The organism is Bacillus sp. N13C7, from assembly GCF_026790065.1.
In the GTDB taxonomy this organism is placed as follows: domain Bacteria; phylum Bacillota; class Bacilli; order Bacillales; family Bacillaceae; genus Bacillus.
Genome location: NZ_JALAMO010000007.1, coordinates 1 through 50054, shown reverse-complemented (window position 1 = coordinate 50054; position 50054 = coordinate 1). Strand labels below are relative to the sequence as shown.

General features: G+C 45.9%; 49 protein-coding genes, 1 pseudogene and 1 other annotated feature. Of the genes and pseudogenes, 8 read left to right on the top strand and 42 right to left on the bottom strand.

Going from position 1 to position 50054, the window contains the following annotated elements; translation table 11 throughout:
- Positions 1-62 precede the first annotated feature (62 nt).
- Positions 63-284 (bottom strand) — a binding site (T-box leader).
- Positions 285-338: 54 nt separating this feature from the next.
- The 5 genes from MOB98_RS08415 to MOB98_RS08395 form a co-directional block, all read right to left on the bottom strand.
- Positions 339-1742, bottom strand: coding sequence for an MFS transporter (locus MOB98_RS08415; protein ID WP_268358939.1), 1404 nt, complete (start codon positions 1740-1742; stop codon positions 339-341).
- Positions 1739-2212 (bottom strand): Rrf2 family transcriptional regulator, encoded by a 474-nt coding sequence (locus tag MOB98_RS08410; RefSeq protein WP_268358937.1) that lies wholly within the window; start codon positions 2210-2212, stop codon positions 1739-1741. The genes MOB98_RS08415 and MOB98_RS08410 overlap by 4 nt, the downstream gene beginning before the upstream one ends.
- Positions 2213-2323: 111 nt before the next feature.
- Entirely contained in the window at positions 2324-2824 is a 501-nt protein-coding gene (locus MOB98_RS08405; protein ID WP_268358934.1) for a YwgA family protein, read from the bottom strand.
- Between the two features lie 35 nt (positions 2825-2859).
- Positions 2860-4161 (bottom strand): HD domain-containing protein, encoded by a 1302-nt coding sequence (locus tag MOB98_RS08400; protein ID WP_268358932.1) that lies wholly within the window; start codon positions 4159-4161, stop codon positions 2860-2862.
- A 161-nt stretch (positions 4162-4322) separates the two neighbouring features.
- Positions 4323-4547 carry a DUF1450 domain-containing protein gene (locus tag MOB98_RS08395; protein WP_268358931.1) on the bottom strand — a complete coding sequence of 75 codons (225 nt, stop codon included), beginning with the start codon at positions 4545-4547 and terminating at the stop codon, positions 4323-4325.
- 213 nt (positions 4548-4760) lie between these two features.
- On the opposite strand from MOB98_RS08395, the gene rsfA reads away from it, so the two are divergent.
- Entirely contained in the window at positions 4761-5540 is a 780-nt protein-coding gene (gene rsfA, locus MOB98_RS08390) for a prespore-specific transcription regulator RsfA (protein ID WP_268358930.1), read from the top strand.
- A gap of 143 nt (positions 5541-5683) precedes the next feature.
- Here the strand turns inward: rsfA and MOB98_RS08385 are convergent, their stop codons facing one another.
- From MOB98_RS08385 to pta, 4 genes are all read right to left on the bottom strand, one after another.
- Positions 5684-6574, bottom strand: coding sequence for a carboxylate/amino acid/amine transporter (locus tag MOB98_RS08385; RefSeq protein WP_268358929.1), 891 nt, complete (start codon positions 6572-6574; stop codon positions 5684-5686).
- A 169-nt stretch (positions 6575-6743) separates the two neighbouring features.
- Positions 6744-7589: an octanoyl-[GcvH]:protein N-octanoyltransferase gene (ywfL, locus tag MOB98_RS08380; protein WP_268358928.1), complete on the bottom strand. Its 846-nt coding sequence runs from the start codon at positions 7587-7589 to the stop codon at positions 6744-6746.
- Positions 7590-7636: 47 nt separating this feature from the next.
- Positions 7637-8536 carry a cysJI operon transcriptional regulator CysL gene (gene cysL / locus MOB98_RS08375; protein ID WP_268358927.1) on the bottom strand — a complete coding sequence of 300 codons (900 nt, stop codon included), beginning with the start codon at positions 8534-8536 and terminating at the stop codon, positions 7637-7639.
- Between the two features lie 144 nt (positions 8537-8680).
- Entirely contained in the window at positions 8681-9652 is a 972-nt protein-coding gene (gene pta, locus MOB98_RS08370) for a phosphate acetyltransferase (RefSeq protein WP_268358926.1), read from the bottom strand.
- 269 nt (positions 9653-9921) lie between these two features.
- Between pta and hemQ the strand changes: the two genes are divergently transcribed.
- Positions 9922-10686, top strand: coding sequence for a hydrogen peroxide-dependent heme synthase (hemQ, locus tag MOB98_RS08365; protein ID WP_268358924.1), 765 nt, complete (start codon positions 9922-9924; stop codon positions 10684-10686).
- 131 nt (positions 10687-10817) lie between these two features.
- Positions 10818-11597, top strand: a complete 780-nt coding sequence (bacG, locus tag MOB98_RS08360) for an NADPH-dependent reductase BacG (RefSeq protein WP_268358923.1) — start codon at positions 10818-10820, stop codon at positions 11595-11597.
- 13 nt (positions 11598-11610) lie between these two features.
- Here bacG and bacF read toward each other — a convergent pair whose 3' ends face one another.
- From bacF to spsA, 20 genes and pseudogenes are all read right to left on the bottom strand, one after another.
- Positions 11611-12810 (bottom strand): transaminase BacF, encoded by a 1200-nt coding sequence (bacF, locus tag MOB98_RS08355; protein WP_268358921.1) that lies wholly within the window; start codon positions 12808-12810, stop codon positions 11611-11613.
- Positions 12811-13995 carry a bacilysin exporter BacE gene (gene bacE, locus MOB98_RS08350; RefSeq protein ID WP_268358919.1) on the bottom strand — a complete coding sequence of 395 codons (1185 nt, stop codon included), beginning with the start codon at positions 13993-13995 and terminating at the stop codon, positions 12811-12813.
- Positions 13992-15410, bottom strand: coding sequence for an alanine--anticapsin ligase (gene bacD / locus MOB98_RS08345; RefSeq protein ID WP_268358917.1), 1419 nt, complete (start codon positions 15408-15410; stop codon positions 13992-13994). The genes bacE and bacD overlap by 4 nt, the downstream gene beginning before the upstream one ends.
- Positions 15411-15428: 18 nt before the next feature.
- The gene (gene bacC, locus MOB98_RS08340; RefSeq protein WP_268358916.1) at positions 15429-16190 is read right to left on the bottom strand and encodes a dihydroanticapsin 7-dehydrogenase; all 762 of its coding nucleotides are present in this window, start codon (positions 16188-16190) and stop codon (positions 15429-15431) included.
- A 2-nt stretch (positions 16191-16192) separates the two neighbouring features.
- Positions 16193-16900, bottom strand: coding sequence for a 3-((4R)-4-hydroxycyclohexa-1,5-dien-1-yl)-2-oxopropanoate isomerase (gene bacB, locus MOB98_RS08335; protein ID WP_268358915.1), 708 nt, complete (start codon positions 16898-16900; stop codon positions 16193-16195).
- Positions 16890-17504 (bottom strand): prephenate decarboxylase, encoded by a 615-nt coding sequence (bacA, locus tag MOB98_RS08330; protein ID WP_268358914.1) that lies wholly within the window; start codon positions 17502-17504, stop codon positions 16890-16892. The genes bacB and bacA overlap by 11 nt, the downstream gene beginning before the upstream one ends.
- Before the next feature lie 151 nt (positions 17505-17655).
- Positions 17656-18894, bottom strand: a complete 1239-nt coding sequence (locus MOB98_RS08325) for an MFS transporter (protein ID WP_268358912.1) — start codon at positions 18892-18894, stop codon at positions 17656-17658.
- A 208-nt stretch (positions 18895-19102) separates the two neighbouring features.
- Positions 19103-20515, bottom strand: a complete 1413-nt coding sequence (locus MOB98_RS08320) for an amino acid permease (RefSeq protein ID WP_268358910.1) — start codon at positions 20513-20515, stop codon at positions 19103-19105.
- Positions 20515-22215 (bottom strand): M20 family metallopeptidase, encoded by a 1701-nt coding sequence (locus MOB98_RS08315; protein WP_268358909.1) that lies wholly within the window; start codon positions 22213-22215, stop codon positions 20515-20517. The genes MOB98_RS08320 and MOB98_RS08315 overlap by 1 nt, the downstream gene beginning before the upstream one ends.
- A 73-nt stretch (positions 22216-22288) precedes the next feature.
- Positions 22289-23836, bottom strand: a complete 1548-nt coding sequence (gene pruA, locus MOB98_RS08310; RefSeq protein WP_268358907.1) for an L-glutamate gamma-semialdehyde dehydrogenase — start codon at positions 23834-23836, stop codon at positions 22289-22291.
- 248 nt (positions 23837-24084) lie between these two features.
- Positions 24085-25359: a glutamate dehydrogenase gene (gene rocG, locus MOB98_RS08305; RefSeq protein WP_268358905.1), complete on the bottom strand. Its 1275-nt coding sequence runs from the start codon at positions 25357-25359 to the stop codon at positions 24085-24087.
- A gap of 174 nt (positions 25360-25533) precedes the next feature.
- On the bottom strand, positions 25534-25998 hold the full coding sequence (gene bslB, locus MOB98_RS08300; protein ID WP_268358902.1) for a biofilm surface layer hydrophobin BslB: 465 nt from the start codon (positions 25996-25998) through the stop codon (positions 25534-25536).
- A gap of 324 nt (positions 25999-26322) precedes the next feature.
- Positions 26323-26778 (bottom strand): dTDP-4-dehydrorhamnose 3,5-epimerase family protein, encoded by a 456-nt coding sequence (locus MOB98_RS08295; RefSeq protein WP_268358900.1) that lies wholly within the window; start codon positions 26776-26778, stop codon positions 26323-26325.
- Positions 26771-27622, bottom strand: coding sequence for a dTDP-4-dehydrorhamnose reductase (gene rfbD, locus MOB98_RS08290; protein WP_268358898.1), 852 nt, complete (start codon positions 27620-27622; stop codon positions 26771-26773). Before rfbD ends, MOB98_RS08295 begins: the two co-directional genes overlap by 8 nt.
- Positions 27623-27635: 13 nt before the next feature.
- Entirely contained in the window at positions 27636-28583 is a 948-nt protein-coding gene (gene rfbB / locus MOB98_RS08285; RefSeq protein ID WP_268358896.1) for a dTDP-glucose 4,6-dehydratase, read from the bottom strand.
- The gene (locus MOB98_RS08280; protein ID WP_268358894.1) at positions 28583-29323 is read right to left on the bottom strand and encodes a sugar phosphate nucleotidyltransferase; all 741 of its coding nucleotides are present in this window, start codon (positions 29321-29323) and stop codon (positions 28583-28585) included. Before MOB98_RS08280 ends, rfbB begins: the two co-directional genes overlap by 1 nt.
- Before the next feature lie 217 nt (positions 29324-29540).
- Positions 29541-30410, bottom strand: a complete 870-nt coding sequence (locus tag MOB98_RS08275; RefSeq protein WP_268358891.1) for a GNAT family N-acetyltransferase — start codon at positions 30408-30410, stop codon at positions 29541-29543.
- 140 nt (positions 30411-30550) lie between these two features.
- Positions 30551-30658 (bottom strand): annotated as a pseudogene (locus tag MOB98_RS08270) (hypothetical protein); the annotation flags it as partial.
- Positions 30659-30678: 20 nt separating this feature from the next.
- A complete protein-coding gene (locus MOB98_RS08265) occupies positions 30679-32103 on the bottom strand; it encodes a CDP-glycerol glycerophosphotransferase family protein (protein WP_268358888.1) in 1425 nt (474 codons plus the stop codon).
- A 4-nt stretch (positions 32104-32107) separates the two neighbouring features.
- The gene (gene spsA, locus MOB98_RS08260) at positions 32108-32878 is read right to left on the bottom strand and encodes a spore coat dTDP-glycosyltransferase SpsA (protein WP_268358887.1); all 771 of its coding nucleotides are present in this window, start codon (positions 32876-32878) and stop codon (positions 32108-32110) included.
- A 319-nt stretch (positions 32879-33197) separates the two neighbouring features.
- On the opposite strand from spsA, the gene gerQ reads away from it, so the two are divergent.
- Entirely contained in the window at positions 33198-33734 is a 537-nt protein-coding gene (gene gerQ, locus MOB98_RS08255) for a spore coat protein GerQ (RefSeq protein WP_268358885.1), read from the top strand.
- Positions 33735-33777: 43 nt separating this feature from the next.
- On the opposite strand, the gene MOB98_RS08250 is transcribed toward gerQ, so the two are convergent.
- The 3 genes from MOB98_RS08250 to MOB98_RS08240 all read right to left on the bottom strand — a co-directional run bounded on the left by MOB98_RS08250 (position 33778) and on the right by MOB98_RS08240 (position 35870).
- Positions 33778-34149 (bottom strand): DUF423 domain-containing protein, encoded by a 372-nt coding sequence (locus MOB98_RS08250; protein WP_010332332.1) that lies wholly within the window; start codon positions 34147-34149, stop codon positions 33778-33780.
- A 61-nt stretch (positions 34150-34210) separates the two neighbouring features.
- Positions 34211-35533: a purine/pyrimidine permease gene (locus MOB98_RS08245; RefSeq protein ID WP_268358884.1), complete on the bottom strand. Its 1323-nt coding sequence runs from the start codon at positions 35531-35533 to the stop codon at positions 34211-34213.
- A gap of 19 nt (positions 35534-35552) precedes the next feature.
- Entirely contained in the window at positions 35553-35870 is a 318-nt protein-coding gene (locus MOB98_RS08240; RefSeq protein WP_268358881.1) for a YwdI family protein, read from the bottom strand.
- Positions 35871-36036: 166 nt separating this feature from the next.
- On the opposite strand from MOB98_RS08240, the gene MOB98_RS08235 reads away from it, so the two are divergent.
- A complete protein-coding gene (locus tag MOB98_RS08235) occupies positions 36037-37407 on the top strand; it encodes an aldehyde dehydrogenase (protein WP_268358878.1) in 1371 nt (456 codons plus the stop codon).
- Positions 37408-37431: 24 nt separating this feature from the next.
- On the opposite strand, the gene MOB98_RS08230 is transcribed toward MOB98_RS08235, so the two are convergent.
- The 5 genes from MOB98_RS08230 to MOB98_RS08210 all read right to left on the bottom strand — a co-directional run bounded on the left by MOB98_RS08230 (position 37432) and on the right by MOB98_RS08210 (position 40567).
- Positions 37432-38109 (bottom strand): uracil-DNA glycosylase, encoded by a 678-nt coding sequence (locus tag MOB98_RS08230; protein WP_268358876.1) that lies wholly within the window; start codon positions 38107-38109, stop codon positions 37432-37434.
- 14 nt (positions 38110-38123) lie between these two features.
- Entirely contained in the window at positions 38124-38930 is an 807-nt protein-coding gene (locus MOB98_RS08225) for a glycosyltransferase family 2 protein (protein ID WP_268358875.1), read from the bottom strand.
- Between the two features lie 89 nt (positions 38931-39019).
- A complete protein-coding gene (locus tag MOB98_RS08220) occupies positions 39020-39553 on the bottom strand; it encodes a hypothetical protein (protein WP_268358874.1) in 534 nt (177 codons plus the stop codon).
- Positions 39554-39600: 47 nt separating this feature from the next.
- A complete protein-coding gene (locus MOB98_RS08215; RefSeq protein WP_268358872.1) occupies positions 39601-40236 on the bottom strand; it encodes a permease prefix domain 1-containing protein in 636 nt (211 codons plus the stop codon).
- Positions 40229-40567: a PadR family transcriptional regulator gene (locus MOB98_RS08210; RefSeq protein ID WP_268358871.1), complete on the bottom strand. Its 339-nt coding sequence runs from the start codon at positions 40565-40567 to the stop codon at positions 40229-40231. Before MOB98_RS08210 ends, MOB98_RS08215 begins: the two co-directional genes overlap by 8 nt.
- A gap of 143 nt (positions 40568-40710) precedes the next feature.
- Here MOB98_RS08210 and MOB98_RS08205 point away from each other — a divergent pair, with 143 nt between their 5' ends.
- The gene (locus tag MOB98_RS08205) at positions 40711-41526 is read left to right on the top strand and encodes a bifunctional hydroxymethylpyrimidine kinase/phosphomethylpyrimidine kinase (protein WP_268358869.1); all 816 of its coding nucleotides are present in this window, start codon (positions 40711-40713) and stop codon (positions 41524-41526) included.
- A gap of 94 nt (positions 41527-41620) precedes the next feature.
- On the opposite strand, the gene MOB98_RS08200 is transcribed toward MOB98_RS08205, so the two are convergent.
- The 3 genes from MOB98_RS08200 to scrA all read right to left on the bottom strand — a co-directional run bounded on the left by MOB98_RS08200 (position 41621) and on the right by scrA (position 44784).
- Positions 41621-41869: a hypothetical protein gene (locus MOB98_RS08200; protein ID WP_268358867.1), complete on the bottom strand. Its 249-nt coding sequence runs from the start codon at positions 41867-41869 to the stop codon at positions 41621-41623.
- Between the two features lie 93 nt (positions 41870-41962).
- Positions 41963-43402: a sucrose-6-phosphate hydrolase gene (gene sacA / locus MOB98_RS08195; RefSeq protein WP_268358865.1), complete on the bottom strand. Its 1440-nt coding sequence runs from the start codon at positions 43400-43402 to the stop codon at positions 41963-41965.
- Positions 43399-44784 carry a PTS system sucrose transporter subunit IIBC gene (scrA, locus tag MOB98_RS08190; RefSeq protein ID WP_268358863.1) on the bottom strand — a complete coding sequence of 462 codons (1386 nt, stop codon included), beginning with the start codon at positions 44782-44784 and terminating at the stop codon, positions 43399-43401. Before scrA ends, sacA begins: the two co-directional genes overlap by 4 nt.
- A 300-nt stretch (positions 44785-45084) precedes the next feature.
- On the opposite strand from scrA, the gene MOB98_RS08185 reads away from it, so the two are divergent.
- Positions 45085-45855: a formate/nitrite transporter family protein gene (locus tag MOB98_RS08185; RefSeq protein ID WP_268358861.1), complete on the top strand. Its 771-nt coding sequence runs from the start codon at positions 45085-45087 to the stop codon at positions 45853-45855.
- Between the two features lie 39 nt (positions 45856-45894).
- Here MOB98_RS08185 and sacT read toward each other — a convergent pair whose 3' ends face one another.
- Positions 45895-46725: a sac operon transcriptional antiterminator SacT gene (sacT, locus tag MOB98_RS08180; protein ID WP_268358859.1), complete on the bottom strand. Its 831-nt coding sequence runs from the start codon at positions 46723-46725 to the stop codon at positions 45895-45897.
- Positions 46726-46764: 39 nt separating this feature from the next.
- Positions 46765-47067 (bottom strand): hypothetical protein, encoded by a 303-nt coding sequence (locus MOB98_RS08175; protein WP_268358858.1) that lies wholly within the window; start codon positions 47065-47067, stop codon positions 46765-46767.
- Positions 47068-47594: 527 nt separating this feature from the next.
- On the opposite strand from MOB98_RS08175, the gene vpr reads away from it, so the two are divergent.
- On the top strand, positions 47595-50015 hold the full coding sequence (vpr, locus tag MOB98_RS08170) for a serine protease Vpr (RefSeq protein WP_268358857.1): 2421 nt from the start codon (positions 47595-47597) through the stop codon (positions 50013-50015).
- Positions 50016-50054: the final 39 nt, after the last annotated feature.

Sequence of the window (50054 nt, the reverse complement as noted above, 5' to 3'; positions counted from 1 at the left end):
ATCATTCATGTCCTTTTCTTCACATGTATTCAATTCAAATAAAAAAACACACCCATCCCTCTAAAAGGGACGAATGTGTTTATATCCGTGGTTCCACCCAAATTCCCGACAAACGCTATGTTGCCGGCTCGGTGCTGTAACGCAGCATGACGGTATCGGATACTTGATTTCCCCGATACGGCTCAAAGGCGGTAAGCTGCTTTCCCTGCGTTAGGAAGATCTCAGCTGTCCTTCCCTCTCTGGAAACCGTAAAAAGCATCTCATGTCCTTATCAGTGCCTGTTGTTTCAATAATTTTTTATATCTTACTATATATTCCCACAAAGCGCAATCTGTGATTTACATTTTTTCTGACGCGGCAGTCCCGTTATGAACGGACAGAAATAGCCATACAAGCAATGCGGAGAGGCTGTACGCCGCTCCCATCATCAAAAACGTAAACCCGGCTCCGGTGTACCAAGTGGCGGACAGATGAATGATCACTCCGGAAACCGCTACGCCGACCAAGGCTCCGATTTGCCGGTTAGCATTCAAGGCCGCACCCGCGATATTCGCATGCTTTGGTCCGGCAGCCTGCATGATCACAGTTGTCATGGCAGGAACCGCAATACCGGTGCCAAGGTTCATGACAGACATCAAAACCGCCAGCTGCCAATATGGAAAATCTGGAGAAACCAGAACAAATAATAGCAGTGCAATAATACAGCTGACCGCGATTGACATAAACATAAGCTGTCCTGCTTCACACTGGTTCGCCAGACGGGCAAACAGCAGATTTCCGATCACGAAGACTGCCATCATCGGCAGCAGCTCAACGCCAGCCATAAAGGAGCTTGCGCCTCTTGCTTCCTGCAAAAAAAGGCTCAGCATAAACATGCCGCCGAAAAGGGCGAAGTTCAACAGAAACCCGATGAATTGGGCAGCTGAAAAACGTCCATTTTTTAATAAAGATGCCGGCAGAATGGGTGTTTCCGCAGAGAATTCCCGCAGCAAAAACAGCACAAATGCCAAAATTGCGCCCGCGAATGCACCGAGAATCACAGACGAGCGCCAGCCTGCAGAAGGTCCCTGTATCAATGCAAAGGAAAGAAAACCGAGAGCCGCCATTCCAAGCAGATGCCCCGTGATATTTATGCGGCTGCTTTTTCCCGGTACGCGGTCGAGTATTTGGTAAGCTAAAATGAGCGCAGCAGCCCCTAACGGCACATTGATCAGAAAAATACTCTGCCAGCCCGCCAACTGCACCAGCACACCCCCAATAAAAGGCCCAAGGCCTGAAGCCGTGGAAACAAGTGCGGCCCACAGTCCAAACATTCGCGTGCGCACCCGCTCATCAGGGTAAGAGGCAGCCAAAAGGCTGAGTGAGCTTGGCATAAACAAAGCCGCACCTATTCCCTGTATGAGGCGTCCGGCAATCAGCATCTCGCCATTGATCGATACAGCACAAAGACAGGAGGCCAGAACAAAAACGGCTAAGCCCAATATATATATTGCCTTCGAGCCGAAACGGTCAGCCAAGGCTCCGCCCGCCAGCAAAAGCGACGCAAACGTAAGGATGTATCCGTCCACAACCCACGTCACACCTGAAAGTGACATCGAAAGAGCGTTTTGCATATCAGCCATCGCCACATTTACAACGGTTACATCAAGAGTAGCCATGAGAAAACCAAGAGCGAGCACGATTAGCACAGACATGCTTGTTGATGATTCAGAAGATTTTTGCAGATGCCCGCTGTGCTTCATTGGAATTGCCCCTTCAATTGCCCGTTTACCCAATCATCTATTTTTTCAAGATCATACAATTCCCCAACTCTGTCCATGACATGCTGTAAAGATTCTTCTCTCATGAGATTGGCCCATTTCTCCTCGATTTCCCCCATGACTGTCTCCAGCACACAGTGACTTTCACCCTCGAATACGGATTGCAGCAGGCCTTTCCCCTGATACATCGTACCTCTGCCCTCGACCGCTTGATAAACATCATAGAGCGTCATGTCCGTCAAAGGCTTCGCAAGGGTAAAACCGCCCTTCGTCCCCGGGATGGATTCTGCCAGGCCGGCTTGAACCAAAGTCCTCATCAGCTTCTTCAAATAAGACGGAGACACGCGCAAACGCTGGCTGATGGCCTCTGACGTTAAAGAAGCCTGTACGGGCAGCCGTGACAGTAACAGCAGCACGGAAACCGCCTGCTCCATCCCTGATTTCATTTTCATCATATTCACTCCTGTTTCATTATAGATAACTATTATCCACAATAGATCCATTAGCAGCTTTTGTCAATAAAAAAAGCAAAAGAAACGGATCATTTCTTTTGCTTCGTATGGTTAACAAATCTGCTTCAGTTCTTCTATGTATTGAAGCGCTTCGTCATATTCTTCATTTGTATATTTTTGCTTGCTTTTGATTGTAAAGACTTTTTCTTTCTTCTCTTCGGCCTCAAGCCCGTCAAAGTAAAGGATCGTGGAGACCAGTTCTAAAAACCGTGATGAACGGCTGTTTACACTGTCGATATAATCTTTGATATCCGGCATATCCAGATCAGCATGGTCTAAAAACGCAGAGCCTGTCTCAGTCAGCGAATAACGGTATTGAAAGTAGCCGCCTTTTTTTTCCTTCACCTCATGCAGAAATCCAAGGTTGCACAGCTCTTCAATTTGGAGCGTCAGTTCCTCTGAATACGGTCCGTAAAAGTGAAAATCATATTTCTCATAGAAAGGAAACTGCATTTTCTTTGCGATATAAATCATTTTCTGCAGCTTCTTTCGCCCGATGATTTCTCCAGAATCCGAGAACACCTTCATCAGTTTTGCATGTTCTTTCAACAAATTCCCGACATCTCCTTTTTCCTTCTTTCCAATTTCTATGTCAGTCCCAGCAGCTGCCGGATTTTCATTTTCGCTTCCGGATGTTCAGACCCGTCACAAATCAGATCCTTCGGGTAGTACAGCTTGTGATCCGTCCGCCGTTTCCCGGAGATGGATTCCACAATAGCTGACTGTCTGGACAGCTCTTTAATGTGGCCGTTTTGCGTCAAGAGATGGATCGGCAGACGCTCCTCTTCCTCTCCCGGACGGTAAAAATCGTATGGCAGATCTGAAGAAGAATCGACGACCAAATAATAGCTCGGATCAATTCCCGCCTCTTTGAACAATGAAGTCAGCTCAAAATATGCCGACATTTCTTCGTTAGGATTGAATTCAACGTATTGGAACAGCTGGCGGTTAATGAATCTGCGGCACAAATCGGATAAAATCGGATCTTCTTCATCCTCCCAGGCCTGGAAGTAATACAAAATAATAGATTCATCCAGCTTTACATAATCCTCCAGTGTCAATTTCCCTTCAAAGATAGAATAAAAATGAACCGGAGCGTGAGTGAAAACATAGCCTTCATCGTGCAGCTGCTTAGCCCTGTGAAGAATCTTCGTTAAAATAACCTCTGCGCTTCTTGTCACAGGATGGAAATACACCTGCCAGTACATTTGGTAGCGGCTCATAATATAGTCTTCGACAGCGTGCATCCCGCTTTCTTTAATGACGATCTGATCCTCGCGCGGGCGCATCACCCGAAGAATCCGCTCCATATCAAAATGGCCGTAGCTGACGCCCGTATAATAAGCGTCGCGCTGCAGGTAATCCATGCGGTCTGCGTCTATCTGACTCGAAATCAGGCTGACCACTTGCTTGTTTTTATATGTTTTGGCAATGACTTCAGCAACATCCTGCGGGAAACCCGGACTCACCTTTCTGAGCACCTGGTTGACCTCTGTGTCCCCCAATATGATTGCTCTTGTAAAATCTTCGTGATCAAGGTGAAAGACTTTTTCAAATGAATGCGAGAACGGCCCGTGCCCGAGGTCATGAAGCAGCGCCGCGGCCAGACAGAGTTCGCGCTCACTGTCATCCCATTCAGAGCGGCCTTTAAAGACGTCATCAACCATTCTCCTCACAATTTCATAGACACCAAGAGAATGGTTAAACCGGCTGTGCTCAGCGCCATGGAACGTCAAATACGTCGTGCCGAGCTGCTTAATTCTGCGAAGACGCTGAAATTCACGGGTTCCGATCAAATCCCATATCAGCTTGTCCCGTACATGAACATAGCGGTGCACCGGATCTTTAAACACTTTTTCTTCTGATAATTTTCCATTTGGATACGCCATCGTCATTCCCTCTTTTTTTTAGCCGTGTTTCTATTATATCGACTCTATTCTTTGAAAACATCCTTGAATTTGCCCGGCGATTTGTTCCACCTTTAAGAAAAACACATGATGTGAAGCAAAAAAGCCTGACCTGAGGGCCGAGGCTATGTAAAAATATGTTTTTACTTTTTAATTTTCTTTTTTACTTTTTCAATCAGCTCATCCTCTGTCGGAGCTGACAGCGGGCGATTGTTCACAAATGCAAATGATTTTTTCCGTCCGGGCCCGCAATAAGATTGGCATCCAATCTCAACCTTTGCATCAGGGTCCACTTCTTTTAAACGCGGCAGCAAAGTTTTGATATTAGTGGCTTGGCAATCATCACACACTCGAAATTCATTAGCCATGACGTACGCTTCCCTTCATTTCTATGTTCATCTATGTGAATAACCTAAAATTGCTTTTCAAAAAAATCACATCACTCTTCATTTTACAAGGATTCGACTGTTCCTGCAAGCCGCTCCACCCTTCGTATCTCCTATTCTTTCAGCCAACTTGTATAAATATTTTCCAAACTGGACATTCTAATACCATGAAAAGAAAAATGGGAGTTGAGATAAATGACAAAACAGCGACAAGACGCTTGGTCAGAGGAAAATGATCTGCTTTTAGCCGAAACAGTGCTTCGGCATGTGAGGGAGGGCAGCACTCAGCTGAACGCCTTTGAAGAAGTCGGCGATAAATTAAACCGGACATCTGCAGCCTGCGGATTCAGATGGAATGCAGTCGTCCGCCATCAATATGAAAAAGCGCTTCAGCTTGCGAAAAAACAGCGAAAACAGCGGATGAGAGCGCTCGGAAACGGGCAGCCTGCAAAAAAAAGACTATTATATCAGCCTCCTGCGGTTGATCCTGAAATCATACAAGAAACCGCCGCGGAGGAACCGGCCAAAACGGATGCGCCAGCTGTCGAAAAGGAGCAGCAGCCTTTAATGTCAGGCGAACATATGCCTTTTGTGGATGAAAGCTTTAAGGAAGAGTTAGCTAGTCTATCACACTTATTGTCTCCTCAAACGCCTGCAGCGGCACCTGAGATGACGATGAATGATGTGATCCGCTTCCTGCAGAATTACGAAGGCAATCACGAGCAATCATCAGCATTAAAAATGGAAAATGAACGTTTAAAGAAAGAAAATCAGGAATTGCAAAGCAAAACGGAACAGCTTGAGGCTGAAGTTCAAAAGCTTGAAAAAGACCAAAAAACAATCCAAGAAGATTATGAAACCTTGGTGAAAATTATGAATAGAGCCAGAAAGCTAGTTTTATTTGAAGAAGATGAACATGCCTCTCCGTCCTTCAAAATGGACCGGAACGGCAATTTAGAAAAAATGGCAGAATAAGTTAGAAAAATCCCAAAACAGCAGCTGATTTTGGGATTTTCTCCATGTGCAAAATCCCCTTTTCCATTGAGAAAAGAGGATTTTATTATTTTGCAGCTGGCTCCGCTATTCTTGTAAAATGAGGCCAAACTTATGCGAATCTATTAAGACATGTGAGCCGCCTCGGCCGTTTTTTGTTTCCGAGGCGCAGCGGAAATGACCAGCAGCCCCAGCATCATCAGCGCAATGCCAAGCCATGAGGAAAGTGAAAGCATTTCTCCTATGAAAAACACACCCAGCAATGAGGCCGTCAGCGGCTCAGCCAAAGACAGCGTGACCGCCGCTGAGGCCGGAACACCGGTAAGCCCTTTCACAAACAAAAAGTAAGCGGCACATGTTGCAATTAACCCGATGTAAAGGCTCGTTCCCATTCCTCTGGGGGTCAATATCCACGAGATATCTGACTGCCATAATAGCGGCGTCAGCAAGATGGCGCTAATCATAAAAACAACGGCAGATGTAGCTCGCGGAGGCTGAGTTTTCATCATCCATTTACTGATTAGCGTATAGCCCGCAAAAGAAGCACCCGCTCCAAGTGCCATAAGAACACCACCCGCATCAATCCGAACATTGGACCCGTCGGAAAACAGAATCCAGCAGCCCGCCAAAGCCAGCACAGTCGCGATCCACCAGGAGTTTCGCGGACGTTTTTTCAATACCGCCCACTCCAGGCTCCCGGCAATAACAGGCGCGCTGCCGATGGCAATCACCGTTCCCACTGCGATTCCGGTTTCTTTAACAGCTGTGAAAAACAGGGGCTGGTAACACGCCATACAAACTGCAGCGGATAATACGAGCGGCCATGACCAATTTTTCACGTGAAGCTCCCGGCTGATCCAAACCGCAAGCAGCATGGCACTTCCCCCTATTAATAACCTGAACGCTCCAAATGCCAGCGGTGTAGCGCTTTCTGGAGCCAATGCCTGAACGGTTCCCGTTGTCCCCCAGAAAAAAGCCGCGAGCAGCACAAACAGGCTGTAAAAATTCCCCTTCATCTGCCTCTCTCCTTTGTATATGGATGCTGACTTCATTTTATCGTTTTTCTTTTTGTCAGGGTTATCTGCATGCAAGAAGGATTTATCTGAAAATAAGATTGTTGGGGATAAAATGCCGATTAAAATAAAAATGCATGCCGGCCGGAAACGGCTGGCATGCGAAGAACGTTCACCCAAATACCTTTGCATTCCGCTCAGCCATCCGGACGAGGTTTTTCTCAAATTCCATTTCCTCATCAATGGACAGTCCGGCTGAGTAAAGATGGGTGCTCAACGCTTTTAATTCCGTCAATAGAGCGAACATTAAGTCTTGTACGGAGATGTCTGTCTGCAGAAGCTCGCTTAAGGACGCCATCGTTTCCGGACGTATTTCCGGATACACGCCTTTTTTATCGTTTCGTTTGTCCTTCAGCGCCGCTTGGTAGAACCGTCTGATCAAGTCGGCCCTTTCACTGCCGCTTTTATCCGCGCAAAGATAAATTTGAACAGCAACTCCGCCGCGAACTCGTCTTTGAGAGATGCCTGCGAATTTTTTGCCATTTATGCTGAGGTCATAGCTGCCGGGACAATAAGACCCTTCAATTTCATAGGCTTCGATCTTTGCTTTGTATGGCTTCAACATCCGTCTCATCAGCTCAACCATCGCTTCATATCCTTTGTCTATATCGATGCCTTTCTTTTCATCTTCGAATATGAGCGAAAGATTTAAAACACCTTCATCCAAAACGACAGCTAGACCGCCGGAATTGCGTACGATTACACGGTAGCCTTCGTTCTCCAGCAAGGAGATGCCGTCCTGCAAAAACGGGAGGCGTGTATCCTGTATTCCAAGGACAATTGTATCGTGGTGAACCCATGAGCGCGCTGTCGCCGGCGACACGCCTTTTCCGACGGACATGCACAGCGTATCATCCATTGCGAAGGATTGCTTCGCATCAAATAAAGGGCCGAGACTGGATTGGTCAATGACTCTCCATGTCGGCTGCTTCAGTAAATCAATCGGTTGGTTTGCCATCTATGTAAGTCCCTTTCATGTTAGGCTTATGAACGAAAACTATTATATCATTTCAGCCGCTGTGATTGATAATTGCTTTTCAGCATCGTAATGAAAATTTCTTTATTTTTTGTATTCTCCATGAGAGGAGAATGGATGTAAGACAGCTTGCGCTTTAACGAGAAATCTTTTATATGGAGAACTGAAATTTCACGATGGAGCAAATCCTTATGCAGCACGCTTCTGGATAGAACCGACAGCCCCATGCCATTGATCACCGCTTCTTTTACACCTTGATTGCTGCTGATGGTGAACATTGATTTCGGCCTCAGTCCGTTCGAGCTGAGCACATGATCAAGATATTCCCTCGTCCCGGAGCCTTTTTCCCTAGACACCCATGCTTCGTTTTGCAATTCACTGATCGAAATATCGCTCCGTCCAGACAGCGGATGCTGATTTGGCGCGGCAATGCACATTTCATCCTCCATGAACGGTTCAATTTCCAGTTCATTCTCGTTTGTATGTCCTTCAATCAGCCCGATATCAGCCTGAAGCATCCGCACACGCTCGCTGACCTCCTCTGTATTACCGATCATGACATCGAGATTCAGCTCTGGATACAGCTTTTGCAGCTGGGCCAAAAGTGGCGGAAGAATATACTCTCCAATTGTAAAGCTGGCAGCTATTTTCAATTTGCCTTTGACATAGTGATGATGTGCGTAGATTTCTGCCTTGGCTTGCTCGTAAAGAAATACCATTTGCTTTGCTCTCTGATATAAAATGTCCCCTGTCGGCGTTGTCGTAAAGTGTTTTGGTGACCGGTTCAGGAGAGCCGTTTGAAATTCTTTCTCAAGATTTTTGATATGCAGACTGACGCTGGGCTGGGAGATCATCAGCTTTTCCGCCGCTTTTGTGAAGTTTTTTTCTTCTACTACCGCTATAAACGTTTTCAGCACGTCATAATACAAAAACCCCACCCCTGTCATTCATAAAATATATGGTAATCATCAGTTTTCTTTATTGTACTCATATCATAGATCCTGGTAAAGCAGGCTATACCGGCGAAAAAAAGGCAGCCCTCCGAAAGAGAGCTGCCACCGTCTTCATTGTTATTACAGTGCTTGCGCCGCTGTAATTAATGCGAGATTGTAAACATCTTCAGCGTTACATCCTCTTGAAAGGTCGTTTACAGGCATATTTAAACCTTGCAGGATTGGTCCTACCGCTTCAAAGTTGCCCAAACGCTGAGCGATTTTATAGCCGATGTTTCCTGCTTCAAGGCTTGGGAATACGAATACGTTAGCGTCCCCTTTGATCTCGGAATCCGGCGCTTTTTTCTCAGCTACAGCTGGAACAAATGCAGCATCGAATTGGAACTCGCCGTCAAGTGTGAGTTCAGGCGCTTTTTCTTTCGCGATTTTCACAGCATCCGCTACTTTTTCTGTTTCATCAGATTTTGCTGAGCCTTTTGTAGAGAAGCTGAGCATTGCCACGCGAGGCTCAATGTCGAACATTTTTGCCGTATTGGCACTTTCGATCGCAATCTCGGCAAGATCTTGGCTGTCAGGCGCAATGTTGATCGCGCAATCCGCGAATACGTATTGCTCTTCTCCGCGAGCCATGATGAACACGCCGGAAGTCTTTTTCACGCCTTCTTTTGTTTTGATGATTTGAAGAGCCGGGCGGACAGTGTCGGCTGTTGAGTGAGCCGCTCCGCTTACAAGTCCGTCTGCAAGGCCTTTGTACACCAGCATTGTACCGAAGTAGTTCTCGTCTAATAAAGCTTTACGGGCCTGTTCCTCAGTCGCTTTGCCTTTACGGCGTTCTACGAATGCTTGTACAAGGTCTTCCATGCCTTCATATGTATGAGGATCATAAACCTTAACGCCATCCAGCGTAAGGTTCAATTCTTTTGCTTTTGCTTGGATCTCATTTTCATTGCCGATCACAATCGGATTCAGCACTTTGTTTCCTGCAAGCTTGCTGACCGCTTCTAAAATACGCTCGTCTAAGCCTTCAGGAAATACAATGTTAACGTCTTTTCCAGCTACTTTTTCTTGCACTGTTGAAAATAAATCTGCCACAATAAAACCTCCTCAAAAAGTTACAAAAACGCTTTCTTTTACTAGCATACTCTTCTTCCAATCAAATTCAAACAGCCAACTTTCATTATAGCGCTTTCATGAAAAAATCTTATTTTTCTAACTAATTTAAGTGACTCAATCTTCCCTTATAGGTTCCTCTATTTTTATGGAGTTATACGGAAGGGATGTTCAAGGTTTCTCCACAGTAGAATCGGATAAACTATGGTATAGTGAAGGCAATCATGAAAAGATAATAGGAGTGAAGATAAATGAGTGAACAGCAAATGACAAACGAAGCGGCAAAAACGCTTGACGGCTGGTATGCGCTTCATGATTTCCGCACAATGGATTGGACTTCCTGGAAGCTGCTGTCCAGCGATGAGCGCCAATCGATCATACATGAATTCACCGGGCTGCTTGAAAAATGGGGCGCAGTTCAAAAAGAAGGAAAAGGATCGCAGGCTCTTTACAGCATCGTCGGCCAAAAAGCTGATTTTATGCTGATGATTCTTCGCCCTACAATGGAAGAATTAAATCAAATTGAGCTTGAATTCAACAAATCAAGAATCGCTGAGTTCACCATTCCGGCCTACTCCTACGTATCAGTGGTAGAGCTGAGCAACTACTTGGCAAGCGGCGACGGCGACCCTTACGAAAATCCGCATGTGCGTGCACGCCTTTACCCTGAACTGCCGGAATCCAAATATGTATGCTTCTATCCAATGGATAAAAGAAGATCCGGCAACGACAACTGGTACATGCTTTCAATGGAGGAACGCAGAAACTTGATGAGAAGCCATGGCTTAATCGGCCGCAGCTATGCAGGCAAAGTCAAACAGATCATCACCGGCTCCGTCGGCTTTGACGATTACGAGTGGGGCGTGACATTATTCAGTGATGATGTGCTTCAATTCAAAAAGCTTGTGTATGAAATGCGTTTTGACGAAGTCAGCGCTCGCTACGGCGAATTCGGTTCATTTTTTGTCGGCAACCACCTTTCGCTTGATACACTTCCTCAATTCCTATATGTATAACATCTCTCCCGCCCAAATCGGCGGGAGTTTTTCAATCCTCCTTTATCAGAATTTAAATAAAATTTGCTATTTTCTTCGTTTTTTCTTACGATGTAGATAATAATCCATTTTTTTCAAAGGGGTGCAGTTATTTGTCAAAACGAACCGCATTTATTATGGGAGCCAGTCAGGGAATCGGGAAAGCAATCGCTCTGAAATTAGCAGATCAGCATTTTTCTCTTGTCATTAATTCACGAAAATTGGATAATATTGAACCTGTCAAACAAGACATTTTGGCCAAGCATCCTGAGACGAGCGTCATTGTCCTTGCAGGCGATATGTCTGACCAGCATACAAGAGCCGGCATCTTTCAAGAAATCGAATCTCGATGCAGACGGCTTGATGTTCTGATTAATAATATCCCGGGCGGCGCGCCTGACACATTTGAGAACTGCAATATAGAGGATATGACGGCAACGTTCACACAAAAGACCGTTGCCTATATTGACGCTATCAAGCGTGCTGCCTCACTGATGAAACAAAATGAGTTTGGCAGAATCATCAACATTGTCGGAAATCTGTGGAAAGAACCCGGCGCCAATATGTTCACAAACAGTATGATGAATGCCGCTTTAATTAACGCCAGTAAAAATATTTCCATCCAGCTTGCTCCTCACAACATTACTGTCAACTGCCTGAATCCTGGTTTTATCGCTACAGACCGTTACCATCAATTTGTGGAAAATGTAATGAAAAAGAACAGCATATCCAAACAGGAAGCAGAGGAACAGGTCGCTTCCGGGATTCCGATGAAACGGGTTGGATCAGCTGAAGAAACCGCAGCGCTTGCAGCGTTTCTCGCCTCTGAGGAAGCCTCCTACATCACGGGCCAGCAAATTTCTGCTGACGGCGGAAGCATGAAAAGCATATAAAAAAATCCCGCTTTTAGCGGGATACTTCTTGTAATGATGCAAACGGCAGGTTCAGCTTTTGAATCCGCATGACAAATTCCCGCAGATCCTCCTGCTTCGACACCATTGATATTCTGACATGCCTTCTTCCGTTGCTCCCAAATATTTCGCCCGGTGTGACAACAACATGGGCATGCTTTAGCAAATAATCAGAGAATTGGTAAGATGTTTCAAACGTTTTCGGAATTTCAGCCCATACGTAAAAGGTTCCTTTTGGCTTTTCCATCTCCCAGCCCAGTTCCTTTTCACACAGCTCCGTAAAAAAGTCAATTCGTTCCTCGTAGACTCGTTTCAAGGATTCCGTTTGCTTCGGATCTCCCGAAAGCGCTGCGCTCGCCGCATGCTGCAATCCTCCGAACATGCCGACAAATACATGATCCTGAAATTCATTGACGGCCTGAATGATCTTTTCATTTCCGACCGCAAACGCCATTCTCCAGCCGGCCATGTTAAATGTTTTTGAAAATGAATAAAGCTCTGCTCCGACAGCTTTGGCGTCCTCTGCCTCAAGAAAGCTGGCCGGTTTTTTATCGAACTCAAACGCGCCGTATGCAAAATCATGAATCAAATGGATGTTATGCTCTTTCGCAAAAGCAGCCGCTTTGGCATAAAAAGCCGAATCAGCCACAGCTCCCGTCGGGTTATTCGGATAGTTTAAAAACATGAGCTTCGCTTTATCCAGCACAGCAGGATCAATCTTTTCAAAATCCGGCAGATAGCCATTTTCCTCATACAGCGGCATTTCGTGAAGCTCAGCCCGCGCCATCGTAATCCCTGATAAGTATTCAGGGTAGCCCGGATTTGGAACCAAGGCGATGTCTCCCGGATTGAGCAGGCATTGTGTCAGCACATACAAGCCGGCTTTCCCGCCCCCGAAGAGCGCAACTTCTGTTTCAGGATTGACTGACACCCCATATTCTCTTTTATAGAAAGCAGCGATGGCTTCCTTCAAAAAAGGATAACCTCTGAATGGGCCGTATCCGTGAAACGAAGGGTTTAGAGACGCCTCCCTCAAAGCCTCCACAATATGCGGCGGAGTGGGAAGGTCAGGGTTTCCCTGTCCGAGATTAATGATGTGCGCACCCGTTTTTTCCAATTCCTTCACCTTTTGAAAAACGAGAGAAAACTCTTGCCTTGGCAGTGTCTTGATGACGTCGGACGGTGTTATTTCCATCTAAAAGACTCCTTTTTGCTCCGTTTTGTTATCCCGTTCCAAAAACGATTTGTTGACGAGCTTCGTATGCAAAAACAATCCGCTTACGATCACAACAATCAGCCCCATAATGACCGGAGCGTTTAAGACGTTGATTAACATTGAACCAACAGAAATGCATAACCCGATCGACGCTTCCGCCACCGAAAAAATGCGCCCTTGGATCTGGTTTGCCGCGTTCTCCTGAACCTTCACCTTTGCGAGCACTTCCCCATATTCCATCGCGATGAAAAAGAGGATAGCGGCGATGACAGAGACAGCGAAGATCGGCGTGAATAAAAACAGCGCCAGCGAGACAATGGACAAAACGGCAAAGTACGTCAGGCCTCTATTGTTGTTAAAGCCCCATTTGCTGACAAGCGCCGCTCCGATGAAGCCGCCGAAGCCGATGCAGAACGTGAGAATAAAGTTGCCGATTTCCCCATCACCCAGAAAGCGGCTGACAATCGGAAAATAGCTGTACACAATCCCCCACAGCAAAGCCATTGTAATCATCGTAAACATGGCGTTTAATACGAAAGCATTGGTTTTGATTTCCTTGAGACCTTCTTTAAAAGACTGGAAGGCCTCTTTTATGTTTTCAGATTGAATCGGCACAAATTGCAGCTTAATGAGGCTGATAAAAAAGGCCGAAATCAAGTACGTCACACCGTTAAAAGCAACAGCCAGCTCTACAGATCCGCCTAACAGAAAAAGCCCTCCGGCAGCTGCCCCAACGATAATCGAGATGGTCGTCGCTTTTGCAAATAACGTGTTGATGCTTTTAATATCTGATTCCAAGGATGACATGACAGCGAGACGGGCCGGATTAAAAAACACACCGCTCCCATAGGATATAAACAGCAGAGCCAGAAAAATCAGCGGATACTCGCCTTTTGGAAGAAATGTGAGCCCCAAAAAGATGATGCCTCTGATGATATCCGTCCACAGCATGATCTTAATTCTGTCTAACCGGTCGACCAGAACCCCCAAAAATGGTTGGAACACCATTGGAATGCTTCTGACCACGATGACCCCCGATGTCACCCAATAATCATGATAATATGTAGACAAAATGAGCAGGGCAGGGAGAACACAATAGTCTCCCATAAACGATAGCGCCTGCCCGTATAGCAAGTATTTAGAGTTTGGCTTCAGATGTTTCATACTGGCAGCACATACTTTGCCGTCAGCTTTGCATGCTGCTGAATTTGTCTGATTGATTCAGCCACATCCTGTGAATTGCTGCCTTTCAGTTCAAATGCAGCGATGGAATTGAAAGCTTCAAACAGTGTCAAATCAACTGATGTGCCTGGTGCTGCAGCCGAAAAAGAAACGATTTCAGTATCACCCTTTAAGAGTCCGTCCGGAATATCGATCGCTTCAATGACCAAATCCTCAGCAGTTTCAGGGATCTGCCCATTTTGTTTGAAGTGCTGCGGATACAAATGGCAGTCGGCAACATAATAAGGCTCTTGATCTAATAATCCGTCCGGCAGATCGGCGTCTTTTCCAAAACAGAGAACGTCTAATAATAATTGCGCCATGTCGACGCCGAAGACCTTTTTAATATTAGGGATCATATTCCAGCCGGCGAATCTGGCTGCTGATTCTATTAAACCCGGTTCCCTGTTTTTCATTAGCTTGATCTCTGTATGTGTTGCGCAGTTTTGCAGTCCAAGCCCTTCATTTGCCTTTTTGGAAGCTTCGACAATTTTCTTTTTCGCCTCTTCATCCAGAATGGACGGCGTAATGTGTGATGTTTCTGTAAATCCGATTTGAGGCGTTTTGTCATGAATGGCGATCGGGAAATACTCACCATCAGCCATGATGCCTTCTATGCTGATATAGTCGGAATACCCTTCTGTTTGATACCAGTCTCCGTACTCACCCTGTAAAAATTCTTCAGCAATAAACGGCGCTTCAAATGTGACCGCCTTTGGCACGTTAATTGATTTCAGGTAATCATTAACTCTGTTAAATTCATCTTCTGCCGTCTCAGTGTCCGTAATCAGCGTTACGCCGATTGAACTCGCTAAGTATGTAGGCTTTAAGATAAGAGGTGTGCCGATCTCTTCAAGTGCAGCACGGAAATCTTCAAGAGTGGTAACCCGTTTGTTTTTAATTGATTTGACTCCAGCCTTATTAAAAGCGTCTCTCATTTTATTTTTATCTCTGGCATTTTCGGCAGCCTGCACGCCGGCACCCCTCAGGCCCAGACGTTCACAGGCTTTTGCCATCGGGGCAATGAATAATTCATTGTTTGTCGTGATGGCATCCGCTTCAAACATTTCGGCAACCTTGACAATTTGCTCGACGACCTCTTCTTCAGGCTTGTCATGATCCTCATGCGCCCAATAAATAGAATCCGGATGTTCAAAATCAGCTAAGCTCTGAAAATAGTCTTTATCTTTTATAACCGCGACCGAGTATTTTTCAATCAGTGCTGCATGAGAGGCTGTAATTGCAAAAGGTCTTGGAATAAAGCTGACCAGGTTATATTTTTCAGCAGCGCTTTTATAAAACATGTGCGGCGGGCAGCCTCCAAGATCAGCGATGACCAATACTGTTTTTCTCTCCATATGTAAAACACTCCTTCTCTATTGTGCGGTGTATCCTCCGTCTGCGGTGATGGCGCTTCCGGTCATATAACTAGATAAATCTGAGGCTAAAAACAGCATCACGTTTGCAATTTCTTCAGGTTTCCCAAGCCTCAGCAGCGGATTTACCTTTGCCTTTTCTTTTTTGATCTCTTCTAGTGTGCCTTCATTATTTTCAAGGAATGATTTTTCATTTAGCGGTGTGTCGATAATCCCTGGGCATACGCAGTTGACGCGAATTTGATGTTTCGCATAATCAACGGCCATTGACCGTGTCAGCTGCAAAACGCCTCCTTTGCTGGCGTTATAGGCAGGAATATCAGGCCATGCCACAAGCCCGCCGACAGAACACGTATTTATGATGTTGCCCTTGCCGGCAGCAAGCATATGCTTGAGTGCGTGTTTGCTCATTAAAAACGTGCCGGTCAAATTGACTTGCAGGACCTTGTTCCAATCGCTGAGCTCCATCTCATGGATGGGCGCAACGATTTCGATGCCCGCATTATTAATTAATACATCCAACCCTCCAAAAGTATCGATCGCCGATTGAACAGCTTGCTGACAGGCAGCTTCGTCTGTGATGTCCGTTCGTATAAAGTGCAGCCTGTCATTATTTTCTTTCCGGATCATTGCTATTCCCTGAGCCTCGTCAATGTCCGCCACAACCACATTTGCCTGCTGGCCCAAAAAAGCTTGGACTGCAGCATAACCAATGCCTGATGCGCCTCCTGTTATGAGGACAGTTTTATCGATGAGGTTCATGATTATTGATCCGCCTTTATTTTTTTTGATTTTGCTCTGTTGTAGCGCGGCGGGAAGAAGATATTAATCGATTTTGATTCCTTTTCTGAACGGTTGATGGCGCCGTGGTCTTCCCGAGGCTCACAGAAATAGGCTGTGCCGAATTTCATCTCGACTGTACAGCCTTCGACCGTCATGTCGTAACCGCCGCCGATGCAAATGCCGATTTGCTCATTCCGATGTTTATGGAAAGGCATTTCTCCGCCATTTCCAGGGATTTTGGCCAGCATGATTTCCACCCAGTCCTCAACAAAGAACGTGACTTCCATGCCAGGCAATAGATCTCTTGTTTTAAAAATATCCAAAAAATAGTCCTCAGGACTTGTATATGTTTCATCAGCTTTCAGCCGCTTGATATCAATGGCAATGACTTCTTGGTCTGTGTCGTTTCTTGCCCCATGAGGCACATGCGGAGGCGCGATGTAGGCAGATTCCAAGGCCGTCATTTTTCTCGTCACATCTCCGACCGTCATCATCAGCTCGCCTGAAACGACCATGCCGATTTGGACTTCCTTATGCTGATGGGGATCAACGTTGGTATGCGGCGGGACGTAAGACATTAATACTTCAGTATCACCTCGCACGGTGGAATACTGTCTCACTCCGTTTTCCCATTCTATTAATTTCGGTGTCGGGAAATATAGCTCCTGCATGTCTTCTTTAGTTTTCATCATTAATGTCTCCTTTTCCGAATAATGACCAGCTCATAGGAATGCTTTTAAATGTTGTCACAAATGTGAGCCCGTACTTTTGCCGTGCAAGCTCATTGGTTAAGGCAATGTCATACAGGCCCTCTTTTACTTTTCTTGCAGCTTGACTGGTCGAATTAACTAGTTTGAAACGTACATCTTTGCGGGTAAAATATTTTATTAAATTAATAGGTGATGGATGTGAAACAATAATTGATGAATCAAGCATATCGTGGCTGTATTCAAAACCAGGACGAACAGCCAGGCCGTACATCGGTGTATCGCACCTGAAGATCTGCAAAAGCTGCAAATCCGGCCTCATGTAGAAATGCTTAATGCCGTCGTAAGCGTGTGGGACGATGGTATATTCCAGCGGGCTTTGAAGCGTTCTTTCAATGCAAGATTCAAATGTATCATGCAAGGACAATTTACTGTTCAGCCCCTGTAGAAGAGTAAAATTGGAGATGAAATGTTTTGCTGCGTACTCACTGCTTGTCCCCTCAGGGCCGAGCGTGTTGACTGTAATCAGTTTGGATAGTGAATCAGTTCTGTTTTTTGTCTGAATGCTATTATCCAATATAATCATGAGCACCAACCAATCTTTTAAAATTTTAAGTAAATTTTATCCAGCGTCAATCGAACTGTCAATGTTTTTAGAAAATATTGATAATTGTTCCCATACAAACAAAAAAACCCTTAAGAAAGGGTTTTTTACTATAGGAATTTAGAAACTTTGTTTATTGGGATAAGGAATGATCCGCTTTCTGTTCATGCTTGCCGTACTTTTTATATGCGAATACACTAAGGACAAATCCGAGCACTGTAATGGCGGCGCAAATCAATCCGACAGCTGCATAGCCGTAGCCCACATATACAGGTCCCATCAAAGCAGAGCCTAATGTCACAGCCAGATTCGAGGCGAGGCTGTAAAACGCCATGATTTTCCCGCGATGACGCTCTGAGCAGTCACTCAAGATGGTGCTGAGCAGCGTCACCGTTAAGCTTTGCATTAACCCCCAAATAAAAAGGCTAACGATTAACAGAATCATTGATGCCGGCGCATATGCTAAACAGGCCAGGAGCACGCTGATGACCCCCAGTGCAATCAAAAGGGAGCGCATTTTTCCGATGCGATCGGCTACCTTTCCTGTAATGACACTCATGGAAAACCCGATGCCGTAAATCATGATAAATAAGCCCGCTGCTGTGTTTCCTCCGGTAAAAATGTCCTGAAGATAGGAGCCTAAAAAGGAATACATACCGTAAAAACCAATCATATTACAAAAGGTGATCGTGATATAAACCGGTACACGCGGGACTTTCAACGCATCCCGGAATGTTCCAGCCGTTTCTTCTTTTTCTTCCTTGCCGCTATTATTATGTTCGGCATGGCGGCGCATTTCAAGCAAGATCAGCAGAACAACTAAAACGCCCATTAAGGCGAAAATCCAAAATGTCCATCTCCAATGCAGGACGCCGCCGATAAATGATCCGAGCGGCACACCGAAAATCAGTGCCAGCGACCAGCTTGACACGATCAGTCCCATCACCTTGCCCCTGTATGTATAAGGAACACGATCCCCGACAACTGCGTAAGCGGTCGGCACAAACGCGCCGGCAGCCAATCCCGAAAGCGCCCGGCCTAAAAAGAAGAAAAAGATATTTTGGGCTAAAGCACATATCACTGTTCCTATAATAAAGATCAAAATTCCGGCCAGTAAACTCAGTTCTCTGGAGTATTTATCGCCTAATGGAACCAGAAGCGGCGCCCCGATAAAAATCATAACGCCGTAAATACTAATAGATAACGCAAGGACGCTGACATCTGAGTTGAAGGCTTTTGCTAAATCCGGCAGCAGCGGCGAGATCACAAGCTCTTCAGATCCGGCTGCAAATACTCCCATCGTTAAAGCCAGTGCTAAAAATAGCGGAAAGTGATGTTTTGTTTCGATGTCATGATTTTGTTTGCTGTTCATTCTCCCTTAAAACACCTCTTCCATTATCTTCTTATCATCAAGTTGAATTATAGTTTAGCATTGTTTTTTCATCATTAACAATTCAAATGTAAACTTAACATTTTTTATATTTTTCATTTAGATCTCGATATGGATTTGTATATTCCATTTTAAAATCCAGAGGATTTTAAGCTTAAAAAAAGCTCTCCGGCAGTCCGGAGAGCTTTTTCTATTGTGCTTCTGTCTGTTCTTTTTCTATCGGTTGATGATGTATGCGTTTTTTGATGCTCAGATGGTAGTACGCATAGCAGAAAATAATGATCGGGGCACCGCAGTACAAGCCGATTCTTTGATCGGGAATGAAAATAAGGCTAATCAATACGCAGGCGTATAAGCCAAATCCGAGAATGGGAACCAGCGGGTAAAGAGGCGTTCTGAATTCCAGGTCATTCACGTTTCCGCCTTCAGCGAGGAAACGTCTGCGAAAGAAAAATTGCGACGCGCAAATAGACATCCACGCGACAACTGTCACCATACCGGAGATTGAGATACACCATAAATACACCGTTTCTGCAGCCATGACACTAGTCAGCAGGGAACAGCCTGAAATGCCGAGCGTTATCAGCAAGGCATTCATCGGCACGCCTTTTTTTGTCAGCCTGGTGAGGAAAGACGGGCCCATCTGGTTTGATGAAAGTGACCACATCATGCGTGACGCCGCATACAATCCTGAATTGGCAACAGATAAAATCGCCGTTAAGATGACAAAGTTCATGATATCAGCGGCAAATGGAATGCCAATTTGGTCGAGCACCGCTACAAACGGGCTTTCAATCACCCCTGCCGTTTTGTACGGTAGAATGGCAACAAGGACGAACATCGCGAGCACAAAGAAAAACAGTGTGCGCCAAATGACATTTCGGATGGACTTTGGCAATGTTTTTTCCGGATTTTCACTTTCCCCTGCCGCGATGCCGACAAGCTCCGTCCCCTGAAAGGAGAAGTTCACCATGACCAGCGTAAACATGACAGCCAGCACCCCATTCGGGAAAAGCCCCCTATCCGTCATAAAGTTAGACAAAAATGGCGTTTCCTGACCGCCTTTAAAGTCAATCAAGCCAAACACAGCGGCTCCGCCGATTACGATAAATAATACGATCGCTGCCACTTTGATGCTTGAAAACCAAAATTCCATTTCGGCAAAGCTTCTGACCGACATCGCATTAATCAAAAAGATGACGATGCCAAACATGAGACACCATATCCAGATTGGCACGGAGGGCAGCCACCTTTGCATCAAAATACCCGCTGACGTCAACTCCAAGCCTACTGTATTCGCCCAGCTGAACCAATACAGCCAGCCGATCATAAAGCCTGTCGACGGTCCCAGAAATTTAGTGGCGTATGCCTGAAACGAACCGGCCACCGGCATGGCAACAGCCAGTTCTCCTAAACAAAGCATGACAAGATACATTAAAAATCCGCCGATGATATACGCGGCAATGGCACCGAGCGGTCCCGCCTGGCTGATGGTAAAGCCGGAGCCTAAAAACAGTCCGGTGCCAATCACCCCTCCCAAGGCAATCATAAACAAATGCCTGCTTTTCATGTTGCGCTGCAATTCATTTTTATGATTCTGCATCATCCTTCTCCCTTCGGTTCTTGTGTCGTGATGGTCATCCGGTAGCTTTGCAAAAGGTGAACAGTGGTTTGTTGAATGAGGTCAGGCAATACGTGAAATGTGTACGGTTTATAGACTCGTTCTGTCCATTTATGGCCGTCTTTTCCGTACACGCCCATGTTAATGGATGGAATATTCAGCTTGCGTATATCCTTGAACGGAATGGTCCCAATCCTATTCCACCCAGGGAAGTTCCTGATAAAGGAATCAATTTCGCCATCGGTTTCGTGCAGCGATAAGAAACTGCCGTCTGCCAAGTAGGGGAAAAACTTTTTGAAGACAAAGGTTTCGCCTGTCGATTCAGCGGTTTTGTCAGCCGCTTCTTTAATCACATGCTTCAAAAGCTGATCTCTTGCGCTATCTTCTTTCAAATAGTTATGCGGCAGGTAAGGAGGTGCGTAAAATAGAATGACTTTTGCGCCTTGATCAGGGTCAAGCTTTTGAAGCTCTTCGACTGCCTTAAAGCATCTCATACGAAGCTCCAGATGCTCATTTGCTTTGAATGCCTGCTCGATACACTGCTCGGGATCTACGCCGCGGTTTCTTAGCTTTTCTAAATATTGCTCCAGACTGTAGACTTGAATGGCCCATGATAAATGTTTCCTCGGAAGGTTGGTTCTTTTTGCGTATTCTTCATAATAATCTGATAATTTTTGTTCTGCGTCATGACACGCTTCCTCAGTGACTTCGATAAGAAGATCCATAATCTCCGTTGCCGTTCTTTCATAAATAAAACAATTGAAATACAAGCAGCTGCTGACAGCCGTTTGCACATTATAGGATTCCTTGTTATCACGCTGATACAAACAGGATGGGGGCAGAACCAACTCCCCTTCAACCTTTTCCGCCAGATGAATGTTATTGTGGAGACGGCTTGTGATTTCAGATGAAATGAAATTCGGGTCAATCCCTGCCAGTGTATCGCCAACATGGACTTCACGGCCGTAAATGTAAAAGCAAGGAAGCAGTTTTCCAGCGGCTCCGGTATAAATATATCTTGTCTCATCCCCATCGTAAAGCGGTGTAATAAAATCTGTATTGATGGCGGCCAGATAGTGAAGCTGTTTTTCTTTTTTTAGCCGGTTCAGCTCTGAAATGCTGGCGAGAATGCCGGAATGCTGACTCTCCTCATCCGGATTGGCCATAAACAATAGATTTCCCGGCAATGTATCGAGGTTCTCGGAAAAGTGCAGGAGATTGGCCAAATGAACGGCGATGCCGCTTTGCATGTCGACAGATCCTCTCCCGAACATCCACTCGCCTGATTTGGCATCCCGCTGAACATCTTGATCAAATTCATAACGGCTGAAATACTCGGCCAATTTCTTACAATCAAAAGCGATATCCTTTAAAGGGCCGAAATCTTCAATTCCGACTGTATCCAGATGGGCGTGGTAAATCACAGTATTTCGGCTTTCTCCATGTCCTTCAATAAACGCAAAAATATTTTTGCGGTTGTATGGGTCGTTAGGAATGGCCTGTTCCCACACATAATCAGGGTTGTCCTGAAAATAAGGATAGCTCATGAGCACTTCTTTGATGAAATCTGCTTTTGTCCCTTCCCCGATAGTGCCGTTCACACTGCTGAGACTGACCAAAGAAGTTGTCAGCGCTTCCACTCTTTCAGCCGGTTTCATGTGACTGATTTTTGTATACAGCATAAATTGCCCTCCTGGTCAAAAAGTTGAAATCGTGCGATCCGTTAACGAATCGCACGATTTTATTTCTCTCAAATCAAAACGCTTCGGACGTTGTTTTGGCCTGCATATGAAGGATTAAATAATCCGGGCCGCCTGCTTTTGAGTCTGTTCCGGACATATTAAAACCGCCGAACGGCTGATAGCCAACAATCGCTCCGGTACAGCCTCTGTTAAAGTATAGGTTTCCGACATGGAAATCCTCGCGCGCCCGTTCAATGTGCGCTCGGTTTTTCGTCAGCAGCGCACCTGTTAATCCGTATTCCGTGTTATTGGCAATCTCCAGCATATGATCGAAATCACGCGCTTTGCAGATTGCAACAACTGGGCCGAAAATTTCTTCCTGCATCAGGCGTGCATTTTCATCAACATCTGCAAAAATCGTCGGCTGAATAAAGTAGCCTTTTGAGTCATCGCCTTCGCCGCCGGCCAACAGCTTGCCTTCAGATTTGCCGATTTCAATGTATTTCATGACTTTGTTATAGGACGCTTCATGGATCACGGGCCCCATATACGTATCAGGATCTTCCGGATTGCCGACAGCCAGCGTTTTCGTCAGCTCCACCGCTTTTTCCACCACTTCATCATAGACATCCTGATGGATGACTGCACGGGAGCCTGCTGAACACTTCTGACCTGAATATCCAAACGCTGAATACACGATAGAGGATGCAGCAAGGTCAAGATCGGCGTCCTTGTCGACAAGCACCGTGTCTTTTCCGCCCATCTCGGCAATCACCCGTTTGAGCCATTTTTGGCCCGGCTGCACTTTAGCGGCTCGCTCATAAATCCGGCAGCCGACTGCACGGGAACCTGTAAATGAAACAAACCGTGTTTTCGGATGCTCCACTAAGAAATCACCGATTTCCGCTCCATCTCCCGGGATGTAATTGAGAACGCCGTTTGGCAGGCCCGCTTCCTCCATGACCTCGACAAATTTTGCAGCTACGACAGGCGCCGCATCAGCCGGTTTTAAGAGAATTGTATTACCTGTCACAATGGCTGCCGCCGCTGTTCCTGCCATAATCGCTAGCGGGAAATTAAATGGAGAAATGACAATGCCGACGCCAAGCGCTTCGTAATGGTATTGATTGAACTCGCCAGCACGGCTCTTCACGGGAGCCCCTTCCTTGAGATTTAACATTTGGCGCGCGTAGAACTCCAAAAAGTCTATCGCTTCAGCTGTGTCCGCATCTGCTTCCTTCCAAGGTTTTCCCGCTTCCTTCACAAGATAGCTTGAAAACTCATGCTTTCTTCTGCGCAAAATCGCCGCTGCTTTAAAGAGAATATTCGCACGGTGCTCCGGTCTTTGTTTTTTCCATGATTCAAAAGCCTGCAATGCGGCTTGCATCGCTTTTTCTGCAAGCTCTTGATCCGCAGTAGACGCGTACCCAATCGATTCTTCTTTATTAGCCGGGTTAATGGAAACAATTTTGCGGTCCGTTTCGATTTTTTCTCCATTTATGACAAGCGGATAATGCTTGCCGAGCTGTGTGTTTACAAATGCCAATGACTCTTGAAATGCTTTTTTATTCTTCGCTTCCGTAAAATCAGTAAATGGTTCGTGCGCATATGAAACTGTCATATGTAGTCCCCCTCATGTCATGAAAATATGATATATGTTTTCGCATGAATAAAAATGCAAAAATCATGCCAAAATATTGTCTCTTCCTGAAAAAACTTGTTGAAATGTACAGAAATTTGTCTGAAAGAAGAACATCTTTCTCTTTTTCTAGTTACGGAATGCAAATATTTTTTGCAGATTTTCCTTTTCTCGCAAAAGATAAACGCAAAATTATTTTGCGACAGAGGGGATATCTCCCCCCTCCGAATTTACACCCATCCGCGGAATCGCGATGCTTCTGCCGATTTTCTGATGCCCGTCATGTAAGCCGCCAAGCGCATATCCACTTTATGTGTTGCCGCTGTCTGATAAATCGTTTCGAACGAATTGACCATGACCTTTCTCAGTTTTTCTGCAACCTCTTCTTCTGACCAATAGTATCCTTGGTTGTTTTGCACCCATTCAAAATAAGAAACCGTGACGCCGCCGGCACTTGCCAGAATATCAGGCACGAGAAGCACGCCTCTTTCGTTCAGGATCTTAGTGGCATCAATGGTTGTCGGGCCGTTCGCCGCTTCAACGACGATTGATGCCTGAATATTGTGTGCGTTTTTGGCTGTGATTTGATTGGCGATCGCGGCCGGCACTAAAATATCGCAATCCTTTTCAAGCAGCTCCTCATTTGTGATGACGTCAGTGAATAAGTTGGTAACCATGCCGAAGCTGTCCCGTTTATCGAGCAAATAAGGGATATCAAGGCCGTCCGGGTTGTAAAGCGCGCCATGGGCATCCGAGATTCCGATCACTTTCGCGCCGGCATCATGCATGAATTTGGCCAGAAAGCTTCCCGCGTTTCCAAAGCCCTGTATGATGATGCGCGCGTTTTGCAGCTTGATCCCTTTTTTCTTAACCGCCTCTTCAATACAAATCGTGACACCTTGTGCCGTGGCCGTTTCCCGGCCTTGCGATCCGCCTAAAACGAGCGGTTTTCCTGTGATAAAGCCAGGAGAATCGAATTCACGCAGCCGGCTATACTCATCCATCATCCACGCCATAATTTGCGAGTTGGTGTACACATCAGGAGCCGGAATATCCTTTGTCGGGCCGACGATCTGGCTGATGGCACGGACATACCCTCTGCTCAGCCTTTCCAGTTCTCCGAATGACATGGTCCGAGGATCACAAATAATACCGCCCTTTCCGCCGCCGTAAGGAAGATTGGCAATCCCGCACTTAAGCGTCATCCAAATGGATAATGCCTTTACTTCTTCTTCATTGACTTCAGGATGGAAACGCACGCCTCCCTTTGTCGGACCGACCGCATCATTGTGCTGCGACCGGTAGCCTGTGAACACTTTGACACTGCCGTTATCCATTTTGACTGGTATGCGGACTGTGAGCATTCTCTGCGGCTCTTTCATGAGTTCATACATATCACTCGAATAGCCCAGCTTCCGAAGGGCTTCCTTAATGATGGTTTGGGTAGACAAAAATAAGTTAAGAGCTTCTTTTTCCTCATCTTTCGCGACTTGCTTTGCTGACATCTTTTTCACCTCATTGTTTTTTGGCCGCTTGAATATGTAAGCGCTTCAAAAATTCAGCCGGCCAATTCCTTTCTTCAGTGGATTCACCCTTACCATCATGCAAGATTCGTACCAGTTTTTTCATCAACAAAAAAAGAGACTGAAAACATCTCAGTCTCTGATCTAATCTATTCATTAACGAGGGTCAATCACCAGCTGCGTTTCAGCATAAAGACTGCCGATTCCCAAACCGTTTACCACATCGCCTTTAATCGTGTAAGTGCCTGCGCGCGGAAGGGTTTTGCGCACCATGACGAGGTCAAATTCGGATGCGCCTAACAAATCAAGTGTAAGCGGGAGTCTAACTGTTTTTCCATCATTTAAAATCTGTGTTTCTTTCAGCGTTCTTCCATTCACTGAATCTCTTGTTGTTGCATGGAACCCGTCAGGAAATTGAAATTCTATCGCGCCGAGAGAAAGCACCGCATTTGGTTTATATGTCACTTCAATATCAGAAGTAGTCCACTCTTTTGTGTTGTTAATCGTTTTTGCCTCGATTGATGCAGACTGTGCATGAGCTTGGCCTGAAGGAAGCAAGATTGATAGTAAGACAGCTGAACTGATTAATAATGAAGATACGAATGAAGTTCTTTTTAACATGACATTTCCCCCTCAATTGATTGTTTAATGTTGGCCAGAGCGTCCTCTGCAGAAAAAGCGTTTTTTCGTAATTCGCGAATTACCAATTCTTTTTCTTAAAAATTAATCTATCATCATTTCCCTTGGAAGTAAATGCTTTTTGAGGAATATTAACACTGGAATTTCTTTGAGAATTCCTTCCTGTTTATACAAGGTTCAAATGGACGATTTCTCTCTCTTTTTCTAGTAACTTATACCTGTCGATTTATTTCTTTTATCCTATTTTAAAAAAGGGCAAAAAAAGTCGAAGATGCCTCTGCTCTTCGATTGATCACGTGCCTATTATTATCTAAATTCAGTGTTCCAGTTGAAACCGATTTTCTCATCATTCCACGGGATTCTTTTTTCATCAGGCTGATCCGGGTTATACGACATGGTGGTGAAGTAGATAATCGTCAGCGGCGTCTCTCCCAGCACTCTGTATCCGTGGGCCACCCCCTTTGGGATCAATAACAGCATCGGGTTGTCCTCGCCCATATAATAGACGTCCGTTTCTCCTTTTGTCTTTGAGCCCTCTCGAAGATCATATAGGACAACCTGGGCGTGGCCGGTTGGAAAGAACCACAGATCATCCTGCTTCTCATGATAATGAAATGCTTTAATCACACCCGGATAGCTTTTCGACCAAGAGGCCTGCCCGAAACGCTCAAGAAGATTCTCATCATCCCGGACCAGCTCAGCAAAAAAGCCTCTGTCATCGCTATGCTTCGTCAATTTTTTTACCTTGACTCCATCAATCACGAGCACTGCTCCTTTCGTGCAAATACTCCCGTAGCGCTTCCCGCCAATGGCGGGGGCGAATGCCGGCTTCTTCAATGGCCTGATGGCTCAGTACAGAGTAAGCCGGACGGGGCGTTTTGTTCCCGTATTCTTCTGTTGTGACAGGCAAAATGGCTGTTTCCAGCCCGCTTTCTTCCATAATTGCCTTTGCAAACTCATACCAGCTGCATATGCCTGAATTACTGACATGATAGATGCCCGGCGGATGGCTAAACAGCTTGATAACCGCTTCTGCTAAATCCTTCGTATACGTCGGCGAACCAATTTGATCGCTAACAACCCGAAGCTCTTGTTTTGTCTCAGCAAGCTTCAGCATGGTATGAACAAAATTGCTGCCGCCATGTCCGTACACCCACGATGTTCTGATGATCGTACTGTCTTTTGTCGCTAATCGAATCAGTTCTTCTCCGAGCTTTTTGCTCTTGCCGTAGATGGTGTTCGGATCGAGGGGATCGTCTTCCCTGTATGGCTGGGTTCCTTTCCCGTCGAATACATAGTCCGTGCTGATATGAACATATTGAGCTCCGATGCGGGCTGCCTCAAGCGCTGTATAATAAGCGCCGATTCCGTTAATCAAATAGGCTTTATCAAGTTCCTCCTCGCATTTGTCAACCGACGTAAACGCAGCAGTATTGACCACGATATCCGGCTGATAATGGCCAAACGAATGCCTTACGGAGCGCTGGTCAGCGATGTTCATCATCTTCTTTGTTAACGCAATAACCTCATATCCCGCTTGCTTCAGCTGGCGGCACAGTTCCAGGCCAAGCTGTCCTCCTGCACCAGTCACCAAAACCTTTGTCAATCGGATCACCTTCTCATCGGTCATTGTTTGTATACCAGCGAATCGTACGCACAATGCCTTCTTCAAACGGCACTTCCTGCTGCCAGCCCAGTTCGTTTTTCAGCTTTGATGCATTGATCGCATAACGCCGGTCATGCCCTTTTCGGTCTTCCACATGGGCGAACAATTCCTCACAGCCCAGATGCTTCATAATGATGCTCGCCAGCTCTTTATTCGTGCGTTCATTTCCGCCGCCGATGTTATACACCTCGCCGTCAGTTCCTTTTTCTAAAATCAGCTTGATGGCGCGGCAATGATCCTCCGCAAACAGCCAGTCTCTGACCTGAAGACCGTCGCCGTACAGCGGAACCGGAAGCCCTTGCTTCGCATGGCGGATAATCGTGGGAATCATTTTTTCGCTGTGCTGATAAGGGCCGTAGTTGTTGCTGCATCGTGTAATAATGGCCGGGAGCTTGTGGGTTTTCACATACGATAACACGAGCAAATCAGAGCTTGCCTTGCTGGCTGAATAAGGGTTATTAGGAGAAAGCGGCGTCGTTTCAGTAAACGCGGGATCATCCGCTTCTAAATCTCCGTACACCTCGTCTGTTGAAATATGAATCAGCTTCTTGGCTTTTCCCTGCAAGACCGCTTCAGCTAAACGATATGTCCCCATCACATTTGTGGTGATAAACGGCTCCGCTTGGGAAATGCTTCTGTCCACATGCGATTCCGCAGCAAAGTGAATCACGCCATCATAGGTCTCATCAAACGCCCGGTCGATATCCTCCTGAACGCTTATATCTCCTTTTATAAATCGAAATCGGCTGTTTTCTTTTAATTTTTCCATTTCGTTCGGGTGGCTTGCGTACGTCAGTTTATCTAAAACGGTAATGCGCGCATCCGTTTCCTTCAGCATGAGCTTTGTAAACGTGAGCCCGATGAAGCCGGCCCCGCCCGTAACTAAATATGATTTTGCCATCACTTTTCGTCCTGTCCTTTCTGTAAAGCCTTGTGTACAAGCTGGGAGGCGAGATGAAGCGACTCGTGAGTTCCGGCATCTACCCACCAGCCTGATAACACATCATACGTAAGCTGGCTGTTTTCGATGTATAGATTATTCACATCGGTGATTTCCAGCTCACCTCGCTTTGACGGTGATATTTGTTCAATATACGAAAATACCTCCGCATCATACATATAAATGCCGGTTACACAAAGGTTAGTCGGCGGATGTGCTGGCTTTTCGATAATGGAACGAATCCGCTTGTTTTTCTCATCAATCTCAGCAATCCCAAAGCGTTCCGGATCATCAACTTCTTTCAGCAGCACCTTTGCTCCTTTACCCTGCTGTTCAAAGCGCTCCGTAAAAGGCTTTAATAAATCTTCGAATATATTATCACCTAATAATAAAATGAAAGGCTCTTTTTTCGTAAAGCGTTTTGCATAAGACAGCCCATCCGAAATGCCCGATGCGGCTGGCTGAACCTGATAAGTGATTGTAACGCCAAGCTCTTCCCCGTTCCCAAGCAGTTTATAAAATTGCGGCATATGCTCTTTTTGGCTGATGAGCAAAATATCTTTTATACCGGCTTCCTCCAGCTTCATGACCGACCAGTAAATCATCGGATACGGGCCTACCGGAAGCAAATGCTTGTTAACGGCCTTGGTTAAGGGCATAAGGCGCGAGCCGTTTCCACCGGCTAAAATAACACCTTTCACATTAACACTTCCTTACATGCATTTTTATACCTTTTGATCATACAAATCTTGAAGAATAGCTTTTCCTTAACGCGGGCGCGCCTAGAACATCTAACAAAAGCAGATTAGGCCTTTTGCGTTTTATTTCCCAGAGAATAATTTCATCGTGCTCTATTCATCAAATCAAAGGCCTGATCATTCAAGCCTAGGCAACCTAAATCCAGAGTTGAAACGCTCATTATTTCGCTCTCCTGCCCGGCCAAATATGATAATCGTAATACGACTGTTCAGCGGTGAATCCCATTCTTTCGTAAAGGCGAATCGCTCTTACATTATGAAGCTGCGTTTCCGCTGTTACCGTTTTATGCTTCTGTGTCTCCGGTTGTTCTATGAAATTCGCCAATAAATGAAACGCGATACGTTTTCCTTCAAATTCCGGCTTTACAGCCATCAAATCGACAGTACATTCATCACCTCTTGACAGGCCTTGAAGATAGCCGATGACCTCGCCGTTGTGCGTAGCGGCAATATTGACAGCCGCCCTTCCATTGAGATTGTTTCTTGTCCACTCCTGAAAGATCTTGTTTGCTGCTTCACGGCTGAGATAAGGATCTTGATAATATTTGCTTTTTGCAAACGAGTCCCGTGCCAGCTCACATATCGCTTCTGTGTCTTCGGGCTCAGTCGGGCCTAGTTCGAAAAATGGCGGTGTTCTGTCATAAAAAGACGGGTACTTCGCCATCTTAAGCAAACCGCCGACAAAGTAAGAGTATGGCTGCTGCTGTATCACGTGCGCGGCACCGATATCTTCCGCCGGGACACGAACAGAGATAAAATCAGTTTCATCCATTTGGCGTACAGAATAAAAGGCTTGAAACAGCCTCTTCAATTGCCCGGTGCTGTTTGCCGCAAGTAGTTTGACGCTCATAACTTTCTTATGAAGCACCTGACTTTCCCACAGAGAATTTTCGTAAAGCAAGATGCCTTGGAGTCTGCTGCTTTCAAAAAGGCCAAGGGAAAATTGGTACGAAACATCCAGTGTTTGCTTCCTGCTTTGAAGGAATTTCTCAACCGCCTCTTTGGATACATTTTCTTTGACCGTATACACCCTTAACCAGCCCCTTTTACAATATCCTGCACAGCTTTTATGACATCATGTACATCCTCGTCAGAGAACGGGATCGACAGGGACCGTTTATAGTCATTCATGGCGATCGGGAAATCCGCTTTCTGGAACCCGAATTCCGTGCCTTTGGAGAGCCATCCCGATTCAAGCGTTTCTGTAACCTCCTGAATTTCTTCCTTACCGATTAACGGCAATGAGTAAGGGAGAAATTGGTTTCTCTTTTGTACCATTTCTTTGCGCTCCTATCATTTTATTCAGTTTCTTCCCGCCTGTAATCAACTCCTGTTTTGGCTTTCAGTAGCGCAAGTAAAGCATTTGTTGATTCTGCCACCGGATAATTAGCCGCTATGAATGCCAGGCGCGCCTCTTCTGCTTTTTGATGCACGGCGGGACTTCGAAGAACCTCAACCAAGGTGTGTGCCAGTTCATCCGGCTGGTCAAACATAAAATCGCCAAGAGATTCATAATACGGATACGAGCGATTTCCGGTCGATTTTCCGATCAGCACAGGCTTTTGAAACAGCATGGCTTCAAGTCCGACTGTTGAGGTTTGCGTCACTGCGGCATCAGCATACGGCAGCAAATCATAAAGCTCCAGCTCCTTTTTGATGACTCTGCATGCTTTATGTTTTTTCGCCGCAACGTGATACAGATCAAGCTTGTTTTTTCCGATTTCCCACGGGTGGGGTTTGATGATGATTTGCAGCTGCTTCTGATCAGATAGCCCTTCCAGCACACCGGCGTAAAAATCTTCTGAAAACGGCTGGGTGGCAATAAGCACAATTTTTTTAGCCGGATGAAAAGCAAGTTTTCGATAGAATATGGACATATCCATAGGCGTTCTATTAAAAATCTGATCGAAGCGGGGATGTCCCGTGACGAGAATCTTCTCGGGTTTACAGCCTTTTCGTATAAACCACTCTGCTTCATACGCACCATAAACAGCTTGATAGGTTGTAAATACAGGAATAAAGGCTTCATCTCCCATCAATGCGCCATGTTGAAGGCAAATGCTGACGGCCCCTCTCCTTTGACACATGAGAGCGAGCACCCTGCTGTAAATATCTTCTGCCGTTCCGACAACAACAGCTGAAATCTTTTCCTGTTCAAACAGCGCATCAACTGTATCAATGGCCTCGATGAATAAAGGAATGTCTTTGAAAAGCCGGTCGCGAAACGCTTGATCACCGAATGCCGGATGATCGTCATAAGTGGCGAGAATCGAACAGGCGGTTTCGAGATATGGCTTCGAGTCGCCCTTTTGGCATGATTCCGCCATTTCTCGCTTGCTGATCACAGGCAGATCACAATAATGCGGCAAACTCCATCTGGCCAAAACAACCGTTTTTTCAGGATCAAATTGATAGTAATTTTCGTTTGAAAAACGTAGATAATCAAAGTGCAAAATGACTTTCCCTTTTACAGGTTTGTCATTTGTTTGAGTGATGTTTTGAATTCTTTCTTCAAAAAACGGCTGAATCTGTCCCTCATCGATATGCTGATCCACCGATCCGAATAACGCCGGTTCTTCTTCCATCATCACCCGCAGCTCAGGGCTGATGTATTGATAAAAATTACTGATAAGTGCAAGCGGAATCCCTTTGTAGCGAAGTTTGTCAAAAAGCTCCACATACTTCCGGTACAGCACCCAATAATTGCTTAAATAGGCCGACAAGCTCTCACCCCATTCCAAGCTTTTTTAATGATTCACGCAGCTCGCGGCAATTGCGCTGCGGCGGAAGGTTCCTGACGAATTCATTTTTTTCTGATTCAAACAGCTGAAAGTGAATCGATTGGTCGGTAATATAATTTAGATCCAGCTCCTCAGCCAGCGGGTAAAACGGGTAAAAATGATTGACTCTCCAAAAGAATCGGGCGTCCCCAATACGGTAAAACGCCGGGCTTTCATCCCAATAGGAGCCAAACTTCTCCTTTACCTTCTCAAGCACTGAATACCTGTGCATCACCGAGCAATGATCGATGGCGCAAGGCGCATTCCACGTCACTTGAGCCGCAGGCCGGACAGTTTCTTTCACAATGTCTCGATGCTCATTTAAATGATAGGTTTTGGAGGCTGAGTAAATCACAGCTTTTTCTGGATGAGCATCAAGCTCCTGCACCATTTTCAGAAGCCGGTCCGGCATATAGATGTTATCATCCGTTGCATAGGTGATATATTCACCCTCCGCCATCTCTATCGCCTGGTTGATCAGCGCCGCGTATCTCGTTTTTTCTGTTCTTTCCTTCACTCCAGATATATGACTCTGATAAAAACGCACTCGGTTATCCTTCAAAAAAGGGCGGATGACATTCAGCGTCTCTTCATTGGAGTTATCATCCATAATAAACAATTCAAAATCAGAAAACGTTTGTGAGAGTATGCTGGAAATGGACTTTGCCACATAATCGCTTTTGTTATAGCTCGTCATAATGACTGATACTTTCGGCAAATCCTACACCTCCTTCTTGGAACTTCACACCTGAAACTATCGTTATCTTATGTTGCTTATGCTCAAGTTGCGCTAGGGATACAAACCAATATGCGAAAAGTTTGTGTATGTCTAATAAAAGCAGCAGCTGCCCAGTTCAAAATCTGTGCTGTCGACTGTTCTTTTTCCGCATATTCCACGCTTTAGCCTCATAAGGTGAAAGAGATAAAAATCGCACCAGCGAATAAGATCGTTTTCCATCGGAGGTGAGTCATCGCGGAGCGTTCACCTATACATCCGGAACATGTTTTGAATGGTTTTCATAAAAAGGAGGAACGATATGAAACCGAAAAAAAATCAATATCAGCAAATGCAGGCATATGATAATATGCAGGGGTATCAGCCTCAGTACGGGGCCAATCCGTACCCGCAGCAAGGCCAAGGCCCACAAATGCAGACGATGGGGATGCAGCAAATGATGCCAATGCAGCAGGGGCAGCAAGGCCAGCAGGGCTTCGGATTCCCGGGCCAGCAGCAGGGAGGCGGGTTTCAAATCCCATCCGGGCCGACACCGTCAGCGCCTGGCCAAAACGTCCCGGGCATGCTGCCTGTCGAAGAGTCTTACATTGAAAACATCTTGCGCCTAAACCGGGGAAAAACGGCGACGATTTATATGACATTCGAAAACAGCAAAGAATGGGGCTCAAAGATCTTTCGGGGCGTGATTGAAGCAGCAGGCCGTGATCACATTATCATCAGCGATCCGAAATCAGGAACACGCTACCTGCTCTTGACGATCTACCTTGATTACGTCACATTTGATGAAGAAATTGCATACACATATCCATATTCCATGGCATCTTATTCGCCAAGGTAAAGAAAAAGCCAATCACTCATTTGATGAGGATTGGCTTTTTTGTTTATAGATATTTGACGGCTGCGACAACGATCATTATCCAAGAAATAATAAACGCCACACCGCCGAGCGGAGTAATGGCCCCGAGGATTGAGATTTGCGTCACACTGAGGATATATAAGCTTCCGGAAAACAGCACAATTCCCGCAAACATCAGCCAGCCGGCTGTCGTGACACTGCCGATGCCGGATAATTTATCGGCGAGAAACGCGACAACGAAAAGCCCAAGAGCATGATACATATGATACTGCACACCTGTGTGCCAAACCTGAAGGTATTTATCAGGAATTTTCCCTTCTAATCCGTGAGCGCCAAATGCGCCGAGCCCCACGGCAAGCATAGCGTTTATGGCCCCTAATATGATAAAAACTTTCATCTGTCTCTCCCGCCTTTTCGTTAAACTCATATCATTTATCTTATCGCACCTGTACCAAAATTCAACGTTTGTTCTCCGATGACACGAGATTGTCGGATTTTCTCCTGCGCCAAAGCTGAAACTGGTCTGCCGCTATTGCAGCAAGCGTTCCTAGGACGAGCCCGTTGCTTAACAGAGAAATCACTACCGGATGCAAATCCTTTAATGCAGTGTCAGGAACAAACATGAAACCGACCCCAGTCAGGAGCGAGATGCCGATCACAGACCGCACCCTTTTCAATTCTTCTTTCTCATACGAATCAAATTCTGCAAAGGCCAGACCGCCCATTGCGGAGAACACAACAAAGTTTACCGCAAACCCAACGGGTGACGGCAGACTCGCAAACGCATTCATAAAAAACGGGATCACGCTGATTGCGACAACCAGAATACTGCCGAGCATAAACGGTTTTTTAGAAGACATTTTCGTCGTCTCAATAAAACCCGCGGCTCCAGAAATCGGAACTGGTGCAATAGCCCCCGTCAAACCGCTCAGCAGATGGCTGAATGAGGCGGCAAAACCGGCATGGCGTTCGTGGTGCTGTCCATCCGGCTGTTTGCCGAATTTTTTTACAGCAATGTCCACCACCTTCATGCTTGCCAGCATATTCACGATCAGCAAGATCGTAATAAAGATTGAGGTGATAATAAGACCGCTGTTAAATAACGGGGTGCCAAAAGGAAACAGAGAAGGCAGCTGAAACAGCCGGTCCGGCATTTCCATCGGCTTTGCCGCTCCGGCAGCCGCAAACAGCACCCAACCCCCGAACAGGGCCAATAAAATAGAATATTGCTTCAAAAACATGATATTCGAATTTGTCATCATAAAGGCGGCGGCAATCACAACAAGTGCCAGGCCAAATACAAGCCCGTCCACACCGTCCTTTCGATAGCCGATTCCAAGAATTCCTTTTATGATGGGCTGACTCAGCTGCATCACAAGCAGCAATAAATAGACACCGGTGACAACCGGTGTAAATAAGGCTGCAAGCCGGTCAATGACCTTGAAGACACTTAACAAAAAGAAACATACAGCGCTTACAAGCAGAGCCCCCTGCAAACCGCGCAGCGTGTCCCCATATGTCGCAAACACAGTTCCCGTCAGCCCTGCGTAGATTGTATACACTCCCCACCACAAGCCGGCAGGGCTTTCATTGATCGGCAGCCTGTGGCCTTTCAAACACTGGATGACGGCGGCAATTCCCAGTACAAAAAAAGTGCTTTGAATCAATCTCGCAGAATCCGAGTGATCCAAATGAAACGACTGAGCAACCGCCACCGGAACAATAATCGCCGCAGCAATGATAAACGCTGTCCACTGCAGCGCGCCAAGAACCAATTTCACGTGAGCTCAACCTCTCTCTTTAAAAATCAAATAAAGATTCTCCGTTTCCGTCCTCTTCCTGCTTCTCTTTTTCTTGCTTTCGATATTTGTTTAATCCCGCGCTTCCCATCATTTTTTCCATCATCAGCTGGTCTGTCGATGGCGTCGGGGCAGGACTTGGCGTAACGCTCGGCTGTATGCGGGGCGCGTTCGCGGTCTCCGGCTGATCCAGTACGACGTCACACAAAGACCGGACAACCGCTACGGAACGCTTCAGCTCCTCATCCCGTTCAGCCGTTTTTGCTTTTTTCAGCTCATCTTCCATCTTTTGAATCAAAGCAGATATATGAATGTTCATCAAGAACCCTCCAAAAAATAATTGTCATCTTCCTGCATTTTATCAAATTCCTGCAGTAAACGCAGATATGAGTTTGTTATTTTTTCTGCCAAACCTTGCGTATTTGACAAGCAGAAGAGATTTTTCACATAATAAATCACCTACCTCACAAAAAAGGAGAAACGGAATGAACACCATCCCCTCTATCGTCAGCAAGCACAAAGCCTATTTTGCGGCGGGGCATACAAGATCGCTCAAATCGAGACTGGACATGTTACAGAAGCTGAAACAAACCATCAAAACACATGAAGCCGATTTAACAGCCGCTCTCTATCAGGATCTCCACAAATCCGAACAGGAGGCATACACGACAGAAATCGGAATCGTGTTGGAGGAAATCAGCTTTGTGATGAAACGGCTGAGAAAATGGGCTAAGCCGAAACGTGTCAAAACACCGCTGACCCATTTAGGCTCCAAAAGCATCATTATCCCTGAGCCGTATGGAACCGTTTTGGTGATTGCGCCTTGGAACTATCCTTTGCAGCTGGCGCTTTCTCCCTTGATTGGCGCCATTGCGGCCGGAAACACAGTTGTTCTCAAGCCATCAGAATATACGCCGGCAGTTTCCGCTATTCTTTCCAAACTCATCAGCAGCGTTTTTCCGAGTGATTATGTCGCTATGGCGGAAGGCGGGCCCGACGTCAGCACCACATTATTACAGCAGCCCTTTGACTATATTTTCTTTACCGGCAGCGTCGCTGTGGGAAAAATCGTCATGGAGGCTGCCGCCAAACAATTAATTCCCGTCACCTTGGAGCTCGGCGGCAAAAGCCCCTGCATTGTCCATAAGGATGCTGACATACAGCTTGCCGCCAAACGCATTGTCTTCGGGAAATTCACTAATGCGGGACAAACCTGCATCGCACCGGATTATTTATTTGTCCACGAAGACATCAAACCGAAGCTCACAGAAGAAATGAAGCGGGTGATCAGTGAATTTTACGGCCCTCAGCCCGAACGGAATCCGCAGTACGGCAAAATCGTCAGCGAGCGCCACTATCAGCGGCTGCTCAGCTTTCTGAATGATGGAGTCCCGCTTACAGGCGGGCAATCTGATCCTGATCATCACAAAATAGCTCCGACCATTCTTGATCAAGTGAAGGATGACTCTCCGGTGATGCAGGAGGAGATCTTCGGGCCGATTCTTCCGCTGTTTACATACGTCGATATCGGCGAAGTCATCGAGAAAGTCCAAACGCGCCCAAAGCCGCTCGCCTTATATGTCTTCACCACAAACGAAGAAATCGAGCAAGCTGTTTTAGAGAAACTCTCGTTTGGCGGCGGCTGTGTCAATGATACGCTAATGCACGTCGCGACACCGTATTTGCCTTTCGGAGGCGTCGGAGAAAGCGGCATCGGCAGCTATCACGGATCTGACAGCTTTAACACATTTACGCACAAAAAAAGCGTCGTCAAACAAACGAACCGCTTCGACTTCGCTTTTCGTTATCCTTCCTCCAAAAACGGGCTGCGAATGATTCGGAACATACTTAAATAAAAAAGCGCAGAGTATCTGCGCTTTTTACAAATCCTTTATACACCAATCAATCGGCGCCTCTCCCATTTTCTCCAAGAACGCATTCGCCCGGGAAAACGGTCTGCTTCCAAAAAATCCGTTCCTTGCCGAAAACGGGCTGGGGTGCGTCGATTCAATGATAAAATGCTTAGACGTGTCGATCCGTTCTTTTTTCATTTGGGCATGCCGGCCCCACAAAATAAAGATCACCGGCCGCTCCCTTTCATTCAGCACGTCAATAATCCGGTCCGTCAGACGCTCCCAGCCTTTTCCCTTATGGGAATTCGCCTGTCCGCGCCTTACTGTCAGCACAGTATTCAGCAAAAGAACCCCTTGCTTTGCCCAGCTGACAAGCGATCCGTGATTCGGGATGCTGCACCCGATGTCCTGCTGCAGCTCAAGAAAGATATTTTTTAATGAAGGCGGCTGCTTTACACCCGGCTTTACGGAGAAGCTCAACCCTTGAGCCTGTCCAGGCCCGTGATACGGATCTTGACCGAGAATGACCACCTTCACATCATCGTATGAAGTATAATGCAGCGCATTAAAAATATCCCGGCTGTCCGGATAAATCGTTTGCTCCGCGTATTCCCGCTTCAGCATTTCTCTGAGTTCTTGATAATACGGTTTCTCAAACTCTTCCTTCAGCTGATTCCACCAGCTGTCCTGTAAAAGCTGTTTCAAGAGTCAGGCCTCCCTTACGAACGATGAAGCCTGGAAAAGACAGGCTTGCCATCCCATACGATTTCACTTTTTGCTTCCCGTCTTTTCATCTCAGGCTCTTCAAGCAGAACGGCAAAGTTTTTCGTCGGCAGTTCCCCGAGTCCGTGCTTTTCACTTAAACGATCCAAATATTGTTTCCGCTTGGCGCCAAGATCGGCGGACTGATTGTCCCCCGCGTCACTAAAGGCATAAATCACACTGGCGCAAGGGACACGCTTCACCCGATAATCCTTAGCCGCGCGCAAATAAAAATCCCAGTCCCAATAATTGTGCACATCAGCATCGAAATACCCGATTTCATCATGCAGAAAACGTCTGTACATGCTGCCCGACGGCACGTATGTAGAGAACACTCTCATATCCTCATAGTCAGCGGTATAAGCAAACAGCTTCCGGGAAACTGGGTATCTTGTTCCGTTTTTCTCTTCAAACGAGACAATTTCCGCATCAGAATGAACAAAATCGGCCGTTTCTATTTCTTTCGCCATTCTCTCCATATGTCCCGGCGTAAAGAAATCATCATCATCACAAAGCATAATGCAATCGCCTGACGCCTCTTTTACACCGGCATTTCTCGCAGCCACATGCCCCGAGTTCTTTTCTAAATTGATGACAGCAATTGGCAGCTCCGGATACAGTGCTTTGACCGGCACGACCGATTCCCCGGCATCATTCACAATAATAACTTCATAGGGCTTCATGGTCTGCTGCGAAATCGACTCCAGAAGCTCACACAAAGCCGGAATTCGGTTATAGGTCACAATTACGATAGAAATCTTCATGATGCTCTCCTTCTCATTTTCATAGTCATGTACTATTAAAACATATATTGGACGGGAGATCAGTGGGAATATCCTACTGAAACGGGAAACTAAAATGATAGAAACAGCAAGGTGGCTCCGATCAGAAGCACCATGATCAGTATCAGATCTCCCAGGACATGAAAAAGATCCTTCAGCCGGACGCCATTCGGAAGAATGAGATGCCACAGCTTAGATTGATAGACCGGAAGCAGCACCAGCGCATAAGAAAGACACAAAAATGTAAAAGCCGGCGGAACAAGAGCACAGCCTGCATCGTCCCAATTCCTTACGATGTCTTTCATACTGGATCCATCTAATAAAAACAAAGATATCATGATGGCCAGCAACACAAAGGACCCCAATTGAACCTCGAACAGACGCATTTTTTGGTTATACGCAAACCGGACCGCCCAAAACCAGACGTAAGCATATGTACATAACAGCATAAGAATGGCACCGGCTGTAAATACAACATCAGGCAGCCGATCATGCAGAAAAACAAAAGGCAAGCTGGCTAACATAGCCAAGAGCATGTAGCCGCCAGTAAACAAAAATACTGCTCCATGAGCCACAAAACCATATAAACAAGAGCTAATCCTCATGACATACACCTTCCTTACATAGATATTCTATGTATATACCAAAAAAATCAGGCAAGCTTACGCCTGCCAATATAACAGCCCATTCGGCCGAATAATGGAAATAACAGCGTTGCACAGACACAAGTTCCTACAAGCCAGGGCGTCAGCAAGGATTGAAACAACGCGGCAGGAATCACATTGAAAAGAAAAACAAGCATAAAGATGACATTTGGCACCATGCAAATTAAAATCGTATGCAATACAAGCTGTTCTCCGCGTTTGCCAAACTCCCTCACCCCTTGATACCCAATCAGCACCCAGTAGATGATATATGCAGCTAAGATCAGCCACACAGAAACAGAAATGCCTTTCCATACTGCATAAACAACGGGTGATTCAAGCCAGACATGCATCATCGTAATGGCGGTGCCGACAGCAAATAATGCACTGTTACAGAAAAGATGGAAACACAAAAATGCACGGAACGTGACAGGCTGTTCTTTTTTAAACGAAGAAACAATGTCAGCAGGCGTTCCGAATACCTGTAGTAACGTTTGCATAGCTTCCGCCTCACTTTTCCCTTCTTGAAGAGAATGAAGCAGATGATGTTCAATGTGGCTCTCAATCTCTTCTATTACTGCCTCGCCTTCTGAAAGCTCCTTAAGCCCGTTTTTGATTTCAGATAAATACGCTTCTTTATCCATTCTGTCCGCCCCGCTTCAGCATTCGGTCCATCATAGCCGAAAAAACGCTCCATTCCTTCGTGCGTTCCGCCAACACCTCTTTGCCTTCATTTGTAATCCGGTAATATTTGCGGTCAGGCCCTTTCTCCTGCTTCTCCCAATATGACGAAATAAATCCTTGGCGCTCAAGCTTATGGAGAGAAGGATACAGGGTCCCTTCTTTCATCTGCAGTTCATTTCCGCTGCGTGTTCCCATTTCTTTGACAAGCTCATAGCCGTACATCGGCCGCTCGTTCAAAAGCGTCAATACCAATATAACGGTGCTGCCCTTAACCAGTTCACGATTTAACATCACAAAACCCCTACCTAGTTTTCTTATGTAGCATTTTACGAAAGCCCTTGGGTATTGTCAGATGATTCCTTTAGACCTTCTATATTGTGATACAGAGAAAATCTAACTATAATGAAAGACAAAACACGATGGAGGTTCAAAACATGTCTATGCATAAAGCACTCACCATTGCCGGCTCTGATTCCAGCGGCGGTGCTGGGATACAAGCTGATTTAAAAACATTTCAAGAAAAAAACGTATACGGGATGACCGCCTTAACAGTGGTCGTTGCGATGGACCCGAACAACAGCTGGGACCACCAGGTATTCCCGATCGATACTGATATAATTCGCGCCCAGCTGGCAACCATTACGGACGGCATCGGTGTGGACGCCATGAAAACAGGAATGCTGCCAACCGTTGACATTATCGAGCTTGCGGCAAAAACGATCAAAGAAAAACAATTGAAAAATGTGGTAATTGACCCGGTTATGGTTTGCAAAGGAGCTAATGAGGTTCTTTATCCAGAGCACGCCCAAGCCCTGCGTGAACAATTAGCGCCCCTTGCCACTGTCATTACGCCGAATCTGTTTGAAGCCAGCCAGCTCAGCGGCATGGATGAATTAAAAACAGTTGACGATATGATCGAAGCAGCGAAAAAAATTCATGAGCTCGGCGCTCAATATGTCGTCATTACAGGCGGAGGCAAACTCAAACATGAAAAAGCGGTTGATGTTCTCTATGACGGAGAAACAGCGGAAGTTCTTGAAAGTGAAATGATTGATACGCCTTATACACACGGAGCTGGCTGTACGTTCTCAGCAGCCGTGACAGCGGAGCTCGCCAAAGGTGCGGAAGTCAAAGAAGCCATTTACGCAGCGAAAGAATTCATTACTGCTGCCATTAAAGAATCCTTCCCGCTAAACCAGTATGTCGGACCTACGAAGCATTCTGCCCTGCGCCTGAATAAACAATTATAAACATAATCAAAAAAGGCTGTCCCAGCAGGACAGCCTTTTTTATATGACTGAAAACTTTCACAGAAAAAAACTGCCGATCCGGTCGGCAGCCTGTTTATTTGATTTTTAAATTGTTCGCAGATTGCCTCAAAAATGCTTCTATCGACTGAACAAAAAGTGCATATTCCTTCATTTGCTCATATGCCCGGGCAAGAATTTCCGCCGTTTCACTGTGCGGCGTTGTTCCGCCAAGCATTTTTTTCAGCTGAAGCAGCACATCCTTATATTCTTCCCGCTTATCTTCAACTTGGTCCGCAGCCTTTTCTAAACATTCCGGTGTTATCTTCTGTTCATGTATATTCAAGAAAACAACTCCTTTTACAGAAAAAAATAGTAGGTTATCGTTGAAGAATAGCACAGATGGCACAGATTTCACATAAGAAAATAGAAGGATTTTCTACATAAGGGTCCAAATTCCGACGTTCATTTCAGTTTTGCCGGTGGAACTGGCTGTCACTTCATGATTTCCCGGGAAAGGAAAATATCTCGCACTGAAGACCTCTTCTCCGTTGTTGATAAAGACTTCCACAGATGACGCGTCGATAAACATGTGCACGGTATGCAAATCCTTGATGCGGCAATGTCTCGCTTCTGTTCCTTTTCCATCGAAGCTCGTCCGCTCCAGTGTCACAATCCCCTCGTCCTTATGAAAGGAAAACGCAGCTGTTCCGCGAATACTGATTGAAAAACCAGTCTCCGTGTCAATGTCTTCAAGCAAGATCTCAGCTCTTTCAGGGTTTTCAACTGGCAGCGTGCCAGATGATCCATGCATGTTGATGTGTATTTTTTTCTCATTCCTGCGCATGGCTTTCAGCTCAGGCAGCGGCTGCTGAATCAGCTTTTGTCCTGATAGCGTCAGCTGTCTCGGCAGCGTCATACAGTGAATCCAGTGATAGTCAATCGTCGGATGGGACCCTTCATCCTGATCAGGCACAGCCATCCATGCAAACATAATCCGCCTTCCCTGATCGTCTTCAAGTGTTTGGGGTGCGTAAAAATCAAAACCTTGGTCAAGCTCCGTAAAATCCCCATGCCTTAGTTCAGGCTTGCTATAATCAAGACGCCCGATAAAATAACCTGATTGATACACATTTTGATAACGGATACCGTCAGCCTCAAGCCCTTGAGGCGAGACGATCAGCACGTCTGACCCTTGAAGGGAAAACAAATCAGGGCATTCCCACATGTATCCGAAATCGTCCAACCCGTTAAAGCCCGCGCCAGCTATCGGGCCGAGAAATCTCCACTCTGTCAGGTTATCAGAAGCAAACAGCACAGCGTGTCCCTGCAGACTCTCCGTTTGCGCACCGATCACCATATACCATGTTCCTTCATGCTCCCATACTTTCGGATCGCGAAAATGCGCCGTGTATCCTTCCGGGAGGCGGGCGACGACACCCTTTTTCTCAAAGGACAGTCCGTCGTCAGACACAGCAAGGCATTGATACGTTTCCCGGTTCCCGTCCTGATCCCTGACATTTCCTGTGTAAAATAGATAGAGCCGATCGTCTTTTGTGACAGCGCTGCCCGAGTAGCAGCCGTTTTTATCGAACCAATCACTCGGGGCAAGCGCAATCTCTTCCCGTTTCCAACTCACCATATCCTGTGTCGTATAATGGCCCCAAAATTTCGCGCCGTGCCCCGTCTGAAATGGCTGCCATTGAAAGAACACATGATAGCTGCCCTTCCAATAAATCACGCCATTCGGGTCATTCAGCAGGCCAACCGGCGGCATGATATGAAAATGCTGGCGGTACGGATCGCTGCTAACAATCGGCTCTTTTTTATCCACTTCCTCATAAGCCCGGCGCCGAAGCTCCTGATCATGTACTGTCATTTTTTCCTCTCCTCATCCTCGTTAATCTTCATGATAAGCGCTGCAATGAACGCTGATACTGCCGCAATCGCCATTCCAATCAGATAGTTGGCCAGGTTGCCGAAGCCAAACGGAGCCGCGATGGCAATCATCGGAATACCCGTTAACCCGTAAGCGTTTGCGGCAACATGTGTAAAGACAACGTATGCACCGCCCAATGCGCCTCCGATCATCGCGGCGATAAACGGTTTTCGGTAGCGAAGATTGACTCCGAATATGACAGGCTCAGTAATGCCGAGAAAAGCGGAAAATGCAGCCGGAAGCGCAATTTCTTTTGTCTTTGCCTTCTTCGCCATAAAGAAGACAGCAAGGCCGGCGCCGCCCTGTGCAACATTCGCCATAGACCAGATCGGCAGCAGATAGTTTTTGCCTATATCTGCAATAAGGCCTGCCTCAATCGCATGAAAGCTGTGATGAACGCCTGTCAGCACGATGAGTGAATACGTGCCCCCAAAAATCAGCCCCGCAACAAAACCGGCATGGTCATATACATACGTTAAAGCAACCGTAATGCCGGAGCCAAGGGCTCTGCCCAGAGGGCCAATCGCGATAAAAGCGACAAACCCGGTGACAATCACTGTAACAAAAGGTGTAACAAGCAAATCAACCGCGTGAGGAACCACTTTTCTTGTCCATTTCTCTACCTTGCTCATCACATAAACCGCCAGCAGAACAGGAATGACCGTACCCTGATAGCCGAGAAGCGCGATATCGAATCCGAATAGATTCATATAATCAGGTGTTGCTTCCGCCAACCCCCATGGATTCAAGAGAGTCGGATGAATCATGATTCCCCCGATAACTGCTCCCAAGTAAGGGTTGCTGCCAAACTCTTTTGAAGCGCTTACTCCAATGAGAATCGGCAAGAAAATGAATGCTGCACTTGAAAACATATCAAGCAGCTGCAGCAGTGCTGAGTCCTTGCTCATCCAATGGAACGCATTGATCATACCCAGTAATCCCATTAATAGGCCGCTGGCTACAATAGCCGGTATGATTGGAACAAATATATTAGAAAGCGTTTTCGCAAATCTCGCAGCAGGATTTAGCTTCTCTTTTGCCGCATCCTGATGGTTTACATGTTCTTCATGATCAATATCCGCTTCCTTCGAAAAAGCATCATACACCTTATTGACAAGGCCTGTTCCGAAAATGATTTGGTACTGGCCAGAGCTGCTGAAAGCGCCTTTGACGCCATCAAGATTTTCTACTTGTGCTTGATCTATCTTTGATTCATCCTTAATCACTAAACGCAGTCTTGTTGCACAATGAGCCGCGCTGATAATGTTTTCTTTCCCCCCGAGAAGCTCAATGAGGCGTTTTGCAGTCTCTTTGTAGTCCATCTTTTTCTCCCCCTTTTATTAAAACAAAAAAGACCTAAAATTCGCCAACGAATAAAGGACACAGTGATCCTTTTTCATTTACGCAAATTTTAGGTCTTGCCTGCTTTACCAGTCACAATCCCGCTTATTCAGATTGAGAATACGCTTTCATCATAAAACATGACAGCGTTTTCGTCAACTGTTTTTTAGTTAAAAAGTTTGATAAAACATGTAGACAAAAATTCGTAAAAATTACTTGTGAAACAATTCACAATATCATGCTATACTATGCTCAATCATAATAGAAAGCAGGAAAAGGCCATGGAGACTCAAGCATTGCAAAAGGTTGAACAGTACGCTTTGAAAAAACAAAATATATTCAATTCAAGCAAAACCCGTTATTTGCTTCGGTCGATTTTGGCCAGCATGTTTATCGGTTTCGGCATTACAGCCGCAAGCAAAACAGGCAGCTATTTCTCTATGGCCGATTCTCCATTTGCCTTTCCGGCAGCAGCTGTCACATTCGGAGCCGCTATTCTGCTGATTGCTTACGGAGGCGGAGATTTATTTACCGGCAACACCTTTTATTTCACCTATACCGCGCTCCGAAAAAAAATCCGCTGGCGCGACTCCCTGTACCTGTGGATATCAAGCTATGCCGGTAACTTGATTGGCGCCCTCCTGTTTGCCATGCTGATCAGCGCAACAGGACTTTTTGAAGAGGCTTCTGTACATTCCTTTTTGATTCATCTGGCTGAGCATAAAATGGAGCCGCCCGCTTTTGAACTGTTTTTCAGAGGAATGCTGTGCAATTGGCTTGTGTGCCTCGCCTTTTTCATTCCGATGTCCCTCAAAGGTGAAGGAGCAAAGCTGTTTGCCATGATGCTTTTTGTTTTCTGCTTCTTTATTTCTGGTTTTGAGCACAGCATTGCCAATATGTGCACATTCGCCATCTCACTTTTGATCGATCATCCTGATACGGTGACACTGCTGGGAGCGGTCAGAAACTTAATTCCTGTGACGCTCGGCAATCTGACCGCGGGAATGGTAATGATGGGCTGGATGTACTATACGCTGAATCCCGATCAATAAAAAAAACTTCCAGAGAAGACTCCCTGCAAGTCAAAGCGGTTATTCCGAGAGATCTTGAAGACGCTGGACATGCAGCGTGATATAGCCGGCCTCGGACTCCGGCAAATGTAATTGATATTCATTTTTCAAAAACTCCGCCAGCTCCAGCGCACATTGATAGGCAAATGAATACTTTTTTTGGATGAAATAAAGCATCTCCTCGTCCATACGATGGAGCGCTTCATTTGATTCCAACCGGCTGACCGCGTATCGCAAATGCGTGACAAGGCGTTGATAGGAAATGCTTTTTTCATCCACCTTTCGATTAAAATAGTTTTCTATTTTCTCTATCATTTCTTTAATCATGGTCGTATGCTTCAGCGCTGAATACATGCTCTCCGCATCCATCTTCGCCGTATGGATGTGAAGGGCAATATAGCCCGCTTCATCTTCAGGAAGAGACACGCCCAATGTCTCTTTTACGTGTCCGATCGCCCAGAGGCCGATCTCATATTCTTTTTTATAGAGCGCCTTGATCTCATGCAGCAATTTATTCTGCACAAGCAGCCCATTTTGAACCCTTTCGATCGCAAAGGATAAATGGTCAGAAAGCGCGATATGAATGTGATCGCTCAGCGGCGCCGCGAGCTCTCCTTCCGCATAGCTGATGATATCCTCAGCTATTTCTATATGCTCCTCCGGCAGCGTTTGCAGGATTTGTTTGAACTTTTCATTCTCGTCGTGCACGACAAAGATCTTTTCCACTTTATTCATAGGGATGAGATCATTTTTCTTTTTTTGAAAAGCGATTCCAGGTCCCATCACAATTTTTTCCTGATCATCCTCTTTTATTAAAGCCGCATTGTTGTTTAATACTTTATAGATTTTCAAGAGGCTATCTCTCCCGCCAATTTGCTTTTGACTGGGATTTTACCTCCTTTTGACCGCCATGTAAAGATGCGGGCCCGCTCTCTCCTGTTTTGGCGATTCCTTGAAGGCTTGCAGACATCTTCTTTTATAAAGCGCGGCGGCTTTTGCTTTCTGCTTTTCTTCCTCATTCACAGCCATCCGCCATTCATAAAACGAAACAAGCCCTGCGGCCTGCACCGCCGCTTTTCTTTGGTATGTACGCTGAGCCGAATAGACCGCGACAGCCGCAGTTTTTCTGTCCGGCGTCACCCAGTTCATCAAAAAGACCATCCACACCCGTAAAGATACAAGCAAACGTTTCATAGAAAAACATCCCTCCGCTTCTTTTTGGCAGGCAGCCTTTTTAGCAGCCCGTTTTCTCAGCCGAGCCCGCGGGAAAAGACGGCCGATTTCTTTTCTCGCAAACTAGCGGCTCTAGCAAAACTCATGACTCTATGATAGACCGTGGGAAGAGAATTCTTTGTCACAATATGAGTGAAAAAACCAACTAGTTTTTAGAAGTTTTGTTGAAAGCTGAAAGAATTGAAATGAAAATTGGAGAACTGTTTTAAAAACTTTATACACAGGTTATCCCAAAGATAAGAACAACTTAATCACAATAGATATCCACATGTCCACAAACCCCTTCTATATTTTGTATAGGAACATATATTCCCAACTATATATATACACAGGTTTATTCACTTATACACAGGGTTCTGTGTATAACTCCTTCGTTATACACAAGCAAAATCCAATAAATGGTCCAAATGACACAAGGACTTTTTTGAATTTTCAAGAAATATATACTAGATCTTCACCATTTTTCTAAATACAAAGGGGGAAACACATTGAAAAAGGGGATCATTCGCTTTCTGCTTGTAAGTTTTGTTTTATTTTTTACGTTATCCACAGGTATGACGGGCGTCAAGGCAGCGCCGGCTTCTTCAAAAACATCGGCTGACCTGGAAAAAGCCGAGATATTCGGTGATATCGATATGACAACAAGCAAAAAAACAACCGTTATTGTGGAATTAAAAGAAAAATCCTTGGCAGAGGCGAAGGAAGCGGGAGAAAGCCAAACGAAAAGCAAGCTGAAAACCGCTCGCACCAAAGCAAAAAACAAAGCCGTCAAAGCGGTGAAAAACGGAAAAGTAAACCGGGAATATGAACAGGTATTCTCAGGCTTTTCTATGAAACTCCCAGCTAATGAGATTCCAAAACTTCTCGCGGTAAAAGACGTAAAGGCAGTATACCCGAACGTCACATATAAAACAGATCATATGAAGGATAAAGACGTCACAATCTCCGAGGACGCCGTATCACCGCAAATGGATGACAGCGCACCGTATATCGGAGCAAACGACGCATGGAACTTAGGCTACACAGGAAAAGGAGTCAAAGTGGCGATTATTGATACAGGGGTTGAATACAATCACCCTGATTTGAAGAAAAATTTCGGACAATATAAAGGATATGATTTCGTAGACAATGATTACGATCCAAAAGAAACACCAACAGGCGATCCGAGGGGCGGAGCAACTGACCATGGCACACACGTAGCCGGAACTGTTGCCGCAAACGGAACGATTAAAGGCGTAGCGCCTGATGCCACACTTCTTGCTTACCGTGTTCTTGGCCCTGGCGGAAGCGGCACAACGGAAAATGTCATTGCCGGAGTAGAACGCGCTGTACAGGACGGAGCAGATGTGATGAACCTGTCTCTTGGAAACTCATTAAACAACCCGGACTGGGCGACAAGCACAGCGCTTGACTGGGCCATGTCAGAAGGTGTTGTCGCAGTAACGTCAAACGGCAACAGCGGACCGAACGGCTGGACAGTCGGATCACCAGGCACTTCAAGAGAAGCAATTTCTGTCGGTGCGACTCAGCTGCCGCTCAATGAATACGCCGTCACATTCGGCTCCTATTCTTCAGCAAAAGTGATGGGCTATAACAAAGAGGACGATGTCAAAGCGCTCAATAACAAAGAAGTTGAGCTTGTTGAAGCAGGAATTGGCGAGGAAAAGGATTTTGAAGGAAAAGACCTGACAGGCAAAGTCGCCGTTGTCAAAAGGGGCGGCATTGCGTTTGTGGATAAAGCGGATCATGCAAAAAAAGCCGGCGCCATCGGCATGGTTGTGTATAACAACCTCACTGGGGAAATTGAAGCCAATGTGCCGGGCATGTCTGTCCCAACGATTAAGCTTTCATTAGAAGACGGCGAAAAACTCGTCAGCGCCCTGAAAGCAGGCGAGACGAAAACAACATTCAAGTTGACGGTCTCAAAAGCGCTTGGTGAGCAAGTAGCTGATTTTTCATCCCGCGGCCCTGTAATGGATACGTGGATGATTAAGCCGGATATTTCCGCGCCGGGCGTCAATATCGTCAGCACCATTCCGACACATGATCCTGGCCACCCTTACGGCTACGGATCAAAACAAGGAACAAGCATGGCATCTCCTCATATTGCCGGAGCGGTTGCCGTTATCAAACAAGCCAAACCAAAGTGGAGCGTTGAACAGATCAAAGCCGCCATCATGAACACCGCTGTCACCTTAAAGGATGGCGACGGAGAAGTGTATCCGCATAATGCCCAAGGCGCAGGCAGTGCGAGAATCATGAATGCAATCAAAGCTGACTCACTCGTCTCACCTGGAAGCTATTCATATGGCACATTCATGAAGGAAAACGGAAATGAAACGAAAAAAGAAACCTTTACGATTGAAAACCAATCTTCCATTAGAAAGTCATACACACTTGAATACTCATTTGAAGGCAGCGGCATCTCCACATCTGGTACAAGCCGTGTTGTGATTCCGGCACATAAATCCGGAAAAGCCACTGCAAAAGTAAAGGTCAATACAAAGAAAACAAAAGCCGGCACCTATGAAGGAACGGTTATCGTCAGAGAAGGCGGAAAAACCGTTGCTAAGGTGCCTACATTGCTGATCGTCAAAGAGCCTGATTATCCGAGGGTAACATCTGTCTCCGTCAGCGAAGGATCTGAACAAGGCACCTATCAAATTGAAACCTACCTTCCTGCGGGAGCAGAAGAGCTGGCGTTCCTCGTCTATGACAGCAGTCTTGATTTTGCGGGCCAAGCCGGCATCTATAAAAATCAAGATAAAGGCTATCAGTACTTTGACTGGGACGGCACGATTAATGGCGGAACAAAGCTTCCGGCCGGAGAATATTACTTGCTCGCCTATGCCGCGAACAAAGGCAAATCAAGCCAGGTTCTGACGGAAGAGCCTTTTACCATTGATTAATAAGAAGCCCTGCCGATTTGATATGATCCCCTCATAGTA

Excerpts from the sequence above, each read along its gene's own strand:
- MOB98_RS08415 (WP_268358939.1), bottom strand. The coding sequence starts at position 1,742 with ATGAAGCACAGCGGGCATCTGCAAAAATCTTCTGAATCATCAACAAGC.
- MOB98_RS08410 (WP_268358937.1), bottom strand. The coding sequence starts at position 2,212 with ATGAAAATGAAATCAGGGATGGAGCAGGCGGTTTCCGTGCTGCTGTTA.
- MOB98_RS08400 (WP_268358932.1), bottom strand. The coding sequence starts at position 4,161 with ATGGCGTATCCAAATGGAAAATTATCAGAAGAAAAAGTGTTTAAAGAT.
- MOB98_RS08395 (WP_268358931.1), bottom strand. The coding sequence starts at position 4,547 with ATGGCTAATGAATTTCGAGTGTGTGATGATTGCCAAGCCACTAATATC.
- rsfA (WP_268358930.1), top strand. The coding sequence starts at position 4,761 with ATGACAAAACAGCGACAAGACGCTTGGTCAGAGGAAAATGATCTGCTT.
- MOB98_RS08385 (WP_268358929.1), bottom strand. The coding sequence starts at position 6,574 with ATGAAGGGGAATTTTTACAGCCTGTTTGTGCTGCTCGCGGCTTTTTTC.
- ywfL (WP_268358928.1), bottom strand. The coding sequence starts at position 7,589 with ATGGCAAACCAACCGATTGATTTACTGAAGCAGCCGACATGGAGAGTC.
- hemQ (WP_268358924.1), top strand. The coding sequence starts at position 9,922 with ATGAGTGAACAGCAAATGACAAACGAAGCGGCAAAAACGCTTGACGGC.
- bacF (WP_268358921.1), bottom strand. The coding sequence starts at position 12,810 with ATGGAAATAACACCGTCCGACGTCATCAAGACACTGCCAAGGCAAGAG.
- bacE (WP_268358919.1), bottom strand. The coding sequence starts at position 13,995 with ATGAAACATCTGAAGCCAAACTCTAAATACTTGCTATACGGGCAGGCG.
- bacD (WP_268358917.1), bottom strand. The coding sequence starts at position 15,410 with ATGGAGAGAAAAACAGTATTGGTCATCGCTGATCTTGGAGGCTGCCCG.
- bacC (WP_268358916.1), bottom strand. The coding sequence starts at position 16,190 with ATGAACCTCATCGATAAAACTGTCCTCATAACAGGAGGCGCATCAGGC.
- bacB (WP_268358915.1), bottom strand. The coding sequence starts at position 16,900 with ATGAAAACTAAAGAAGACATGCAGGAGCTATATTTCCCGACACCGAAA.
- bacA (WP_268358914.1), bottom strand. The coding sequence starts at position 17,504 with ATGATTATATTGGATAATAGCATTCAGACAAAAAACAGAACTGATTCA.
- MOB98_RS08325 (WP_268358912.1), bottom strand. The coding sequence starts at position 18,894 with ATGAACAGCAAACAAAATCATGACATCGAAACAAAACATCACTTTCCG.
- MOB98_RS08320 (WP_268358910.1), bottom strand. The coding sequence starts at position 20,515 with ATGCAGAATCATAAAAATGAATTGCAGCGCAACATGAAAAGCAGGCAT.
- MOB98_RS08315 (WP_268358909.1), bottom strand. The coding sequence starts at position 22,215 with ATGCTGTATACAAAAATCAGTCACATGAAACCGGCTGAAAGAGTGGAA.
- pruA (WP_268358907.1), bottom strand. The coding sequence starts at position 23,836 with ATGACAGTTTCATATGCGCACGAACCATTTACTGATTTTACGGAAGCG.
- rocG (WP_268358905.1), bottom strand. The coding sequence starts at position 25,359 with ATGTCAGCAAAGCAAGTCGCGAAAGATGAGGAAAAAGAAGCTCTTAAC.
- bslB (WP_268358902.1), bottom strand. The coding sequence starts at position 25,998 with ATGTTAAAAAGAACTTCATTCGTATCTTCATTATTAATCAGTTCAGCT.
- rfbB (WP_268358896.1), bottom strand. The coding sequence starts at position 28,583 with ATGGCAAAATCATATTTAGTTACGGGCGGGGCCGGCTTCATCGGGCTC.
- gerQ (WP_268358885.1), top strand. The coding sequence starts at position 33,198 with ATGAAACCGAAAAAAAATCAATATCAGCAAATGCAGGCATATGATAAT.
- MOB98_RS08250 (WP_010332332.1), bottom strand. The coding sequence starts at position 34,149 with ATGAAAGTTTTTATCATATTAGGGGCCATAAACGCTATGCTTGCCGTG.
- MOB98_RS08240 (WP_268358881.1), bottom strand. The coding sequence starts at position 35,870 with ATGAACATTCATATATCTGCTTTGATTCAAAAGATGGAAGATGAGCTG.
- MOB98_RS08235 (WP_268358878.1), top strand. The coding sequence starts at position 36,037 with ATGAACACCATCCCCTCTATCGTCAGCAAGCACAAAGCCTATTTTGCG.
- MOB98_RS08225 (WP_268358875.1), bottom strand. The coding sequence starts at position 38,930 with ATGAAGATTTCTATCGTAATTGTGACCTATAACCGAATTCCGGCTTTG.
- MOB98_RS08220 (WP_268358874.1), bottom strand. The coding sequence starts at position 39,553 with ATGAGGATTAGCTCTTGTTTATATGGTTTTGTGGCTCATGGAGCAGTA.
- MOB98_RS08215 (WP_268358872.1), bottom strand. The coding sequence starts at position 40,236 with ATGGATAAAGAAGCGTATTTATCTGAAATCAAAAACGGGCTTAAGGAG.
- MOB98_RS08210 (WP_268358871.1), bottom strand. The coding sequence starts at position 40,567 with ATGTTAAATCGTGAACTGGTTAAGGGCAGCACCGTTATATTGGTATTG.
- MOB98_RS08205 (WP_268358869.1), top strand. The coding sequence starts at position 40,711 with ATGTCTATGCATAAAGCACTCACCATTGCCGGCTCTGATTCCAGCGGC.
- sacA (WP_268358865.1), bottom strand. The coding sequence starts at position 43,402 with ATGACAGTACATGATCAGGAGCTTCGGCGCCGGGCTTATGAGGAAGTG.
- scrA (WP_268358863.1), bottom strand. The coding sequence starts at position 44,784 with ATGGACTACAAAGAGACTGCAAAACGCCTCATTGAGCTTCTCGGGGGG.
- MOB98_RS08185 (WP_268358861.1), top strand. The coding sequence starts at position 45,085 with ATGGAGACTCAAGCATTGCAAAAGGTTGAACAGTACGCTTTGAAAAAA.
- MOB98_RS08175 (WP_268358858.1), bottom strand. The coding sequence starts at position 47,067 with ATGAAACGTTTGCTTGTATCTTTACGGGTGTGGATGGTCTTTTTGATG.